The 57,671-nt window shown below is 35.0% G+C and carries 48 protein-coding genes and 5 tRNA genes (1 of these 53 running past the window's edge); 11 read left to right on the top strand and 42 right to left on the bottom strand.

Annotated elements, in window-relative coordinates; genetic code table 11:
- The 5 genes from lepA to ACGH6P_RS07610 all read right to left on the bottom strand — a co-directional run.
- Window positions 1–752 carry the 5' portion of a translation elongation factor 4 gene (lepA, locus tag ACGH6P_RS07630; RefSeq protein ID WP_065559570.1) on the bottom strand. It extends 1,045 nt beyond the left edge of the window, so the window shows 752 of its 1,797 coding nt (coding positions 1–752); its start codon is at window positions 750–752; the stop codon falls past the left edge of the window.
- 155 nt (window positions 753–907) lie between these two features.
- Window positions 908–1,894 carry a MucB/RseB C-terminal domain-containing protein gene (locus tag ACGH6P_RS07625; protein WP_411597168.1) on the bottom strand — a complete coding sequence of 329 codons (987 nt, stop codon included), beginning with the start codon at window positions 1,892–1,894 and terminating at the stop codon, window positions 908–910.
- Between the two features lie 6 nt (window positions 1,895–1,900).
- Window positions 1,901–2,461, bottom strand: coding sequence for an RseA family anti-sigma factor (locus ACGH6P_RS07620; RefSeq protein WP_267350581.1), 561 nt, complete (start codon window positions 2,459–2,461; stop codon window positions 1,901–1,903).
- Between the two features lie 43 nt (window positions 2,462–2,504).
- Window positions 2,505–3,077, bottom strand: coding sequence for an RNA polymerase sigma factor RpoE (gene rpoE, locus ACGH6P_RS07615; RefSeq protein WP_411597167.1), 573 nt, complete (start codon window positions 3,075–3,077; stop codon window positions 2,505–2,507).
- Between the two features lie 216 nt (window positions 3,078–3,293).
- Complete coding sequence (locus tag ACGH6P_RS07610; protein ID WP_411597166.1) at window positions 3,294–5,765, bottom strand: class I adenylate cyclase; 2,472 nt, start codon at window positions 5,763–5,765, stop codon at window positions 3,294–3,296.
- 111 nt (window positions 5,766–5,876) lie between these two features.
- On the opposite strand from ACGH6P_RS07610, the gene ACGH6P_RS07605 reads away from it, so the two are divergent.
- The 3 genes from ACGH6P_RS07605 (at window position 5,877) to ACGH6P_RS07595 (ending at window position 9,353) form a co-directional block, all read left to right on the top strand.
- A complete protein-coding gene (locus ACGH6P_RS07605) occupies window positions 5,877–6,488 on the top strand; it encodes an NUDIX hydrolase (RefSeq protein ID WP_267379198.1) in 612 nt (203 codons plus the stop codon).
- Window positions 6,489–6,825: 337 nt separating this feature from the next.
- Window positions 6,826–7,626: a YdgH/BhsA/McbA-like domain containing protein gene (locus ACGH6P_RS07600; protein WP_267350588.1), complete on the top strand. Its 801-nt coding sequence runs from the start codon at window positions 6,826–6,828 to the stop codon at window positions 7,624–7,626.
- 233 nt (window positions 7,627–7,859) lie between these two features.
- The gene (locus tag ACGH6P_RS07595) at window positions 7,860–9,353 is read left to right on the top strand and encodes a hypothetical protein (RefSeq protein ID WP_411597165.1); all 1,494 of its coding nucleotides are present in this window, start codon (window positions 7,860–7,862) and stop codon (window positions 9,351–9,353) included.
- A gap of 212 nt (window positions 9,354–9,565) precedes the next feature.
- Here the strand turns inward: ACGH6P_RS07595 and ACGH6P_RS07590 are convergent.
- The 7 genes from ACGH6P_RS07590 to ACGH6P_RS07560 form a co-directional block, all read right to left on the bottom strand.
- Window positions 9,566–9,640, bottom strand: a tRNA-Gln gene (locus ACGH6P_RS07590).
- Window positions 9,641–9,666: 26 nt separating this feature from the next.
- A tRNA-Leu gene (locus ACGH6P_RS07585) sits at window positions 9,667–9,752 on the bottom strand.
- 75 nt (window positions 9,753–9,827) lie between these two features.
- A tRNA-Gln gene (locus ACGH6P_RS07580) sits at window positions 9,828–9,902 on the bottom strand.
- Window positions 9,903–9,927: 25 nt separating this feature from the next.
- Window positions 9,928–10,012 (bottom strand) — tRNA-Leu (locus ACGH6P_RS07575).
- Between the two features lie 37 nt (window positions 10,013–10,049).
- Window positions 10,050–10,126, bottom strand: a tRNA-Met gene (locus ACGH6P_RS07570).
- A gap of 96 nt (window positions 10,127–10,222) precedes the next feature.
- On the bottom strand, window positions 10,223–11,341 hold the full coding sequence (locus tag ACGH6P_RS07565; protein WP_411597164.1) for a multifunctional CCA tRNA nucleotidyl transferase/2'3'-cyclic phosphodiesterase/2'nucleotidase/phosphatase: 1,119 nt from the start codon (window positions 11,339–11,341) through the stop codon (window positions 10,223–10,225).
- Complete coding sequence (locus ACGH6P_RS07560; protein ID WP_411597163.1) at window positions 11,342–11,956, bottom strand: TIGR04211 family SH3 domain-containing protein; 615 nt, start codon at window positions 11,954–11,956, stop codon at window positions 11,342–11,344.
- A gap of 235 nt (window positions 11,957–12,191) precedes the next feature.
- Between ACGH6P_RS07560 and ACGH6P_RS07555 the strand changes: the two genes are divergently transcribed.
- Together ACGH6P_RS07555 and ACGH6P_RS07550 are read left to right on the top strand one after the other, a co-directional pair.
- A complete protein-coding gene (locus ACGH6P_RS07555; protein ID WP_411597162.1) occupies window positions 12,192–14,309 on the top strand; it encodes an alpha-galactosidase in 2,118 nt (705 codons plus the stop codon).
- Window positions 14,310–14,737: 428 nt separating this feature from the next.
- The gene (locus ACGH6P_RS07550; protein ID WP_267379188.1) at window positions 14,738–15,742 is read left to right on the top strand and encodes a substrate-binding domain-containing protein; all 1,005 of its coding nucleotides are present in this window, start codon (window positions 14,738–14,740) and stop codon (window positions 15,740–15,742) included.
- 93 nt (window positions 15,743–15,835) lie between these two features.
- On the opposite strand, the gene ACGH6P_RS07545 is transcribed toward ACGH6P_RS07550, so the two are convergent.
- Genes ACGH6P_RS07545 through ACGH6P_RS07525 form a run of 5 tightly spaced genes read right to left on the bottom strand, consistent with a single transcriptional unit; the run spans window position 15,836 to window position 20,146 of the window.
- On the bottom strand, window positions 15,836–16,558 hold the full coding sequence (locus ACGH6P_RS07545; protein WP_411597161.1) for a hypothetical protein: 723 nt from the start codon (window positions 16,556–16,558) through the stop codon (window positions 15,836–15,838).
- A complete protein-coding gene (locus tag ACGH6P_RS07540) occupies window positions 16,558–17,709 on the bottom strand; it encodes a beta-ketoacyl synthase N-terminal-like domain-containing protein (RefSeq protein ID WP_411597160.1) in 1,152 nt (383 codons plus the stop codon). The genes ACGH6P_RS07545 and ACGH6P_RS07540 overlap by 1 nt, the downstream gene beginning before the upstream one ends.
- A gap of 4 nt (window positions 17,710–17,713) precedes the next feature.
- Entirely contained in the window at window positions 17,714–17,980 is a 267-nt protein-coding gene (locus tag ACGH6P_RS07535; protein ID WP_411597159.1) for an acyl carrier protein, read from the bottom strand.
- Window positions 17,981–18,015: 35 nt separating this feature from the next.
- On the bottom strand, window positions 18,016–19,227 hold the full coding sequence (locus ACGH6P_RS07530; protein WP_411597158.1) for an ABC transporter permease: 1,212 nt from the start codon (window positions 19,225–19,227) through the stop codon (window positions 18,016–18,018).
- Window positions 19,208–20,146: an ABC transporter ATP-binding protein gene (locus ACGH6P_RS07525; RefSeq protein WP_411597157.1), complete on the bottom strand. Its 939-nt coding sequence runs from the start codon at window positions 20,144–20,146 to the stop codon at window positions 19,208–19,210. Before ACGH6P_RS07525 ends, ACGH6P_RS07530 begins: the two co-directional genes overlap by 20 nt.
- A gap of 118 nt (window positions 20,147–20,264) precedes the next feature.
- Between ACGH6P_RS07525 and ACGH6P_RS07520 the strand changes: the two genes are divergently transcribed.
- The 4 genes from ACGH6P_RS07520 to ACGH6P_RS07505 are packed head-to-tail and all read left to right on the top strand — an operon-like array spanning window position 20,265 to window position 23,882.
- Entirely contained in the window at window positions 20,265–21,185 is a 921-nt protein-coding gene (locus ACGH6P_RS07520; protein WP_411597156.1) for a dialkylrecorsinol condensing enzyme, read from the top strand.
- A gap of 17 nt (window positions 21,186–21,202) precedes the next feature.
- Window positions 21,203–22,378 carry a beta-ketoacyl-ACP synthase III gene (locus ACGH6P_RS07515; RefSeq protein WP_411597155.1) on the top strand — a complete coding sequence of 392 codons (1,176 nt, stop codon included), beginning with the start codon at window positions 21,203–21,205 and terminating at the stop codon, window positions 22,376–22,378.
- Between the two features lie 5 nt (window positions 22,379–22,383).
- The gene (locus ACGH6P_RS07510) at window positions 22,384–22,815 is read left to right on the top strand and encodes a hypothetical protein (RefSeq protein WP_411597154.1); all 432 of its coding nucleotides are present in this window, start codon (window positions 22,384–22,386) and stop codon (window positions 22,813–22,815) included.
- A 41-nt stretch (window positions 22,816–22,856) separates the two neighbouring features.
- Complete coding sequence (locus ACGH6P_RS07505; RefSeq protein ID WP_411597153.1) at window positions 22,857–23,882, top strand: BtrH N-terminal domain-containing protein; 1,026 nt, start codon at window positions 22,857–22,859, stop codon at window positions 23,880–23,882.
- Between the two features lie 125 nt (window positions 23,883–24,007).
- Here the strand turns inward: ACGH6P_RS07505 and ACGH6P_RS07500 are convergent, their stop codons facing one another.
- Window positions 24,008–25,720, bottom strand: a complete 1,713-nt coding sequence (locus ACGH6P_RS07500; RefSeq protein WP_411597152.1) for a carbohydrate porin — start codon at window positions 25,718–25,720, stop codon at window positions 24,008–24,010.
- A gap of 428 nt (window positions 25,721–26,148) precedes the next feature.
- On the opposite strand from ACGH6P_RS07500, the gene ACGH6P_RS07495 reads away from it, so the two are divergent.
- Complete coding sequence (locus ACGH6P_RS07495) at window positions 26,149–29,238, top strand: beta-galactosidase (protein WP_411597151.1); 3,090 nt, start codon at window positions 26,149–26,151, stop codon at window positions 29,236–29,238.
- Between the two features lie 136 nt (window positions 29,239–29,374).
- Here the strand turns inward: ACGH6P_RS07495 and recB are convergent, their stop codons facing one another.
- From recB to prmB, 11 genes are all read right to left on the bottom strand, one after another.
- The gene (recB, locus tag ACGH6P_RS07490) at window positions 29,375–32,836 is read right to left on the bottom strand and encodes an exodeoxyribonuclease V subunit beta (protein WP_411597150.1); all 3,462 of its coding nucleotides are present in this window, start codon (window positions 32,834–32,836) and stop codon (window positions 29,375–29,377) included.
- Window positions 32,815–33,270: a phosphohistidine phosphatase SixA gene (gene sixA / locus ACGH6P_RS07485; protein WP_411597149.1), complete on the bottom strand. Its 456-nt coding sequence runs from the start codon at window positions 33,268–33,270 to the stop codon at window positions 32,815–32,817. Before sixA ends, recB begins: the two co-directional genes overlap by 22 nt.
- A 10-nt stretch (window positions 33,271–33,280) precedes the next feature.
- Window positions 33,281–33,577 carry a YfcZ/YiiS family protein gene (locus ACGH6P_RS07480; protein ID WP_411597148.1) on the bottom strand — a complete coding sequence of 99 codons (297 nt, stop codon included), beginning with the start codon at window positions 33,575–33,577 and terminating at the stop codon, window positions 33,281–33,283.
- A gap of 451 nt (window positions 33,578–34,028) precedes the next feature.
- On the bottom strand, window positions 34,029–35,795 hold the full coding sequence (locus ACGH6P_RS07475; RefSeq protein ID WP_411597147.1) for a DEAD/DEAH family ATP-dependent RNA helicase: 1,767 nt from the start codon (window positions 35,793–35,795) through the stop codon (window positions 34,029–34,031).
- A gap of 376 nt (window positions 35,796–36,171) precedes the next feature.
- On the bottom strand, window positions 36,172–37,023 hold the full coding sequence (gene nlpI, locus ACGH6P_RS07470; RefSeq protein ID WP_267350629.1) for a lipoprotein NlpI: 852 nt from the start codon (window positions 37,021–37,023) through the stop codon (window positions 36,172–36,174).
- Window positions 37,024–37,048: 25 nt separating this feature from the next.
- Window positions 37,049–39,163, bottom strand: a complete 2,115-nt coding sequence (gene pnp / locus ACGH6P_RS07465; RefSeq protein WP_411597146.1) for a polyribonucleotide nucleotidyltransferase — start codon at window positions 39,161–39,163, stop codon at window positions 37,049–37,051.
- 307 nt (window positions 39,164–39,470) lie between these two features.
- Window positions 39,471–39,740: a 30S ribosomal protein S15 gene (rpsO, locus tag ACGH6P_RS07460; protein WP_065559597.1), complete on the bottom strand. Its 270-nt coding sequence runs from the start codon at window positions 39,738–39,740 to the stop codon at window positions 39,471–39,473.
- Window positions 39,741–39,880: 140 nt separating this feature from the next.
- On the bottom strand, window positions 39,881–40,804 hold the full coding sequence (locus ACGH6P_RS07455; RefSeq protein WP_065559598.1) for a LysR family transcriptional regulator: 924 nt from the start codon (window positions 40,802–40,804) through the stop codon (window positions 39,881–39,883).
- Window positions 40,805–41,227: 423 nt separating this feature from the next.
- A complete protein-coding gene (locus ACGH6P_RS07450; RefSeq protein ID WP_411597145.1) occupies window positions 41,228–41,983 on the bottom strand; it encodes a TSUP family transporter in 756 nt (251 codons plus the stop codon).
- 13 nt (window positions 41,984–41,996) lie between these two features.
- Window positions 41,997–43,067: a chorismate synthase gene (gene aroC / locus ACGH6P_RS07445; protein WP_411597144.1), complete on the bottom strand. Its 1,071-nt coding sequence runs from the start codon at window positions 43,065–43,067 to the stop codon at window positions 41,997–41,999.
- A gap of 29 nt (window positions 43,068–43,096) precedes the next feature.
- Window positions 43,097–43,990 (bottom strand): 50S ribosomal protein L3 N(5)-glutamine methyltransferase, encoded by an 894-nt coding sequence (prmB, locus tag ACGH6P_RS07440; RefSeq protein ID WP_411597143.1) that lies wholly within the window; start codon window positions 43,988–43,990, stop codon window positions 43,097–43,099.
- 387 nt (window positions 43,991–44,377) lie between these two features.
- Between prmB and ACGH6P_RS07435 the strand changes: the two genes are divergently transcribed.
- Complete coding sequence (locus ACGH6P_RS07435; protein ID WP_411597142.1) at window positions 44,378–45,262, top strand: tyrosine-type recombinase/integrase; 885 nt, start codon at window positions 44,378–44,380, stop codon at window positions 45,260–45,262.
- Here ACGH6P_RS07435 and ACGH6P_RS07430 read toward each other — a convergent pair.
- The 13 genes from ACGH6P_RS07430 to ACGH6P_RS07370 form a co-directional block, all read right to left on the bottom strand.
- Entirely contained in the window at window positions 45,179–45,559 is a 381-nt protein-coding gene (locus tag ACGH6P_RS07430) for a hypothetical protein (protein ID WP_411597141.1), read from the bottom strand. The genes ACGH6P_RS07435 and ACGH6P_RS07430 overlap by 84 nt on opposite strands.
- A 133-nt stretch (window positions 45,560–45,692) precedes the next feature.
- Window positions 45,693–49,427 (bottom strand): phage tail tip protein, encoded by a 3,735-nt coding sequence (locus ACGH6P_RS07425; protein WP_411597140.1) that lies wholly within the window; start codon window positions 49,425–49,427, stop codon window positions 45,693–45,695.
- A gap of 7 nt (window positions 49,428–49,434) precedes the next feature.
- Window positions 49,435–50,052 (bottom strand): tail assembly protein, encoded by a 618-nt coding sequence (locus ACGH6P_RS07420; protein WP_411597139.1) that lies wholly within the window; start codon window positions 50,050–50,052, stop codon window positions 49,435–49,437.
- A complete protein-coding gene (locus ACGH6P_RS07415) occupies window positions 50,042–50,764 on the bottom strand; it encodes a C40 family peptidase (RefSeq protein ID WP_411597138.1) in 723 nt (240 codons plus the stop codon). Before ACGH6P_RS07415 ends, ACGH6P_RS07420 begins: the two co-directional genes overlap by 11 nt.
- A gap of 1 nt (window position 50,765) precedes the next feature.
- Window positions 50,766–51,500 carry a phage minor tail protein L gene (locus tag ACGH6P_RS07410; protein ID WP_411597137.1) on the bottom strand — a complete coding sequence of 245 codons (735 nt, stop codon included), beginning with the start codon at window positions 51,498–51,500 and terminating at the stop codon, window positions 50,766–50,768.
- A gap of 62 nt (window positions 51,501–51,562) precedes the next feature.
- The gene (locus ACGH6P_RS07405; protein ID WP_220215504.1) at window positions 51,563–51,904 is read right to left on the bottom strand and encodes a phage tail protein; all 342 of its coding nucleotides are present in this window, start codon (window positions 51,902–51,904) and stop codon (window positions 51,563–51,565) included.
- A gap of 339 nt (window positions 51,905–52,243) precedes the next feature.
- Window positions 52,244–54,814 carry a phage tail tape measure protein gene (locus tag ACGH6P_RS07400; RefSeq protein WP_411597136.1) on the bottom strand — a complete coding sequence of 857 codons (2,571 nt, stop codon included), beginning with the start codon at window positions 54,812–54,814 and terminating at the stop codon, window positions 52,244–52,246.
- Between the two features lie 35 nt (window positions 54,815–54,849).
- Window positions 54,850–55,155, bottom strand: coding sequence for a DUF1799 domain-containing protein (locus tag ACGH6P_RS07395; protein WP_411597206.1), 306 nt, complete (start codon window positions 55,153–55,155; stop codon window positions 54,850–54,852).
- Window positions 55,152–55,466: a phage tail assembly chaperone gene (locus tag ACGH6P_RS07390; RefSeq protein ID WP_411597135.1), complete on the bottom strand. Its 315-nt coding sequence runs from the start codon at window positions 55,464–55,466 to the stop codon at window positions 55,152–55,154. Before ACGH6P_RS07390 ends, ACGH6P_RS07395 begins: the two co-directional genes overlap by 4 nt.
- Window positions 55,467–55,482: 16 nt before the next feature.
- A complete protein-coding gene (locus tag ACGH6P_RS07385) occupies window positions 55,483–56,139 on the bottom strand; it encodes a phage tail protein (protein WP_411597134.1) in 657 nt (218 codons plus the stop codon).
- A gap of 24 nt (window positions 56,140–56,163) precedes the next feature.
- Window positions 56,164–56,571 carry a phage tail terminator-like protein gene (locus tag ACGH6P_RS07380; protein ID WP_220215508.1) on the bottom strand — a complete coding sequence of 136 codons (408 nt, stop codon included), beginning with the start codon at window positions 56,569–56,571 and terminating at the stop codon, window positions 56,164–56,166.
- A gap of 151 nt (window positions 56,572–56,722) precedes the next feature.
- Window positions 56,723–57,202 carry a lysis system i-spanin subunit Rz gene (locus tag ACGH6P_RS07375; RefSeq protein WP_411597133.1) on the bottom strand — a complete coding sequence of 160 codons (480 nt, stop codon included), beginning with the start codon at window positions 57,200–57,202 and terminating at the stop codon, window positions 56,723–56,725.
- Window positions 57,199–57,639, bottom strand: a complete 441-nt coding sequence (locus tag ACGH6P_RS07370; RefSeq protein WP_411597132.1) for a D-Ala-D-Ala carboxypeptidase family metallohydrolase — start codon at window positions 57,637–57,639, stop codon at window positions 57,199–57,201. Before ACGH6P_RS07370 ends, ACGH6P_RS07375 begins: the two co-directional genes overlap by 4 nt.
- Between the last annotated feature and the right edge of the window lie 32 nt (window positions 57,640–57,671).

Raw genomic sequence — 57,671 nt, 5'->3', positions numbered from 1 at the left:
AAACAGGTTTTGTCGACTTGTTTTGGGGTAAATATTCCAAGGCGATCAACATTGTAAGTCATTCCTGTGCTCATCACTTTGATTTTATCCCCTTTCTTTAATTCACCATTTTTAATGCGAATTAAAGACACAACACCAAGATAATTATCAAACCATGAGTCAATTATCAATGCCTGCAAAGGTGCATTTGAATCACCTTCAGGTGGCGGAATATCATTAACCAATTGTTCGAGTACATCAATAACCCCCACACCTGTTTTTGCTGAACAGCGAACAGCATTAGAGGCATCAATACCAACAATATCTTCGATTTCTTCTGCCACACGTTCCGGCTCAGCAGCGGGCAAATCAATTTTATTTAGCACTGGGACAACTTCAAGATTCATATCTAAAGCGGTATAACAGTTTGCCAGAGTTTGTGCTTCAACGCCTTGACCTGCATCAACCACTAACAACGCCCCTTCACAAGCCGCTAACGATCGCGATACTTCGTAAGAGAAGTCAACATGACCGGGGGTGTCAATAAAATTAAGCTGATATGTCTCACCATTTTTTGCATGATAATCGAGAGTAACACTTTGTGCTTTAATTGTTATACCACGTTCACGTTCAAGATCCATTGAATCTAAAACTTGTGCTGCCATTTCACGATCAGACAGACCTCCACAAATTTGTATGATGCGGTCTGAAAGTGTAGATTTACCATGGTCAATATGAGCAATAATTGAAAAATTGCGGATATTTTTATTCATATCAATAAATTATATTTTGTATTTTAGTTGTAAACAATTAACTATTTAAATACCGAATAGTGATAAACAGTATCTCATAATAATTATAAAGCTAGAAAGAGTAGCATTTTACACATTTATCACTGCTAAGCATAGCGTTATCGAGAAGTTAACCACTATTTCTCAATAATATTTTGTGCAATACGTTCTATAGTCGTTCGCGGTAGATTACCAATAATGATAATATTCTTTTTAGCAATATTGGTTGAAAAAATGGTTCGTCCACCTTGTTGGATAAACTGATTAGCCTGATTTGCTTTTTCGGAAGAAACATTGACCGTAAATGAAAAAACGCCATCTGAAAAAAGCTTTGTGGCTATATCTGAATTATAAAAATTGACATTATATGCTGCCACTTCTTTAAATCCTTTAGGTAGCCATGCTAATCGCCATGAATCGAGTACGTTTTCTTGTTTTTCAATAGATAATAAAATAGGGTAGCTTCGAGTTTCGATGTATTCCTTTACTGCTTTTTTATCAAAATTTTCGTCGAGATCGACTACTTTAAGTTGGCTGATAATTTCGCTATGTTGATCTAATAAATCTATACGAATCGGTAGGTAAATTTCATCATCAACCCAAATAACATAGCTATAACGATCTTTATCTTTTGCGACCATTTTAACCAATTGTACGCTACGATTTGCTGTCCGTGTTTTTCCTAATAAAGTAAAGTCATATACATCGGTAAGTTCATTAAAATCGTTATATATAATATCTGGGAAAGCCTCAACAATTCGTGAACTGCTTATCGAAAAAGACTCGCTATCCGGTTGGAAGTAGCTAATGACGTTTTCATGTAAAATAATTTCTCTCGCAGCACCTTCAAGATAAAGTAACAACGCTTTGACATCTTTTTTATTTTCCGCACCTAAATGCGTATATTCATATGTACTAACGTATTGATTTTTATCTTGTGATAAGAAGTGAATCTGATAATCTTGAGTTTGCACTGCCTTGCTCATTTTATTAAGCAGAGCGACAGGATCATTATTTTCACTAGCTTGAATTGACAGGGACATTAGCAGAAAAAACAGACTAGCAAATATATAGCTACTCTGTTTTATCATTGTTTGGAAATTTGAATAAAATTTTAATTTCATTTCGGATTACTGAGCATTTAACCTTTTTTGCAGTTCATAATCTTGTACAAGTAATCTGATTTTATCATATTGTCTTTTTTCTAGAAGTTGCTGATCATTCTGTTGCTGTAGTCCTCCAACAGGCGCAACATTGACACCAACAGGGATGGTATTTAAAGTTGGGATATTACTATCACTATCAGATTGACGTTGTTGATATTGTACACCCGCAATAATCGCTAAAGTAACGCAAGCAGCAAGACCAACTTGACTGACTTTTGCCATGACGTCTTTGAGACGAATCCAAATAAGATTTTGTTTATTTGGTCGCGATATTTCATCCTGATTAGGTTGATTGGTTAATTTGTTATAGATATCTTCTTTAGCAATGGCGTTTGCCACTTGTTTAGAAATATCCAAAGTTAATGCGCTACTATGCAAGTCACCACGCATTGCTTCTCTGGCAATATGATAGCGATGCCAACATGATTGAAGGCTTTCATCATTTGATATTTCATCAATGAAATGATCACTTGTAAACTCGCCATCCATAAGCAATGAAAGTTGCTCTTTCTGTTCAATTCGCATAGTAGATACCTTAAATTTATGACTACTCATTATCATTTTGTATTCAACCAATTAATGGTTTTAATTTTTCATCAATCGCATCTCTTGCTCTAAAAATGCGTGATCTCACTGTTCCAACCGGCGTATCCATTATTTCTGCAATCTCCTCATAACTTAAACCATCAATTTCACGTAATGTAATTGCTATTCTTAAATCATCAGGAAGCGCATCAATTGCTTCAAATACGGCTTTTTTAACTTCATCAGAAAGCGCTAAATTCTCAGGATTATCAAGATCCCTGAGCGAATCAGCTCCTTCATAACTTTCCGCCTCGCTTGCATCAACATCCGATGAAGGTGGTCTTCGACCTTGAGACGTTAAATAATTCTTTGCTGTGTTAACCGCTATGCGGTATAACCATGTGTAAAAAACACTTTCCCCTTTAAATAAGCTTAACGAACGATAAGCTTTGATAAAGGTTTCTTGTACAACATCTGGCACTTCAGAAGCGAGTACATAACGAGAAACCAAGTGAGACAATTTATTTTGATAACGAACCACAAGTAAATTGAACGCATTTTTATCTCCGTTTAATACACGGTCAACTAAAACTTGGTCTGTTACTTGCTCCCCCATTAAAGGCCATTCCTCATTATGTTAATAACTGTTGCTCGGCCAAAACGCTGCACTCACACAGTTAGATTCTTAAATTAAAAAAAAGTTCCATTATTTTAATAGAAATTTTATTTTGGGATCTATTAATAATTAGATTAAAGTTTTTTAAAATTAAAACCAGTTGATTTATTTAACTATTTTTCATAAAACTATTGTGTAATGACATTTTAAATAATTCTAATTTAATAAAAAGATCTCACGCTTACCAGCATCATTATAGGTGATTTGGTAGAATTGAGGTAGATTAAAATTGACTGAACTACTCGTTTTAAAGGTAAAACGATCATCGGATAGCACATAAAAATCATTTATATCTTTAACCATACTCTCCTTTGTGCCGTTGCAATTACGGTAAATTTCAATTTGGTTATTTTCATTCAAAATGTAAAGATCGAATCCTGAATCGGTATCTTCAAAAAAGAATTGAATGATTCCCTCATAGGCAACACTGTCAATTTCTTTTGGTAACTCATTTGTTTGATCCAAAATATTTAACGGGCGACCTTGTACTTTATTGTTCGATACTGCCCCATAAAAATCGATTGCATTATCAAACTGATGAAAAGAGACCCCTAACCTTTCAAAAAAGAGATACCATGAAGAACCACCTATCCGTAATGGTTTAACCTGTGTCGAATTATTTTGTGTCGTGGTTAATCGTAATTCTATACACTCATCCATTAATGTTTTCATTTGTTGCTTAATTTCATTACCTAAATATTTACTGTAGCAAAAAATTTCCATAGGATTAGGTAAATCCGCATCTTTGTGCATGCGATTTAATAACGTTTTAATCGCTTCCAGTACGCACAACGCTCCGCTAAAATGTAGTACACGTATTTCATTCCATGAATTGCGATAAAGCAAATCAACCGATCCCACTAAACTTAACTCTTTTTTTCCGTAATTTAACACATTGTTGCTAAACTCAAATTCAAAATCTAGATTAGTACTAGGATCATCTTCAAGATTTAACATGATTGCTAAATGACGAATTTCACAAGGCCCATATAACTGTTCTTCCGTCGCCTTTGGAATTTCTATAGGAAAATATTCTTTTAAGTTTTCAATTAATTTATTGATTTTCGAGTTATCTCTTTTTTCACCGTCATGACAGTAAAATTGAGTTTTATCTGAGATTAAGCCATTAAAATAACACCAACCGACTAGTTTAACCAGATATTTACTATATTCTAAATATTGATGACCTGAAATTGAGTTTAATACCGGTTTTTGATTATACACATACCAACCAGCACGATTAATTCTATCTTCTTTTACGTGGATAAACGTTAATGCTTGTTCTTGCAAATTATTAGCAATATTTAACTTTAACGTCGTTATTTTTCCGGGTAATACTTCAAAAGAAGCGTAAAGCTTACGAGTTAATATTGCCATATCTTGTGGACTAATGAGAGAATCCAAATTATTACGGCGCCCAAAATTAAGTAAATTTCGGTATCCTGTCATCATGGTTTGCAGTAATATTTCATGCATTTCTCGAACTTGCTCTATCTTCCAAGTATGACTCGCATCCAATTTAGCTAAACGCTCTGACGTCCAGCCCCACTCTTTTACCAGATCATTCAAAACGTCCCGACGCCATGAAACAGTTTTTTTTGTTTGAGAAAGTTTTTCGTTTACTTTTAGATAAAAACAGATTCTGATCAGATCCAGCCTTTCAAAATCTTTAATCTCGATTAAATATTGAGTGATCCTATCTAAAAGCATATAGTAAGAATCTAAATTTATTCCCTTTTGAGTTAGCGATTTTTGGATACATTCTCGCATTTCATAAGCTATGGGTCTATTTTGCGGATATATCCAAGAATAAGCTTCTAGTAGTAACGTTTTGAGCACCGCTTTAAAAGGAGAATCGATACTTTTGTAGAGTTGCCATAAACTGGCTCCAAAATACTCTTCAGCAGAAAGACCTGTTAAAGGTCCAAAATCGATCCACTCTTCCCGCTTAATTAGCTTTGAATCAACCAAAGCATTCACACACTGTTCATAAGTCGAATAGCTAACGTTATTCACGGTGAAGTTATAGGGCACCACAAACCATAACAGATATTTTCCTGCTAATAGTGTGGCTGTTCGATAAAATTCCTCAAGTAATAAAATGTGTTGCGCAGAACCACAATTTTCCCCCATTAAACATTCATGATGTTTATTGATGAAGCGATCCACATCAACGACAAATAAGGTTAATTTTACATTTTGTTCTTTAGCCCAATTTTCGACTAAACGACATTTTTCAATTAAGGCTTGCTTTCTTTTTTCGGATAAATTATTTTCAATACAAAGCCAAATATCTAAATCGGATTCGACTGATTGTCCAATGGAACATGTACTACCCATGGAGTAGAGTGCCGATATTTCGGGATTGTTCACATTTGGAATAGCCTCAAATTCAAAACAGTTCTTGAGTTGCGAACAAATCTCATCGGTTGTCTGGTAATAAGCGATTCCTGATGGAGTATCTTCAGCATGATAGCCGGGCAATTTAGGGTGATGAAAATGAAAAATGGCGGGTAGCAAAGAAAATACACGTTGAAACTCAATTGACATCCCAATCAAAGCACGTTCATGTTTTAGATGGACAAGATCTTTAAGTTCTTTTTTTATGTTATTAATATAATATAGCATAACTTTATCTGGATGAAACACGTGTACTACTAACGGACTGCCTCAATCTAACATTTTATGAGTAGAAGGTAAATAGAATAAAAAATATAAAAATTTGTTAAGTGAACTATTATGATAACAATAGAAAAAATTACGAATCAATTTAAAACAAATAGTAACGCGAGCTCGATTGATAACAAAGCTGCAGTACTTTTACCCATTATTAACGATGGCAAACAACCTCAATTGTTATTTCAGGTCAGATCGAACAAACTTAAATGGCAACCAGGCGATATCTGTTTTCCTGGCGGTCGGGTAGAATTGACTGACTTAGATCCAGAATATACCGCAAAAAGAGAAACATTTGAAGAATTAGGTATCCCAATGAGTCAAATGACTATTTTAGGAAAAATGCCTAAATTTATCGCCGCATTGGGGCTAGTCATTTATCCGTTTGTTGCAAAAATAGATTCCCTTGATAATTTACAGCTTAATCGGGATGAGGTCGAACAAATATTTACCGTACCGATTGATTGGTTTATTGAAAATCCCCCGCAACAAGCTGTAATGCTAATAGGGCATAAACCATCAGATAACTTTCCTTTTCATCTATTACCAAATATCCGCTCTGACTGGCAAAAAAGATCGGAGCATAATATCTTGTATTATTCATATAATAATCGTATTATTTGGGGATTAACTGCCCAAATTTTATCTAATTTTATCAATACAATTAGTCGTTAGTTAAAATGGATAACTCGAAACCAATTTAATTATTCATTTAATTAAAGCTTTTTTTGTAGCAATTTGTAGTAATTTTAGCAATTAATGCTAAACAATATGTCCATGTAACAAAAAATCCTTGAGAATCACTCAGTAAATATTTTAAATAGATAGCGTTGTTTAATTTATCTCTCGTTAACAACTTTACGTCTGAACACTTTTGAAAGTTAAAAAAAGACAACATCTGAGAGCTACTTAAGATTTCTACACTCTCTACTAAAGATTTCATCTCTACCCATTGAATAATTGTTAAACATTGATTATTAATTTCAATCATTTAAAAAATAAGGGTATTATCATGAAACGTTTCAATAAATCATCGATCGCATTAGCTGTAGTATTATCGTTACCGTTCGTTAGTGTTTATGCTGCCTTACCTTTAACCGATGAAGAAAGTAGTAATTTAATTCCAATGAAAGAGATTTCGGTAACAGGTAATTATTTGCAAGCGCAAAATGCGGAAGATGATATTTCAAAAGCAGCCGATGAAGCTGGAGCTAAGTATTATCATATTAAAGCACTTGAAGCGGCAGAAACATCAAGCTCAGCTGATTCTGCTATTGTCTATGCTGATATTTATCAATCTAATGCACCGATTGCATTAAATAAAGAAGAAACAACTTATAATGGTATAGTTGCTTATGAACGTAACAAAGCACTTTATTATTTACCATTTGAAGTTGTCAAATTTAAAGGAAGTTTTAACAACACATCTGAAATCACCACTGAAGCAAGTAAAATCGCAGCAGATAAAGATGCTTATGCCTTTTATATCAGCTCTATCGAGCCTTCTAATCTAAAAAATCAATCTCAAGATGTTGAAGTGGCTTTATATAAAAAAGATGCGCCAGTAAGAGATTATATCGTTACCAAAGCAATTGAAGGTGAAGATGCTTATGAAATCAGTAGTGATGCATTTAAAACGATGAAACCTTATACCACAATTGTTTTCCATGGCGTCTTTAACAACACTACTGAAATAAGTGCTGCTGCACAGAAACATGCAATTGCAAATGGCGCTCAATTTTATTACGTGAAAGAGGTATCAACCAACCCAGCCAATACGGCACAAACAGTTTATGTTAATTTATATAAATAAAATATCTTAATTGCATTTTCCACGTGTTAGAGAACTCAATGACTTTAACCCGTGGAAAACATAAAATCTTACAATACTTAAATAGTGAATAATGCTGTTTAAATAGCCAACCTTTATCTGTTTAATAATTTATTTGTTAAAAAAATATATCTAAATTCATTACAAAACATAATTTTAAAAAACACCTGATTTTTCTCATTTTCAATCACTGCATTAAAACGGTTGGGAAACGTATGTTATTAAAAAATGTTAGGATTAAACGATATATCAATGTTACGAAAAAAATATTAAAACACAGTTCTTTTGTCATCATTTTTGTTAGTTCAACAACTGATGCACTCAGTGCTAAAACAGCGCAAGTAATTCAAGGCACTGCGCCTTATTTTACTCAAGCTGACAAAGTAGGGGTTGAAGGTGCTCGTGATTACGATAAAGCAAATTTTATTTATTTTGGTGTTAAATTCAAAGGTGCAACATATTCGGGAATGAATGATCTAAACATGGCGATAAAACAATCTGGATTTTCCGCCGTCGATCCTAACACAACCACACCCAATCAACTGTTAGCACTGTTAAAATCCAGTTATGGATTAGAGGGGACTATACTTCCATTTAACCCTATGTTAGTTGCCGATGATAGGAATAATGTTGCTGATGATGAAGGTGATATTCCAATTAAAATAAATCCTCCTGATGCAGGATTAAAAATCGATTGGTTTTATCGCTCTATCAATCAATCTTTTTTGTTGCTGGAATCAGATAGAAATAGAACTTTTTGTGAATTGGCTCGATTAGGTTGGAATCCCTATATTCGAATATCAGGTCCTGTTGTTTTAGTGACCGAATTTGGAGAACCAAACTTCAGAGTTTATGCATCGCCTAAACGGGACTTTTTTATTTATAATGCAATTAGACCCACCGTATGCGCAGCCAAACCTTCTATTGCTTACTCATTTGTTTTTGAAGGTCGGGATTATACAGGAGAATGGGCTAAACTAACTTGGGGTGAAAATAATGAATATACGTATGACTCTGGTCTGGTTAATAAGGTGCGTTCAAAAGGTTTTCCAACCACTGGGTTTGACCATGCTCAATTCACCATGTCTTTTGCAGGTGTTCCATTTGATTTATCCACCATTTCAACATCGACAAATTCAAATGGTGTAAATCTGACAACTAATCTTCTTAAAAACAATGATATTGATGACTACTTAGTTAATACTTCTCTGCAATTTCATTTATCCGGAAAAGCGATCGACAAGCCTACTTTTTCAATCAAGTCCAATGGGAACGAAATATACACTTTTACAATTAATAAATGGTTTGCTACGTCTAATTTAAATGCAACCACTTATGACCAAAGTGCACAAGCTTGCCAAGGCAATTATGTTGTTCCAACGATTGAAGACTTTACCAATAGTGATCAAACAATTATCACTTCTGGAGCATGTAAATCAGATAACAACTCTAACAATTGTCTGGCAATTAAGAGTAATCATTATTATCGAAAAGTTGGAAAGAGTCTTTTTGCTGAATGGGGCGATATCACCAATGAACAAAACCAGTATTACCATGCTTATCCGGGTAATAACTTTCCTAAAAATATTTTATATTGGACATCGGAAGAAAGAGATACTAATCATCAATATGCAGTGGGGCCATCTATTGGTGCGATTGAATGGTTAGCGAAAGATGAACCGATCAATTTTGTTTGTGTGCTTAAATGATAACGCGTCTGTTCGAGGATTTTGCTGTAATCATACGCTTATTTGAACTGATGATTTAAAAAATAATAGTGATAAATTGATTTTTTTAAAATATAAAATATTGAAGTTTACTGAAGCGATGCCAATTTGAACAAAATTTATTGAAATTTAAATTTAGATCTTATTGGAAAATAGAAACGATTGATTCTTTGTAATAAGAAAAGAAGAATAAATGGCTGGGGTACCAGGATTCGAACCTGGGCATGGCGGGATCAAAACCCGCTGCCTTACCGCTTGGCTATACCCCAATATTATTCAGGAAAAAGATATCTAGTGGTACGGGTAGTGAGATTTGAACTCGCACACCTTTTCGGAACTAGAACCTGAATCTAGCGCGTCTACCAATTCCGCCATACCCGTATTGGAATACTCAAGAAAGTAACAAACAGAGATAAAACAGATTAACTAATAGATATCAAAATATGCAGATTGGAATGGCTGGGGTACCAGGATTCGAACCTGGGCGTGGCGGGATCAAAACCCGCTGCCTTACCGCTTGGCTATACCCCAATAAAGGATAACATTAAGATTAAAATGGTGCGGGTGAAGGGACTTGAACCCCCACGCCTCGCGGCGCCAGAACCTAAATCTGGTGCGTCTACCAATTTCGCCACACCCGCATGATATACTTCCGGTAAAAGTATAACTTAATCTTAATGGTGGCTACGACGGGATTCGAACCTGTGACCCCATCATTATGAGTGATGTGCTCTAACCAGCTGAGCTACGTAGCCATTTCATTCGCAACGTCATAACCAACACTGCGAGGCGCATTATGCTTGTGTTGAGGCAAATCGTCAACCCTTTTTTTTAGATATTTTAAAAAAAAGTTATGATTGATTAAGTTGCAAGCGAATCCAGTTTAATATCACTTCAATTCGCCTTTTTTGCAACTCAAGATTAATGGATTGTCCAGTAAACCCTTGAGCAATAATTTCTTGCACATTCACACTATAGGCTAAATTATAAGCATGTTCAAGATATTGAGCTTGCGGATAAGTTGCGCTTTCATTGAAAGCTTCACTGGCAATAATCAATTGCTTTAAATGATGAGGATGACGCCAAACATCAATACCATTTAATAATTCTAAAATTTGTGAAGCGCTTTGCACTGTTATATGACTAACAACCTTTCTGTATTGTTGAACTATTTTGGCAATTTTAGCAAATGAAGTTGGTGCTTTTATCTGTTTACATAAACGTTCAACGGAATCTTTACTGATTAAATCACCACATAAAACGCCAAAACGCACAGTTAACTCATGGGTAAGTTTTACTGATTTTTTTAAAGCATAGATTATATTGGTCGTTAACACTAATTCAGGAAATAAAATTTGAAGTGCTCCGCATTGCTCAAGGACTTGGAAATAAATTTGTGGATTTTCGCTGGCTAATGCTTTTTCCGTTTCTTTCCACACTCTTTCAGGAGTGAGATAGCTTATTTCGCCTATGGATATCATCTCTTTCATAAGATCCATTGTTTCTTGAGCGATTGTAAATCCTAAATGATGATACCGAGCAGCAAAACGGGCTACGCGTAAAACACGTAAGGGATCTTCGCGAAAAGCACTTGAAACATGACGCAACAATCTTTGATTAATATCATCTACGCCATGGTAAGGATCGACAATATTCCCCTGCTCATCCATGGCAATAGCATTAATGGTGAGATCCCGACGAATTAAATCTTGTTCTAAGGTAATTTCTTTACTGAAATCACAAATAAAGCCACAATACCCTTTTCCTGATTTACGTTCAGTACGCGCTAAAGCATATTCTTCTTTCGTTTTTGGATGTAAAAATACCGGAAAGTCTCGACCGACTTGCTCAAAACCTAACGAAATAAGTTCTTCGGGGGTTGCGCCAACGACAACCCAATCTCGATCGAAAACAGGCAGACCTAATAATCTATCCCGAACTGCTCCACCAACAAGATAGACTTCACTCATCTAACGCATCCAACGGTCTTTTTTACTTCGGCGAGGCATAATAATAGGTAAAATAAGACCTAAGATAAGTCCACCACCTGCAACAAGACCACCATAAGTAAACCAAGTCACAATTAAGTCACGTCGCTTATCATCTACTTGATTTAACATTGAGTCTAACATTGCTGCTTGTTCTTTTACTTGTTTCTCCAATTCGATATTTTTATTTTTCAAGTTCTGAACTAATTCTTCTGAGGTTCGTAATTGTTGCACATAGTCGGTCACTAATTTCTGTTGAGATTTATCCGCATTATCAACTTTATCTTTGTATTCGGCTATTTTAGCTTCCAAATAAGGAATACGCTCTTTAAGGCTTGGTGTATCGCTTAATTTATTGGTTTCGATCCATGCCACATTGCCACTTTTCAGCAGCAGCTTAGTGTATTTACCATCCGCACTTCTTTCAAGCGCATTGACTTTTGAACCACTTTTGATCGTATTTGTGAAAGCATGTTGTTGGCTAGGACCACGACGTAAGTAAACATCAACCTCATCAATAACATATTTATCAACAGCATTTGCACTAAAAGCAACTGCAATAAGAGAAATTAAGGTAAAAATATTTTGTTTCTTCATAAAATTTCAACTAATCATCCATAAATAATTACATAATAACATAAAAATTGGATATTTCGCATAATCATTTTACATTTTATGTTTCTTAATTATCCAATACTTAATTCGCCTTATCAATTGAAAACGATTACATTTTTTATGCGATCTTAATCACAGATTAAAAAATTTATTATTTAAATAAAAGAGAATAATCGCTAATTTATATTTAGCAAAGCAATTAACAATGGGAGATATTATGAACTGCCGTCTTAGCAATAAAAATTTAGATATTCTTATTCGAACAAAACCCTATGCAGAATTATGTTATTTTGGTAAACGATTACATGATGATCACATTGAAAATTATGATTTATTTATTCCGGCAGTGCCAAATTCACGCATTGATGTTCACGTCCCTTTTACTCTCTGTCCAGAAGAAGGATTAGGTAATTTTAGTACGCCAGGATTAGAAGGACACAGGAATGGAAAAGATTGGTCTCCCGTATTTGTTACCAAAGATGTAAAAAAATCAGACAATCAAATAACAATTATCAGTGAAGACAGTATCGCAAAATTACGTTTAACCAGTCAGTTTATTTTGGATGATTGTGGGGTATTACAATGTCAAAATAGCCTGACCAACTTAGGTGAAGAACCTTATTCAGTCAATCGATTATCAATAACGCTTCCTATTCCTGAACGTGCACAAGAATTAATGGCTTTTAGTGGACGCTGGATTAAAGAATTTTTTCCTCACAGAACAAAAATTGAACATTGTAGCTATTTACAAGAAAATCGCCGAGGAAGAACTTCACATGAATATTTCCCTGGTATGATTGTTGGTACCACAGGGTTTAAAGAACAAACAGGCGAAGTTTGGGGAATTCATTTAGGTTGGAGTGGTAATCATCGTATCCAAGTTGCGGTTAAAAGTAATGGTAAACGCTTTATTCAAGCCGAAGCATTATATAGCGCAGGCGAAATATCGCTCGCCCAAGGTGAAACCCTTACAACACCATGGCTATATGCCACTTACAGTGATGAAGGTTTAAATAAAATGAGTCACCACTTTCATCAATTTCTGCGTAACAATATTATTACCTTTCCACAAAATAAAGCACGTCCTGTTCATCTTAATACTTGGGAAGGTATCTTTTTTGACCATAATCCAGATTACATTATGAAAATGGCAAGTAAAGCGGCACAAATGGGCGTTGAGCGCTTTATTATCGACGACGGTTGGTTTGGCAAGCGTGATGACGACTACCAAGGTTTAGGTGATTGGTACCTTGATGAACGAAAATACCCCAATGGACTTGAACCGGTTATCGAGCACGTGAAAAATTTGGGCATGGAATTTGGTATTTGGGTTGAGCCTGAAATGATCAACAAAAACTCGGATTTATATCGAGCACACCCTGATTGGCTACTTGAGTTATCGGGTTATCAACAACCTGAAGGACGTCATCAATATTTATTAGATTTGCAAAATCCTGCTGTTTTTGATTATTTACTTGAAAGATTAATATGGTTACTGGGTAGTTATGATATTGATTATATTAAATGGGATATGAATCGAGAAATTGTTCAAGCGGGTCACAATGGCAATCCAGCTATTGTTGGACAAACAAAAGCATTGTATCGTTTACTCGATATTTTACGAGAAAAATTTCCGAACGTAGAAATCGAATCATGTTCATCAGGGGGTGGACGGATAGATTATGAAATATTAAAACGAACACAACGATTCTGGACTTCAGATTCTAACGATGCATTAGACAGACAAATCATTCAACGCGGAATGAGTTATTTCTTCCCACCAGAAGTCATGGGCGCACATATTGGTGGCGCTTTGTGTCATACAACTTATCGTGAACTGAACATGAATCTTAGGGGATTAACTGCTTTATTTGGTCATATGGGCGTTGAACTTGACCCCGTAAAAGAATCAGAAGTTGAACAGCATGCATTTGCACATTATATTGGACTACATAAACAATTACGAAATTTATTGCATAGTGGTAACAATTATCGATTGGATGTTGATGACAGCAATGCAATGCAAAGTTATGGAGTAGTAAGCCAAGATAAAAATGATGCTGCGTTTATCATTGCCCAATTAACCTTACCAACTTTTGCTTTAAGTGGTAACTTACGCTTGACAGATCTACAGCCCGAAAAACAATATTTAATTGAAATACTTGATCTACCTGATAATATTGATCCGAAAATAAATGGACATGTAATGAAAGCTCTACCTTATTGGATGGTCAACAAAACGATATTATCAGGCGACTGGTTAATGCAAATTGGACTACCTTTACCCGTTTTAGATCCTGCAACAGCAATGTTAATTAGAGTGGTAGCTCAATAAAAACTTTTGACTTACAAAGCACACAATAAATTTACAAAAAATTAATATTTTTTTGAAAATAACAAGGGGGAAAAAGGCCATAATGCAATTTTCCCTTTGTATTAAATTAAGTTTGTATGATCAGAATTTAATCGAATTATTGGCAAATAGTTTTTTTTCCTTTATTATAATTAGTTAGGAATAATAAATAGTTATAGTCAATTATTAAGAGAAACAAACTGGATCAACTAAAAGAAGTTTTAAGATGTAAGTAAAGTAAAAGATATTTTAGTACAGATTACTTCCCGCTTTACAAATACTTTTCATTTTTATTTCGTTGGTAGTCTACATAGCTCTATATTGGCAATCTTAAATTATAAAAATTTACATGAAATAAATTTAGTTTGAGTAATTATTTTAGCGATAGTAATTTAATAAAAGGTTTTTTTATGGCGACAATAAAAGATGTTGCATATTTAGCTGAAGTTTCAGTTGCAACGGTATCCCGAGTTATAAATAATGCAAATAATGTAAGTAAAAATACACGTGAAGTCGTAAAAAAAGCCATGGAGACATTAAACTATTATCCAGATGCTAACGCTCGCGCATTATCTCAACAACACTCTAATACAATTGGCATTGTGGTCGCCGATGTGTCCGACCCTTTTTTTGGGGCGATGGTTAGCACGGTTGAAAAAGTAGCTTATCGAACTGGTCATTTTTTGCTAATTGGCAATGGATACCATAAAGAAAAACAAGAATACAATGCCATTACTCAGCTTATTGAGCACCGCTGTAAATCATTAGTTGTTCATGCCAAAATACTTTCCGATGAAACACTCATAAAATTGATGCAACAAGTGCCAGGCATGGTTATCATCAATCGTATAGTGAAAGGGTTTGAAGCACGTTGTATTGCACTTGATGACCGTTATGGCTCGTATATCGCGGTCAAACATTTAATTCAAAATGGACATACGAAAATAGGTTATTTATGTTCGAATCACGAAATTTCAGACGCTTCAGATCGACTAAATGGTTATAAAGATGCGTTGAGTGAATTTAATATCGAGATAGAACAGAATCTAATTACCTACTCTTCGCCTGATGAAATAGGTGGAGAAGAAGCCATGAAATCCTTATTAGAACGGAATCGAAACATCACCGCTATAGCCTGTTATAATGATTCTATGGCTGCGGGTGCCATGTCAGTCCTGTATGATAATGATTTAAAAATCCCAGCTGATATTTCTGTTATTGGGTTTGATGATTTATTAATGGCTAATTATTTACATCCTAAACTGACAACGGTTCGGTATCCTTTACAAGCAATGGCAGAACAAGCAGCTGAGCTTGCCTTATCCCTCGCTAAAGGAGAGGCTCCCTCAAATAACTTAATTAATATTTTTACCCCAACATTAACTAAACGTTATTCTGTCAATTCTATAGGCTAAGGTAGAAATAAACATTCAATAAAGCGTTTCAATATTAGCGGCTTAACAATAAAGAAAAATGTTAAGCCACGATTAAATAATCGTATTGAACAATCAATGTTTATGTAAAGGTAATTTTTTTATTAATAATAATTTATTTAATATCAGATCAACCGAAATTACATCGCAATTTAGTTGGCTATTTAAATCAAACGTTTTTAAAACAGAATCATAAAAATAATTCGCATGGGTCATTATTGGTTGATTGCTGACATCACCCTGGCAAGGTTTGTTGGCAATGGTTAAACTGGCTAAAGCTGAAGTATCAGGATGCCGAGTCAACAATAACCAAAAACTGCCTTCTTTAGAATATTCATCATAACGACGTGATTCATAACACCACCCCACCAATGCCTGATCAACCACACCTTGTTGTAAATCCGTTATGGCTGGGAGTAAAATCTGTGACCAATTACAAATATCTGTCGAAATAAAAAGATTGGGTCCATTCACTTTCAATGCATCAGCAACATAAAAAGAAATCGCATTATTTATGCTATTAATAAAATTAAATGGTCGTGGTGTTTTACGTTGAAAAATATCCATCTCCAGTTCATACATATTACTGGGTGAACTAAAAATTGAGGTCACATACACACCACAATGAGCATTAATCTTTTCTATGGAAAGCGCACCTAACAATGATAACAACGCTAAACGACTTGTACGTCGACTATTAATATTAAATTGCTGTTTAAGCAAATTTTTTAACTTACTTTCTTCACTATGGCTCTCTGCGATAAACTGTGATGTACTGAGTAAAAAAACACTTTGCATTATTCTGTTATCTCCAACAATAACACAGCGTTATTACCGCCAAATCCAATACAATTTAATAAATAATAACCTTGAGGATAAGGTTTTGAAATGTCTGTAAAACCATTTGTATAAATAGGTTCAGATTGCGCCATGTGATAATTTGGATAACTAGGCGTCTGTTTTGATTCAAATATCAACAATAATATTATCATCTCAAGTACACCAGATGCCCCTAATGTATGACCAAGATAAGGTTTAAAAAATATCAACGGTTTTCGCTCTGTAAAAGCATTTGTTAAGCTATCAATTTCAACTTTATCATTCATTGGACTACCTGTCGCATGAGTTTTAATGGCAACAATATCGGTTTCAGTCATATCGAATTGCGTTAACGTGTCTTTAATGAGTGCGCTAACATTTTTAGGATCCGTTGTGGTAATATTAGAGGTATCACATATCGTTTTACCGCCTTTTAAGATAAATTGATTATTGTTTGCTAATCGTGGTTGATTGCTTAATGCAATACAACCAATCCCCTCCCCTAAAATAAGTCCTTGGCTAACACTTAAAAATGGTGGTTGATAATTATTTGTTAGTAATCCTAAAGCATTAAATCCTTCTAAAGTGATAGAATTAAATGATTCAAATCCCACAATGATTGCCCGTTCAATTATGCCTTGGGAAATGTAATTTTTTGCATAAAGTAATGCATTAGAACTTGAAGTACAAGACGTCGCAACATTGATCACATCAAGATTTTTCCATTTTAATTTAAGTTGTTCTGCTATTTCATTTAAAGAAAAAGGTTGGTGATAACATGCTTCTGTTAATTCTAATAATTCCTTATTAAAAAAAGTAATTTCATGCGAAGACATTGCAAAAGAAGTGGAAGCTAAAAAAATTGGGATTTGTTCCAATTCTGATTCTTGCCACTGACACGCCTGTAAAGTTTGCAGAATTTGAAATACTATACGATCAACGATCTCAGTTAAACTTAGCCGTTTTTTATCAAAGGCTGGAAAATAATTAACAGATAGTGATTCACTTGCTGTATTTAAAGGAATCAATTTAGGTTTTCTTGGATGAAAAAGAATATTACTAATAATCTCATGGCAGTTATCACCTTGTGCGCACACCGCAGAAAAACCATTAATGTAAACATTGTCCATAATATTATTTTTTTATTTGCTCAAGTACATATTTATTGAGTTTCGAAACCGTGACCATATGTATTCTTACTTCTCGGTCACCTTGTAAACGAACGCCAAATTGCTCTTTTAACGCTACGCAAATTTGTAATGCATCTAAAGAATCTAAATTTAATCGACTGGTAGCCCCAAACAGCGGCTCATTATCTGTTAACTCCTCGGCAGTTAAGATATCTTCTTTTTCAGATTCGGTAATAATTAACTGTTTTAATTTAAAAATTAAATTATCCAAATTTAACCTCTTGTTTTTATTATTTAATTAAAAATTTATAAATGCTTATTATTTAATTGCCGATAGTAAATAATTCCTGCTAGCAATAAAAAAATTAGCGCAAAACCTATTAACGACAACCATTGTGGTAATATTTGTACAAAATCATACTGATCAAGCAAAAGATTATGAAAGCCTTTCAAAGCCCAAGACATAGGCGAAATTAAACAAATTATTTGCATGGTTTCGGGCATCATATAACTCGGTACCATAATACCGCCTAAGGCTGCCATAATAATATTTCCCCCACCACCTAATACCACAGCATGTTCTGCCGATTTTGCAAGTACGCTAACTAACAGTGCATATCCCAAAGCAGATAAACTAATTGCTATCGATAATAATGCATAGTTCCAATAAGCGCCTTCTAAAACAAATCCTGTAATATTGATTAAAGGTAAAATATAAATACCTAACAAAATCATGCCAATAAACTGTAATTGATTAATCAAAAAATAAGGTAACAATTTTGCGATAAGTAATGAAAATGCCGATGATTTTGCTAGTCGTAATCGAATAATAGTGTTCGTTTGTTTTTCACAAGTCATGACATTTGATAAAGGAATCATGATAAAAAACATACCAAAAATTAACCAAGCAGGAACACTTTGTTGTACCGAACTCGGTTTAACCACTTTATTGCCTTCTACATTGATGAACTCTTCAGTGATTATTTTTCCTGACAAATAGTCATCTAGTTGTTGTTGCCGTTTTATTTCGACTGAATTTTCGTCCATTATAGAAGAATCATTGTTTGGCGTTGAAAAAATATCTTTAAGCCGCAGCTGTAAATAACTTTTCTGGATAATTGTTTGTAAATTCATCAATCTTAATTGATCGATCCCCGCTAAGGTTATTAATGCTAAAGGCGATTCATTACTCAAATTTTCGGTATTTTGATTGGAATTAATTAATAAAAAATCATAATTTCCCTCGATTAATTTAGCTTTTGCATTATCCTTATCAGCTATATCAAAAAAATCAACATTCATATTTTCTTGATTGCCCAAAATCACTATTAACTGCGAGTTCAATAAATTGGATGATTCACCAACTAAGGCTATTTTAGTATTTTGATTGAAATCATCACGTTGGCTTAATGCCACAGACATAATGAACATAAACAACATAGGCATAATAAAAAGAACAGCTATACCATGTAAATCACGACTCAACAGACGAAATTCTTTAGCGATTGCAGCTAGCATTGCTTTGCCCTCCATGCCTCAATACTGACTTATTCAAGAAGTCCAAATAAAATGACTCTAAAGAACCATGACCATACTGAATATTTAGTATTTGGTATTGTTGAAATTCTTGTAATATTGTTGTGATCTGCTCAGGCGATGAATCAATGACAACTGTTTGCATTGGGGTATGTCGAATTAAAGTGGCATTAAATTGGTCAAGCACATGTGAAGGCACACTTTGCGCTAACGTGATAATGCATTGTTGTTGAGCATGTTGTGTCAATATCTGATCAATGGATTGGCAATACAAAATTTTACCGCTCTCCATAATGGCAATTTTTTGACATAAACTTTCTATTTCGTGTAGATAATGAGAAGTGTAAATGACAGTTACCCCTTCTTTAGTTAATTGCTTCACACTGTCTAATATAAATTGGCGGGATGCAGGATCAACTCCAACCGTAATTTCATCCATAAAAATTAGCGTTGGCGAGTTAATTAGCCCTATAGCAAAATTTAATCGACGTTTTAATCCACCCGACAAATTCGCTGACAACTTATTTTTATAATCTAAAATATCGACTTTTTTCATCAAAGAAATTAGGAAATTAGTATTTTTAATTTTATACAACGAAGCAAAAAATTGTAAATTCTCGAAAACCGTCAATTGAGGATAAAAAGCATATTCTTGTGGAATTAAAGAAATACGTTGCAACTGTTGACGTGACAACTGAGAGAAGATCTGATTATTAAGATAAATTTGCCCGGATTGTAATGAAAGTAAACCCGACATTAATGATATCAATGTTGTTTTGCCGGCGCCATTAGGCCCTAATAATCCAAAGCATGTGCCGGATTCAATTTCTAAATTAATATCACACACCGCATAATTATTAGCATTTTTATAGCGATGAGTTACATTTTGGAGCTTTAACATAAAATTCTTTAAAATAATTTTAATTTTTATAAACAGAATGTTAACATATTATGCTATTATAACAAAATGCATGTTAGGTAAACAATTAACGATAAAATCTAATAAATCAATTATAACAATGAGTAACAAAAAAAACGTTCTATTAGTGTACTATTCACAAACGGGTCAATTAACACAACTTACTAGACATTTCGTATCACCTTTAGCTAATCATGAAGATATTAATTTAGAAACGCTTGCTATTGAACCTCAACAAGCCTATTCTTTTCCATGGTCTTTTAACCACTTTTTTAATATTTTTCCAGAAACGGTTCATTTAATGCCTTCACCCATTGTTGCCCCACAATTTAAACAGCAAAAATATGATTTAATCATTCTAGCTTATACTGTGTGGTTTTTATCCCCTTCTCAGCCTATCACCGCATTTTTACAAGATAAAAACACGCAACAACTCTTAGCCGATACCCCTGTTGTCACGTTAATTGGATGTCGCAACATGTGGTTAATGGCACAAGAAACCGTGAAGAAATACTTAAAAGAAGCAAATGCTAATTTAGTTGACAATGTTGTTCGCATAGATAGCTGTGGCGGGCCTGCAAGTTTTATTGCTACACCGCTTTGGATGTTTACGGGGAAAAAACAGCCCGTACGTTGGCTACCGAAAGCGGGCATATCTGATGAGGACATTAATGATTGTGCTAAATATGGTGAAAAAATTAAAACCGTATTGCTAACACAACCCAAAATCACTGAGCCAATGTTAAAAAACATGGGGGCAGTCAAAGTCAATGAACGTTTGATTCTTAGTGAAAAATTTGGTTATCGCAGCTTCTATTTATGGGGCAAACTGATCATTAAAGCAGGTAAAATCGCTCGACCACTTCGTCAAGGTTTACTTCATTTTTATATTATTTTCTTGGTAGTAATCATTTTAACCGTTGTGCCAATTAGTGCACTGATCAAAACATTACTATCCCCATGGTTAAAAAACAAAATCAGTAAACAAAAACATTTATTTAGTTGGCCTTCAGGCGAATAAAATATAAGAGTAAGACAATGAAAACACATAATGTTTATATTATTAAAATTGCCGCATTTTTACCGAATAATCCTGTTGATAATTCATCAATGGAAAATGTCCTTGGACAAGTTGGTCACAAACCGTCCAGAGCAAGAGCAATTATTTTAAAAAGTAATGGGATAAAAACGCGATACTATGCGATTGACCCGCATACTCGTCAAGCAACACATAGCAATGCCAATTTAGCAGCACAAGCCATAAAGTTATTGTTCAAAGATAACCATCAATTTGGTATAAATGAAATGACTTTTTTAGCCTGTGGTACTTCTTATCCAGATCAGATTATGCCTGGTCATGGAGTCATGGTTCATGGCGAACTCAATGAAACTCATCCTTGCGAAGTTCACAGCAGCTCAGGTGTTTGTGTTGCAGGTATGTCAGCACTGAAACACACGTTTAATGCTGTAAAAGTTGGTGATCATTGTACCGCCGTTAGTTGTGCATCTGAAACTGCATCTGCTGTAATGAGAAGTGAGAACTTTGAAGCAGAAATAGAACAAAAAGTGAAAGCGTTGTCTACACAACCTGAACTGGCCTTTGAAAAAGATTTTTTACGTTGGATGCTATCTGATGGAGCTGGGGCTATGCTATTGAGTAGTAAGCCAAATAGTCATCATTTATCATTAAAAATTCACTGGATTGATATTTTATCCTACGCAAATGAGATGCCAGCATGCATGTATGCAGGCGGTGACTACGATCAGGATCAGTTCATAGGTTGGAAGCAATTTACTCAACTTGATCAACAAAATCAAAGTTTGTTAAGTGTTAAACAGAATGTAAAAATGCTAAATGAAAATATTGTTAAGTATACCGTTGAAAAGATGCTTGCTAACTCAATTAAAAAACATGATTTGAAAAAAAATGATATCGATTATTTTTTACCTCATTACTCTTCTCATTATTTTCGTGAAAAACTCTATCAAGGATTGATAAATATTGATTTTGAAATTCCTTATGAAAAATGGTTTACCAATCTTACTTCAAAAGGTAACACAGGTTCAGCTTCTATCTATATTATACTTGAGGAATTTTTGCGGACGCATTCACTCAAGCATGGGCAAAAAATATTATGCTATATCCCAGAAAGTGGGCGATTCTCATCTTGTTTTATGTTACTTGAAGTCATTGATGCTAACCAAGAGAATTAGAATTTATGGATATTAACCAAATTCCACAAGATAAGAGTAAAACTTATGGCGGTCATGCCAAAGTGGTTTATGCTGTTAAAAATGGAAGTTATACAAAAGCAACTACTAGCGGTTGGGAAGATGAAGAGTTTGTAACATTACAAGCTGTAGATGCATTAGCAGAACAAACTCAGTTGGCTTTTCATGCAGTGAAGAATGAACAACGCTCATCACTCTTTTACTATATGTTTTTATATCGTCATGATATCACTAGCCTTGCTCAAACAAGTGGTTTTTTTCGTTGGCAAATCAAACGGCACTTCAAACCTCAGGTTTTCAAGAAATTATCAGATAAAAAATTAAATCGTTATGCACAAGTCTTTAATTTATCCATTGAACAGCTAAAACAACTTCCGGCTGAAGACAATCAAACGCAAAACAATTATCCATTTAAATAAACTTATTAGACTTTGTATAATCATAATAATCAGGCAACATAATGACAATTCATCATTTTCAACATCAGCACACCGCACACTGTGAAAGCGGTGTTATGTCGACGCTACTCAAGCACCACGGTTTTGATTACAGTGAACCCATGCTCTTTGGTTTATCTTCTGCACTTACATTTGCCTATTTACCGATTATAAAACTTTCGGGTATGCCACTCATCGCTTATCGTATGCCACCAAAAACAATTATTCGTAATTCTTGTAAACGATTAGGCATTAAACTGAACATGCAAAAATTTGTCTCCGCAACACAAGGCATGCAAAAATTGGATCAAGCATTAGACAACAATCAATTAGTTGGACTACAAACTTCTGTTTTTTGGTTACCTTACATTCCCGATGCTTTGCGCTTTCATTTCAATGCGCATAATATTCTTGTCTATGGGAAAGAAGCAGAACAATATTTGATTAGTGATCCGATTATGGAATTACCAGTTCAATGCTCAGCATCAGACTTGGAACGGGCTCGTTTTGCTAAAGGTGCATTGGCAGGAAAAGGATTAATGTATACATTAGAAGATACCCAAAAACAGGATCACCATGTAAATCTATCTCAAGTGATTCGCAGTGCAATCCTTAAAAATGCGCGCCAAATGCAAGCCCCTTTACCTTTTATTGGTATTAAAGGTATTCATCTTTTAGCTAATCGAATCCAAAAACTAAAAAATTCGATGAAAAGTGATCAATATAAAAAACTTTATCTAGGTCATATTGTTAGAATGCAGGAGGAAATCGGAACAGGTGGAGCTGGTTTTCGTTATATGTATGCTTCATTTCTTCAAGAGGCAGCAGATCATTTCTCATCAAATCATAAACCATTATTGATTGAGGCTGCCGTTAATATGACTAATATTGGCGATGCATGGCGTAAATTTGCTAGCCGTACGGTAAAATTATGCCGAAATTTGAACGAAACTGGATTTAATGAGGTATCTGAGTTATTACACCAAGTTGCCGATAGTGAAAAAAAATGTTGGCGATCACTCAGTCAAAGTATCAAAAAAATAGCTTGAGCTGCTAATAATGATAGGTTATTTTGGTGTCCAGAAACAAATGATAAGGGCTTTTAAAAAAATTTAAACGTCGAAAAAATAGAGACCTATTATCACGAATTTAGGTCTCTATTTCATCACTTAAATTAAAACCACACTTCAGTTTGCACCCCAAAACTAATTTGATGTTTTTTAACATTAAATTCAAATTTACTAATATCATTATTTAATGACTCAATATACGATAGATAGAAACGAATATCGGGACGAGAGGATAAAATACTTTCACCTACTTTAAATGAATGATACAGGGTTGTTTTGTAGCCTTCTTCTTTATAAGTTCGACCATTAACTTTATTTTTTTGTTTAAAGTAACCAATTTCAATACCACTTTGATTGTATTGATCCCAAATATAAGCAGGTCTTACTGCTGATTTAAAACTGGTAAAATCTGTATGAGGTAAGTTTAAATCATAAGAATAAACATCTTTACCTGTTGTTAAAGCTAATGCATGCGCCACGATAATATTATCAGAAAAATATGCTTCACCTTCAGAAACTAATCGATAAGCCTTACCTCCAGTGTGTTTACCTATATAATCATTATCAGCATTAGCGGCAAATTCTGGATTATTGGTATTGATATTGCCCAAATGTGAAGCGACTGAATTGGTTGCAGTCTGTAGCGTTAGCTGATTAAAACCACCAAAAAAGTTATTTTGACGTAGAACAACACTACCTAACCAAGCATTTTTAACAGTGATATTATCTTGTAGTTTCGATTTGTTCGGCGCTGAGTATCGGGCATTAACAGCAAACAATGCATCTTGCCATAATGGGATATCTCGGTAACGCAATTCAATTTCATTGATATCAACTTCTTCACGCCTTACTTTAGCTATATCTGTTCCCGCTGTTTTTTTATTGACCTTAACATTCACATCAGCACGTAACAATGCTAAATCTAGCTTTCCTACGCCAATTTCCAAATTTTCAATACCGACACCCCCACCAGCTGGCGATTTTTGGGTTTTCCAATCAAGCATTTGAATTTCATTATACGGTAAAGAGTGCTTACCTACCCACAAAGTCGCTTCAGGAAAAAGAGGAACAAATCCTTTGGTGGCTAAGTATATATCAGAAAATTGCATGATATTGTCGTCTTGCGTATTAAACAATCCAGCCGCTTTATCGGTTGCCACATTACCATCAATCATAACAATTGCATCCACTCGACGACCATCTTGATCATACACTTTTTGTCTGAAGACAAGATCGTACCACCCCCCATATTCGTTCCCAAATCGTCCTAGAGCGCCTTCGGCATAATTTTTGGGTTTACCATTCATCGAAGTTGACCAACCACCACGAAAATACCCATTAAAGGAAAATCCAATTTCTTCTTTAATATAATCTTTGAATTGTGTTAACGTAAACGATTTTTTAGTGGCAATATTACTATTCTGTTCTTCATTAGTTTGGCTATCAGTGACTAACACAATTGCGTTATTGTTAGTAGGATGCGTAACACTAACAGGTTGTAGATTAACTGATTTTTGTTGTTTAAGTGCGGCGGTTTGTATTTTTATCTCTTTTTGTTGATTGCTTATCACTAACTGTTGCTTTTCTAAATTAAGACTTAACTCAGCAATTTGCTTATTCGATTCAATCAGCTGTTTTTTCAAATCAATAGATTCATTACTCAGCGCAATTAATTTTTGCTCTAATAAATTAATTCTTGCCTCTAACTCATCTTGAGTAGCAGCTATCGCATTAGGCAAATAAAATAAACCGAGCATGGTAATTAAAACAATTCGCTTAGGCTTTACTTTTATTAATGATTTTGTTAGATATTTCATTTTTCTCTACTCATAATTTAATTGTTCATTCAGTAGTCTTATAAATTTAAGACAAAAAAAAACCTAAAGAATAGGTAACAACAACTATTCTTTAGGTTTTGCCCGCTTAATATCGGTAGCAATCCAAAAGCTAATAATTAGCGTTTTCAATATAACAAATAAAAAAATGGTTTCAAAAATAAAATCCTGATGTTGTGACTTAAGTCACAGTAATTAAAAGTTATTTAAAGATAAAAAATGTAACCGTAAACAAAAAAAAATAAACAGAATTAAGAAACTTACAATTTTATACATGATTCCAATTAGACAAATGTTATATTGTTCACTGTTGTATGTCCTAATTTAGTTATAATAATTCGCATTCAAAAATTGGTTAGATTAACGTAAATCATTTAGTACTAAATTGTTAAGATTAAAATGGTGAAAAAATGAATCTCTCTTTAGATACAATCATAAGTAGAAATGATTGGAATAATTTATCAGTTCTTAGTATTAATAGGCTTCCGACACATTCTAAATTCCACAGTTGGCGTGATAAATTACAAGCTAAAAATAATATTGATTCAGAATCAATATTATCTTTAAATGGGGATTGGTTTTTTAGCTATTTTGATAACCCCAAACACGTTCCGGAATCATGGTTAGAAAGAGAGATAGACACCAATACCATTCCCGTTCCATCTAATTGGCAATTACACGGTTACGATGCACCAATTTACACCAATATACGTTATCCATTTCCTTATAATCCCCCTTTTGTTCCTGACGATAATCCAACAGGTTGTTATTCTCGTTATATCAATATTACGCAAGCATGGTTAGATAAAGGGGAAACTAGAATCATTTTTGACGGTGTTAGTTCTGCTTTTCATCTTTGGTGTAATGGTCAATGGGTGGGTTATTCGCAAGACAGTCGAATCGCTGCGGAATTTGACTTAACCCCTTACTTAACAGTTGGGCAAAACAGAATAGCAGTCTTAGTTTTAAAATGGTGTGATGGAAGTTATCTTGAAGATCAAGATATGTGGCGATTAAGCGGTATTTTTCGAAATGTTTCGCTACTTAATAAACCTAAATCACACCTAAAAAATATCCAAATTAAGACAGAACTTGATGCCTGTTATCGGAATGCTACGTTATCGATACAAGTTGACGTAAAACACAATGACAATATGGATCAATTAAATATTGGCATTGAATTATGGAAAAATAGCGATTTGATTTCCGGACAATTTCAACTGATTGGTACCGAACCCATTGATGAAAAAGGGGGCTATCATGATCGCCTGTTTTGTCATATTCCAGTTATTTCACCTGAATTATGGAGTGCTGAAACGCCTAATCTTTATCGTGTCGTAATCAGTTTATATCATAAAAAAATCGGGCTTATAGAATCCGAAGCTTATAATATTGGTTTCCGAGTGGTTGAGATCAAACATGGTCAGCTTTGTATTAATGGTCAACCTTTACTTATTAAAGGAACCAATCGCCATGAGTTTTATCCGGATCAAGGCTATGCTATCACTGAAGAAGCCATGCTTCATGATATAAAACTGATTAAACAACACAACTTCAATGCAGTACGTTGCAGTCATTATCCCAATGATCCTCGTTGGTACGAACTTTGTGATCAGTATGGACTTTATTTAGTCGATGAGGCGAATATAGAATCTCACGGCATGTTCCCTATGTCCCGTTTATCAGATGACCCCTATTGGCTCGCAGCATACAGTGAACGGGTTACACGCATGGTGCAACGAGATCGCAATCACCCATCTATTATTATCTGGTCACTTGGGAATGAATCCGGGCACGGTTCATCACATGATGCACTGTATGCTTGGATCAAAAGTAATGATCCAACTCGCCCCGTTCAATATGAAGGAGGAGGCGCAAATACGGCTGCCACCGATATTATTTGCCCTATGTACGCTCGAGTCGATCAGGATCAGCTTCATCCAAAGGTACCTAAATGGGCTATAAAAAAATGGATATCCCTGCCCGATGAAAACCGCCCACTTATTTTATGTGAATATGCACATGCTATGGGAAATAGTCTTGGTGCTTTTTATAAATATTGGCAAGCATTTAGGCAATATCCAAGATTACAAGGTGGTTTTATTTGGGAATGGGCAGACCATGGTCTTCGTTGCCAAACATCATCAGGAGAAAGTTATTGGGCTTATGGCGGTGATTTTGGCGAGGCTTACCACGATAGGCAATTTTGCTTGGACGGCTTAGTTTTTCCCGATCGAAAACCGCATCCAAGCTTAATCGAAGCCAAAAAAGTTCAGCAACCTTTTCAATTCAAACTCATTAGTCAAAAACCTTTAGTTGTCGAAATAACCAACGAATATTTGTTTCGACGTACTGATAATGAACTATTACAATGGGAGATCTTAATCGATGGTAATAAACAACGAAGTGGTCAAATTACCCTTGATATGCAACCAGATAGTACAATCAGAATAAAATTACTTGATAGCTTACCTAACTATATCAATTGTGAAGATGTTCATCTTTCTGTCATTATTATCCAAAAAGAAGAAACTCCATGGTCACCAATTGGTCATCTTGTCGCTTGGGAACAATGGCAACTTGAGAATGTCTTTATTCCGCCTCTTAAGCTTAACAAGCTTAAAACCCCCATGACATTAAAGGAAAATAAAAATAATTATTTAATTTCTCATCAAAATCAAAATTGGTTATTTGATAAAACTACTGGTTTTCTAAATCAATGGACTAAAGAGGATAAACCATTATTGGCTTCGCCGTTTTGTGATCAATTTATTCGAGCGCCAATTGATAACGATATTGGAATTAGTGGTGACTATGATAGCAATAACAATCCATTTGCTTGGGTTGAACAGTGGAAAGCAGCAGGTTATTTTGATTTAACCCATAAATGTCTTGGAATACAAGCTTCACAATCATCCGGCACTATCATTATCGAAGCGTTGCATGGTTATTTTTATGAAGGTCAAAGAGTGATTCAAAGCAAATGGATTTATCAATTTGATCAGCAAGGCTATTTAACGCTAACGGTTGATGTTGATATTGCCAACAATATGCCAGCGCCTGCACGTATTGGTTTAACATATCAACTTAACGAAATCCCAGAAAAAGTTAAATGGCTAGGTTTAGGGCCGCACGAAAACTATCCAGACCGTAAACACTCTGCCATTTTTTGTAAATGGTCATTACCTTTTTCTGAACTCTATACTCCTTATATTTATCCTTGTGAAAATGGTTTACGCTGTGATGTAAAGAAATTAATACTGGATGAAATGACGATCACCGGTCAGCAATTTCAATTTAACATCAACCAATATGGTACTCAACAGTTAATGGCGGTCACACATCGTCACCTTTTAGTGGCGGAACCTTGTGCTTATGTGAGTATTGATGCTTTCCATATGGGGATTGGTGGTGATGATTCATGGACGCCAAATGTCCATTCTGAATTTTTATTAACTAAAAAACATTATCGTTATCAATTAACCTTCGAGGTTAACTAAAAGTTACGATGATAAAAAAAGAACAACGATAAGGCATAATAAATTTGTGCTTTATCGTAATTTGCTTAACAAGCAGTTAAAGCTATCGATTCAAATATCAAAAACTGAGATTGAGGTACAACAACTAGCAACCTATTTAACTAACACCATCAAATAGCTTATCTAACTCTTCGATAAAAGCTTGTTCAGGAAGATGGTAAAAGATACCATGGTCTGGCATACCACGTAAAAAAAGATAATAAACTCCCCCAAAATGGGTTTGATATTGATAATTAGGTATGCGGCTTTTCAAAAAACGATGTAACGCAAGACTATAAAGTTGATATTGCAACTCATAACGATGCTCACACATCACCTGTTCTAATGCTTTTTGTCCATAATCTTCAGCTGAATAACCTAACCAATTTGATTTATAATCAATAATATAATATTTCCCTTGATATTCAAAAACCAAATCGATAAATCCTTTCAGCATGCCTTGTACTGTTTCAAAATCAAGTGTTGGACATTGATAAGATAAGTTGTCATAGGTTTTACAAATGCTATCAAGTTGTTCACAACTTACTGCTTCACGAATCGGAAAATAAAATTGTAATTCATTGATACATCGCCCTGTTAATACATCTGATAACACCAAACCTTGTTGATTAAGCGTTGTGGACAACACTTGTTGTAACCATTCCAATAAAATAGCTTGCCAAGTTTGATCTAAATTGAGTTTTGTTATTGTTTCACTACACAAGGTTTCGATATTCTTCTCAGAAACATTTTCCATTATCTTATGCAGCAAAGTCCCCACATACGCCCCTTTGGGAAAATGGTGAATATCATAGGTTAATTCGGTCTGCAAAGTGGCTTGGGATTCTGGCGTCTGTTCATCCCAATCGCTGATAATTTCTGGATTGATTGTTAAAACAGCGTGATGTTTTTGCAGTTCCGTATAACTGGTTACGCGCCACTGATGACAAAGTTTCCGTTTAAATACATTAGCCGTTAAAGATTGATTTAGCTGACAATGAGCAGTGTACTTATCATTTTCAAGGGGTAATTCCACATTAATGAGATCCGCCATTGCTGCTATATTGTTTAACTCACCTTTTAACAGATAATGAATAGCTGATTGGTCTTTCTTCATAGAAGCAAGACCAATACTACAATGATAAACGGATCGTGTCATAGCAACATACAATAAACGTAAGTCTTCCGCCATGCGTTCATCTTCAATCTGTTGTTTTATTTCATCTGTTAACATCCATGCATAAGTTTGTTGAAAATCGTTATTTTTATCATGATAAAATTGTGTATCAGACACACGATATTGGCAAATAAAAGGTAACCAAACGATTGGAAACTCTAAACCTTTTGATTTATGAATGGTGATAATCTTGACTAGATTTTCATCACTTTCAAGACGCTGCTCATGATTTTCGATATTAAAATCAGGATTAACAATCTGTTTGGTTAACCAACGTATTAACGCATGTGGACTATCTAAATCATCTGCCGCTTCTTGTAATAACTCACTTAAATGCATAAAGTTAGTTAAAATACGCTCTCCGTCTTGTCGAGCAAGAATATTTTCCGCTAGCTGACGTTTTTTCATCATTCGACGTAACATCACCAATACGCCATAATATTGCCATATAACCTGATACTGCTTAAATTCTTCTACTAAGCTTTCCCATTTATCTTGATCATCAGTGATTTGTTCAAGTTCAGACATCGTCTGTCCTAATAACGCCGTCATCATAGCCAAACGTAAAGCGGCTTCATTTTCTGGCATCAATACCGCTTGCAGAAGGCAAAGCACATCCTTAGCCTCATCTGACTCAAACACGCTATTACGATTGGATAAATAGACACTTTTAATGCCACAAACGGCTAATTTTTGCTGAATAATTTCTGCTTCTCTACCCGTTCGTACTAAAATGGCTATATCTGACGTCGTTATTGGGCGACAACCCTTGCTATCATTAATTAATATTGAAGAGTCCGATAACCATTTGACTATTTGCTTGGCACAGCAATTTGCCATCTGCTCTTGATAATCAGCTTTGGTTGTTACTTCTTCTGGCAATAAATAAGCGGTTAAAGCATTGCTTTCTTGATCATTAATTAGCAATGATTTTTGCTTATTTTTTTCAGCGCAATTCATTGGTAAAAAGGGAATATCATTAAAAACAAACGGATTTTCATGATGGGCGAATAATTGATTTACCGCATTTACCATAGCTGATGAGGAACGGTGATTCACATCCATGGTAAAATAGTTATCACCGGTTGAACGTTTCGCCTTAAGATAAGTAAAAATATCGGCGCCACGAAAACTATAAATAGCTTGTTTCGGATCGCCGATAAATAATAGTCCGATATCAGATCGTTTGCTATCATAAATACGATCAAAAATTTGGTATTGAGTTGGGTCGGTGTCTTGAAATTCATCAATTAACGCAACCCGATATTTCGTTGAAATACTTTGTGCTAATCGTTTTCCTGTTCGTGTCACTAACGCCCGATTAAGCTGCCAAAGCAAGTCATTAAAACTTATCTCAGTGCGTTTAATTTTTTCATCATAAATGCCTTTTTGGATTATGGTTACAATATCCATTAAAATATGGCTTCGCAAATCCAGTTTACACTTATAGAGTGTATCAATTTCAGTAAAAACAGAATGACTTGGAACGATTTTTCCTTCTTTTGTTTTGCTCGCCAGAACTGATTGACAAAATTTTTCAAGCTCATTAGGTAATGCAAACGTAAGCGTTGTACTGTTAGCCCATTGTGAAACTTTTGAAAGCCAATTAGGCAGATATCGGCTACTATAAGATTGTTTACTGACACCCGATTGATTAATAATATCCGATAATTGATCAACATGCTTTAACCATGATTTTTTTACCGTTTCAATCATGTTAAAATTTTGCTGATAAAACTCAGCTATTGCTTCGGTAATATTGGGGTTTAATTCAGTTTTCTCATTAAAGGTATTGGATAAATAAGGGGTAATATCGGCTAATAATTCCGCCGGCTCTTTCCAACAGTCTCGAACTAAATAAGCATACGATTTTTCAAGAGGTATAAAATAGTATCGCCAGAAATCTTGCACGACTTGTAATTGCAATTGATATTCGTCGATGATTAATTTTTGTTCGAACAACACGCCGGACTCAAACGCATGGCTAGTTAGTATTCTTTGACAGAAACTATGAATCGTGTAAATTGCTGCATCATCCATTGATTGTTGGGCTTCAGTAAGTCGTTGAATCGCTTGTTGACGATCAACAATCAATGTCATTAATTGCTGATAAATAGGATCATCATGTTCACCGTTTAATAATGCCAGTCTTAACTCTTGTATGTTTTGTCGTATACGTGAACGTAACTCTTGAGTGGCCGCTTTGGTAAACGTCACCACTAAAATTTGGCTAACATCAAGCGGTGTAGGATAGCTATTTTCACCAATGCCAAGCAGTAACCTTAAATATATAAAGGCAAGCGAATAGGTTTTACCCGTACCTGCCGATGCTTCAATCAGTGTTCGGCCTGTTAACGGTAAATCAAAAAGATTGAGTTTTTTTATTTCGCCTGATGAAACCATTCAAGCTTACCAATAGTTGATGTTAACTCAATGCATGCAATTGATGCAGTCGGAAACATGGGCGGAGAGATATCAGGACAAAGCTCATTCACCAAATATCCAACTAAAGGAAGATGCGAAACAATAATCACTTGCTCAATACCTTGAGAAGGAAATGTCGATAACAAATTGGCAATATATCCAGGATTACCGCCAGGTACTAACAGTTTATCTGTTTCTACTGTTGAAACAGAAACTTGTGACGATAACTCTGCTAATGTTTGCTGAGCACGTAAATATGGGCTAACTAAACCAATATTAAATTGAAAATTTTGTTGTTTAAGCCACTGCCCAGCTTGAATTGCTTGTCGAATTCCGTAAGACGTAAGGGATCGACTTGAATCGGATGAAGCAGAAAAGCCTGCTTCACCATGCCTCATAATACAAACTTTCATTACTCTCCAATTAGCGTAATTTTAATTGAAAAATCAAGCATTCAGCACCACAACAAAAGGTAAATTTTGCCGTTAATTTAAAACCACCATCAACTTTATCAATACTGCTATTAATTTCGCAAGGTTCTGTTGCCACAGCTTTTGCTGCTTGAGTTAAAGATGCTAATTTAGCTTGAGCTTCTGACTCTGTCGTAAAGACATGCTCATACTCAGCCGTGCAATCCTCATTATCTATGATTGTGCCAACATCTACGCAACAACACGCCGGAGTATCATTTGCTTTACATTTATTTAAAGAATCTGTCATGCCATACCTCTGTTTTACCGATTAAATTGACAGTAGTATACTCTCAATCATATCTAAGGGCAAAATTCTCATCAGGATTTATTTAGAATAGCTTTACTTTGATAACATTCTTTGAAAGATAAAACAACATTGTTATTGACTAAACGGAATCAAGAATCCGAGTTGTAATTTGAGTTTTTTGAAATTGAGAAAATTAAAATAAATCTTGTCTATATGTCAGTAACCTTCACCAGCAAATCAACGATTGAATTTGTGGTTAACTCAATGCCCTTTTTCAGTTCTGTTAAGGTATTCTTTTGTTATGAATCCAAATCCGTTTAACCAGAAAGGCGTTCAATTTAGGTTATTGGGATTGAATTTAATTGAGATAGTTAATGTTTTGGTAATCTTAAAAAGATTTAGATCATAAAAAAAGCAAAAAAACCTCTACCAAATGGTAGAGGTTATATGATTAAAATTTAGGTGCAGATGAACGACCTCGTTTTTTTGCAAAACTTTTATCGTTCGATTCTGTTCGGTTACTTTTACGTCCCCGTTTAGCATCTGACTGAGCACCACTGACCAAGCTCATTTTCATTGGTTGATTCAGTACCCGTACTTTTTCTAAATGTTTAAGGATATCTTTTGGCATTCCTTTTGGTAACTCAACCGTTGAATGGGTTTCATAAAGTTTGATGTTACCAATATAACGACTACTAATATCCGCTTCATTAGCAATAGCACCAACAATATGCCGAACTTCAATACCGTTCTCTTTACCAATTTCAATACGATACATATCCATGTCACCCACATCACGACGTTCCCGACGTTTTGGCGACTCTCGATTATCGCCTCGTAGTCGACGTTCACCACCACGATTATCACGATCACGACTGTCACGAGATGGTTTGAATACTGGATCAGGCGGTAGAATTAATGGGCGCTCACCTTGTGCAAGTTTTAATAAAGCAGTTGCAATCGTTTCAAGATCCGCACCACTTTCAGTTTGGATTTGACTCAGTATTGCTTGATATTGATCTAAATCATTACTTTCTAGCTGTTGTTGAACTTGCTGATTGAACTTAACTAAACGACGTTTTTCTAATAATTCTTTAGAAGGTAAACCCACTTCTGGGATTGGTTTTTTAATTGTTTGTTCAATATTTTTTAGTAAACGACGTTCACGGCTATCAACAAATAAAATTGCACGACCTGCACGGCCTGCACGACCTGTTCGCCCAATACGGTGAACATAAGATTCTGAGTCTAAGGTAATATCATAGTTAATAACTAAACTAATACGTTCAACATCTAATCCGCGAGCTGCCACATCCGTTGCAATTAAAATATCTAATCGACCATTACGTAATCGATCAAGTGTTTGTTCTCTTAATTGCTGAGTCATATCTCCATTTAATGCAGCACAACTGTACCCGTGTTTTTCAAGCACTTCGGCGACATCAAGCGTTGCTGTTTTTGTTCGTACAAATATAATTGCAGCATCAAAATCTTCTGCTTCAAGAAAACGTATTATTGCCTCATTTTTACGCATTCCACGCACTAACCAATAACTTTGATCGATATCAGGCGCTGCTTGATTAGTCCCTTTTATCTGTACTTCTTTTGGATTATGCATAAATCGTTTAGTGATACGGCGAATTGGCGCAGGCATTGTTGCTGAAAATAGCGCTGTTTGATGATCTTCGGGAATGGCAGCCATAATATTTTCAACATCATCAATAAAGCCCATTCTTAGCATTTCATCGGCTTCATCAAGAACTAAACCTTTAAGATTTGAAAGATCTAATGTTTTACGATTTAAATGATCTAATAAACGTCCAGGCGTGCCAACTACAATTTGCGGTCCTTGTTTTAACGCTCGCAATTGCACATCATAACGCTGACCACCATATAGGGCTAATACATTCACCCCTTTCATATATTTTGAATATTCTGAACAGGCATCAGCAACTTGTATTGCAAGCTCACGTGTTGGTGCTAACACTAATAGTTGTGGCGCTTTTAAGCTGGCATCAATGTTCATTAAAAATGGAATGGAGAAAGCCGCTGTTTTTCCACTTCCAGTTTGCGCCATACCAAGCACATCTTTTCCATCTAATAATAGTGGAATACATTCAGCTTGAATGGGTGATGGTTTGCTAAAACCAAGATCATTTAATGCGTTAAGGATGTCCTCGGATAAACCAAGGTCAATAAAAGAAACTTCATTTGTCATGTAAACTCGCTTATAAATTTATCATATATATAAACTTTCTATTTTAATTGCTAAACAATTAAGCTTAATGAAATAAAGTAATTAATCTCAATATGGTTAAATGTTTAATTGCATTTCCTTGAAAAGAAAGCTATATATAAATTTATGCCAGCTCACTAAATTGAAAATTTACGATTCACATCAAAAATTAATTACCGATACTATAATTGATTATTGTTGTGAATGTTATATGGACAAATATCACATTTGCGCAATACTCTGATCCGATTAAGGATATAACTAATTAACGACTCATCAATAACTTGAACAAGTATTAATAGTCAATCAGAACTAAACTATAACAATATTTTCACTTTTAAAACTGGCATGACCCATGTTACTTTTCCTCAAGTAACTTCATTTCGTAGAGTGCCTGTTGATGTTCAACAAAGTTATAAATATTATTAGCTAAAGCATATTTAAATAACATTTTGGCACGCTCATTATCACCTTTATTCTGATAATATTTACCCAAATAAAAGTAGGTTTCACAAAGACGCTCAGCTAATTGCCGATTATTTTCAACGCCTTCTTGAAGATTTTGCATCAATTTAGATTCATTAATTTTACCTAAATAAAATGCAACAATATGGCTACTATAAATCGATTTATCATTTAACCGATTATAACGGTCTTGTAGCATATTTAATGCTGTTTTCTTATCAATCTCATTTTCAATTAGATAAAGCCATAATAATCTAATTGGCTCATTCACATCATATTGATAAAACTGAAGTGCATCTCGGTTAGCAGATTGATAATGACCTGTACGATACAACGTGATTGCTCGATTCAAATATGCATAAGCATAAGCTGGATCGATTTCTAAAGTTGTATTAAAAGACATTAAGGCAACATCAAAGTCACCTTCTCTTAAAGCATAAGTCCCTAAAAAGTTATAAATATCTGGAATGTCAGCGCTATAACCTAATAAGGTAGAAAAATCAATTTGCGCAAATGCTTTAAAACCTAATGAATCATAAACAATTCCCCTTTCAAAAATAAGCTGCATTCGGGTTACAGTATCAATATTTTTTTGGGATAATTGTTGGCTAATCTGAGCAATTTTCAATTCATCATTATACGAAACTTGCTCAGGAACAGCCAAAAGGAGCGGTGAACTTGAACAACCTGACAATAGAATAACAGCTATAAGTAAGCAGACAATCCTCAGGTTGAAAAGTTTCATTTTAAAACCCCTAATGATTAATTTTTTATTCAGTAATTGGTGAATGTTCCGTTGTTGGTTCAATTGCATCTTTCATACTTAAACGAATTCGACCTTGACGATCAATTTCAAGGACTTTCACATTGACTTCTTGTCCTACTTTTAAGTAATCAGCTACTTTTTCGACACGGTGATCAGCGATTTGAGAAACATGAACCAATCCTTCTTTACCACCAATAATAGAAACAAACGCACCAAAATCAACAATTCGAGTGACTTTACCGGTATAAATTTTACCAATTTCAACATCAGCAACTAAATTATTGATACGCTCCATAGCATCTTTAGCTTTGTTCGCATCTGATGCTGCAATTTTAACTGTGCCATCGTCAGAGATTTCAATGGTTGTGCCTGTTTCTTCAGTTAATGCACGAATCGTTGCGCCACCTTTACCGATAATATCACGGATTTTATCCGGATTAACGTTCATTGTATAAATACGTGGGGCAAACTCAGATATTTCTTGACGCGGTTTATTAATCGCTTGGTCCATTACCGTTAAAATATGCAATCTGGCACCTTTCGCTTGATTAAGGGCAACTTGCATGATTTCTTTGGTGATACCTTCAATTTTGATATCCATTTGTAATGCACTCACACCTTCACGAGTTCCGGCTACTTTAAAGTCCATATCGCCAAGATGATCTTCATCACCTAAAATATCTGATAATACGACAAATTTATCGCCTTCTTTAACTAATCCCATTGCAATACCTGCAACTGATGATTTGATTGGCACACCGGCAACCATTAAGGCAAGTGAAGCACCACAAACAGAAGCCATAGACGATGAACCATTTGATTCGGTAATTTCAGATACGACACGTACGGTATAAGGGAACTCTTCTTGGCTAGGCATGACCGCAGCTACACCACGTTTAGCTAAACGCCCATGACCAATTTCACGACGTTTAGGTGATCCAACCATACCTGTTTCACCGACAGAATATGGCGGAAAGTTATAATGCAATAAGAAACGTTCAGTATATTCGCCAGTTAATTCATCAATAATCTGAGCATCGCGTTCAGTCCCTAATGTTGCTGTGACTAACGCTTGAGTTTCACCACGTGTGAATAAGGCGCTACCATGTGCTCTTGGTAATAAATTGGTACGGATATCCAGTGCCCGAACCATATCTTTTTCACGACCATCAATACGCGGTTCACCAGCGATAACGCGCTGACGAACAATTTGGCTTTCCAAATCAATAATAATGTTCATCACTTCGTTTTCATCAAGTTCTTCATCTTGCGCTTTTAAAGAGGTTAGCACATCTTCTTTAATCAGATCAATTTGCGCATAACGAGCTTGTTTTTCTGTGATACGGTAAGCTTCACCTAGACGATCTTTCGCTAATTCAGAAACAGCATTATATAATGCTTCATTTTTAACTGGTGGAACCCAATCCCATTTTTCACGATTCGCTTTCGCCACAAATTCATTAATGTTATCAATGACCACTTGTTGTTGCTCATGACCTAATACGACTGCAGCTAACATTTGTTCTTCACTTAATAAATCAGCTTCCGACTCAACCATCAATACCGCACTTTTCGTACCAGCAACCACTAAATCCAAACGGCTATTTTGTAGTTCTTTTACTGAAGGGTTCAATACAAATTCATCGTTAATTAAACCAACTCGAGCAGCACCAATTGGACCATGAAAAGGCACACCTGATAAGCAAAGTGCAGCGGAAGCACCTATCATTGCAACTAAATCTGGACTAACATCCGGATTGACTGACACGACTGTTGCAATGATTTGAATTTCATTAACAAATCCTTCTGGAAATAATGGACGTAATGGACGGTCAATTAAACGTGCAATTAACGTTTCGCCTTCGCTTGGACGACCTTCACGTTTAAAAAATCCACCCGGAATACGACCGGCAGCATAAGTACGTTCTTGATAATTAACTGTTAATGGGAAAAAGTCTTGTCCTTCTTTGACTTTTTTATTAGCAACTACCGTAACAAATACAGCGGTATCGTCCATATTAACCATGACCGCAGCTGATGCTTGACGTGCTAAAATACCTGTTTCTAAAGTAACAGTGTGGCGTCCATATTGAAATTTTTGATATGTTGGATTAAACAAAATAATATCCTCTTGTTAATAATGCTGTTGAAATGAAAAGCTCGACAGGCAGTAGTTTTAAGTACAACTTATTGATTTTTTATTTCAACAATGTAGGGTCATCAACAAAAGATTATTTCACTGTCACGACTAATGACAGATCTATAAATTATAGAGCTCTCATTAGTCGCGCGAAACATGAGATACAATCTTTTAATGTGTTGATTTACAAAAACGAATTAATTTTACTTTCGAGCTGAGCATTATAGCAAAGCTCAAATTTTTAACAACGAAAAAGAGGCCTAAGCCTCTTTCAAGTAGATTTTGATTAGCGACGTAAGCCTAATTTTTGAATCAATTGGTTGTAACGTTCGATATCTTTACGGCGTAAATAGTCTAATAATTTACGACGGCTAGAGACCATGCGTAATAAACCACGACGGCTGTGGTGATCTTTTTTATGCTCAGAAAAATGACCTTGTAAATCATTAATACGCGCAGTTAAAAGAGCAACTTGAACTTCAGTTGAACCTGTATCGTTAGTTCCACGACCATATTCAGCTACGATTTTCGCTTTAGCTTCTACAGTTAGAGACATAATAAACCTCATAAAATTAGTATAAAACATGGCATGTCCGATCTCTAATTCAGACAACCTCGGTATTCATATAAATATGAATTGGGCGCAATTATACTGAATTTTATTAAAATAGCAATTTGATTTACGTAACTATAAGTTTACTTAAGTTCAAAGCCATACTCTTCTTGAATCAATTTTTTTAATGCTTCAATATAATTTTGTGCAGACAGGCTTAATTGGGCTTTTTGCGAAGTAATCCAACCAATCAAAATTTTTTCATTAACTTCAAGTGGTATGGATAAAATATCAGACCCATTTAAATCCGTACTTAATACGCCAGTACTAATCGTATAACCATTTAACCCATGCAACAAATTAAACAAGGTGGCTCTATCACTCACATGAATACTTTTTTTATGGTAAACAGTACTTAAAATCTCTTCAGAAAAATAAAATGAATTATATTCCCCCTGTTCGAAAGACAAATAAGGGTAATTTTCAAGATCACTTAACGTTAACGATTTCATTGATGATAAAGGATGATTGGTGCTGATAAATACGTGTGGGTGGGCTTCAAATAGCGGATGAAATGTCAATCGATGTTCTTTCAGTAAGCGTAGAATCACTTTTTGATTAAAATCTGTTAAATATAAAATCCCAACTTCACTTCGTAAATTAGCCACATCGGTAATGATATCGTAAGTTCTGGTTTCTCGGAGAGTAAACTCATATTCATCAGTATGATTTTTTTTGATGAGATTCACAAATGCATTGACAGCAAATGCATAGTGTTGAGTGGAAATGCTACAGAGTTGTTTTGAAGGGACTTTTTTTGAATAGTGTTGTTCTAATAATTCAGCTTGATCTAGGACTTGTTTTGCATACCCCAAAAATTCAACACCATCAGTGGATAATGAAACTCCCTTAGACGTTCGCACAAAAATCTCAATACCAAATTCTGCTTCTAATTCTTTAACTGCTGTGGAAAGACTCGGTTGCGTAATATAGAGATTTTTTGCAGCTTCATTAATTGAACCTGAACGAGCAATTTCTAAAATATAGCGTAATTGTTGTAGTTTCATAGCGTCACTTATTTAGTCGTATAAGCCCATTACGGGATAATGTCTTGTTAACTATATACCAAAAATTAGCAGATGTGCACTAACTGATTGTTTAAAATTAAATCTGACATACAGGCACAATACTATTTAATTTATTTGTTTACCTAATGAAATGTAATTGGGATAGTTAAATGAATGAGGAGTTGAAAATCTAGACTAACAGGTTTTATAAGTGATGGGTAAAAGGAGTAAATGAAAGGATTAATTTTGCAACATAATTGCGTGTGTTAATGAATAGAGCCAATTGACTCTACCGATTTAAAATTGTCTAGCTGACCAGTTATAGCCTCGTTTTGATTCAATAAACATGTATATGAATCATGATAATTACCTATTAATCGACCTTGAACAAAGTTGACTTATCCTTGTTCGTATCTATTGCCATTAAATAAAAAAATTTTCGTAGATTAGTTTGATGCTCATAATGGTCGAAACGGTGATTAACATAGGTCTGATTAATTTGCGCCCTTTAGTGATTACCATTTTAGCGCCTACCCTTGCTCCAATAAATTGACCTAATAACATAATCAGACCAATTGACCAAACAACTTCGCCACCTAAAATAAAAAAGATTAGACCAGCTAAATTTGAGGTGAAGTTTAAAACTTTAGTATTTGCCGTTGCTTTTGTGAGATTAAAACCAGCAAGGGTAATATAAGCCACAGCGTAGAATGAACCTGCTCCGGGACCAAAAAATCCGTCATAAAAACCGATTCCCAAAGCAGGTATAAGTGCAAATTGAATAATAGAGAAACGACTTTTACGATCATCTTCGCCAACTTTTGGCGTAAGTAAAAAATAAATGCCTACGCTAATAGTTAGTATGGGTAGTAAAAGTTTTAAAAATTCAGCTTGAACATGGATGACTGAAATCGTACCTATAGCAGAACCAATAAAGGCAAATGCAATCGCCCACTTTTGCTGTTTTAAATCAACCATGCGTTGACGAATAAAATAGAGACTAGCTGAAAAAGATCCACCACAACTTTGTAACTTATTTGTTGCTAACGCACTAGCGGGTGGCAGCCCTATAGCGAGTAAAGCTGGCACAGTTAATAAGCCTCCACCACCAGCAATTGAATCAATAAAGCCAGCTACAACGGCGATAGCAAATAATAAAACGAGTATTTCATCACTCATAAATGATTACTCATCATAAATTCACATCGCTGCATTGAGCTCGATAACGAAGATAATGATCCATCAGCACTATAGCCACCATTGCCTCAGCTATCGGAACCGCTCGAATCCCCACACATGGGTCATGTCGCCCATGCGTAGAGACGTCAACCGATTCACCAAATACATTTATCGAACGACCTGATATTTCAATACTTGGCGTGGGTTTAAGGGCAATATTGGCGATTATCGTTTGCCCGGAACTTATCCCGCCTAAGATACCACCAGCATGGTTAGATAAAAAACCATTTGGTGTGATTTCATCTCGATTTTCACTTCCTCGTTTAGTGACAACCGCAAATCCGTCGCCAATCTCTACCCCTTTTACCGCATTAATGCTCATTAAAGCATGGGCGAGTTCAGCATCTAACTTATCAAAAACAGGTTCCCCTAATCCTACAGGAACATTTTCAGCCACAATGCAAACTTTAGCACCAATCGAATCTCCCTCTTTTCGTAACGATCTGAGTAGCTGATCGAGCGACGCGAGTTTTGATTCATTTGCACAAAAAAATGGATTTTGTTCAACTTGCTGCCAATCTTTTAATTCGCACTCAATATCCCCCATTTGTGCTAAATAACCACGAATTTGAATACCCAGTTTTTCGTGTAGATATTTTTTAGCTATTGCTCCTGCCGCTACGCGCATAGCTGTTTCACGAGCAGAAGAACGCCCTCCCCCTCGATAATCTCTTATCCCATATTTGTTGTGATAAGTGTAATCTGCATGGCTAGGTCGAAAAATATCTTTTATTTGGCTATAGTCTTGTGAACGTTGATCGGTATTTTCAATCATTAATCCAATACTGGTTCCGGTTGTTACCCCTTCAAATACTCCAGATAATATTTTAACTTGATCAGGTTCTCGGCGTTGGGTGGTATAACGAGAGGCGCCTGGGCGACGGCGATCTAAATCTATTTGTAAGTCTGATTCAGTTAATGCTAATCCCGGTGGTACACCGTCAACAATACATCCTAATGCAACACCATGCGATTCACCAAACGTTGTGACTTTAAATAATTTTCCGATTGAGTTTCCAGACATAATAACCTTATCCCGATTAATGCATATATTTATTTGAAATAGTGATGATATTTCACCAAGTCTTGCTGTGTGATTGAAAATACCCCGAATCCACCACGCTCAAAGTCAATCCAATTGAAAGGAACATCTGGATACTGTTCTTGCAAACTAACCCAACTATTTCCTACTTCACAAACAAGTATACCTTCGGGTGTTAAGTAATTAATCGCATCACGCAAAATTCGTTTTACTAAATCCAATCCATCAAATCCGGCTTCCAGCGCTAGTTTCGGTTCGTATAAATATTCTTCTGGCAAATCATTCATATCTTCATCATCAACATAAGGTGGATTGGAGACAATAAGATTGTACTGTTTTACCGGTAAATCATCAAAAAGATCCGATAAAATAGGGGTAACTTGAAAGTTCATTTCATGCAAGTCGATATTAGTTTGAGCAACATCGATTGCCTCAAGCGAAATATCAGTGATATCAACATGCGCTTTAGGAAAAGCATAAGCACAAGCAATACCAATACAACCACTACCGGTACAAAGATCTAAAATATGTCGAGGCGGTGTGGTAAGTAGCGTTTTGAAATGATCATCAATTAATTCACCAATCGGTGAACGAGGTATTAAAACTCGTTCATCAACATAAAAACTATGTCCACAAAACCACGCTTGATTCGTTAAATAAGGAGTTGGAACCCGATCGTCAATTCGCTTTTGAATAATATCAAACAGAAACTGTCTTTCTTCTTCCGTCAGATTGGCCGCGTAAAATTCGGGAGGAATAGATAATGATAATCCTAAACTGGCTAAAATAAGTTGTTTTGATTCATCGATAGGATTATCCGTTCCATGTCCTAAATAAATTTCTGATTGACTGAGTTGTGAAGTTGTCCAGCGAATAAAGTCCTGAACAGTACTTAAGTTTTCCATAATGGCTCCAAAAGATCGAGGAGAGGAAGATATCATTCGTCAATGAAGGTCATCTTATTCTCAAAAATATCGCAAATCGAGTGTTTAAACAAACCGTTAAAATTGTATCACTCATTTATTTCAACAATTTAATTATTCGCAATATAGGGTGAAGAAAGTAAGTTAAATAAATTAAATATATTCATTATGATAATCTATCATTTTAGAATTAATTTTAATTCATTTATGAATTTTTTAACTACGCGAAATATTATCAAAGTATTTTATTATATTCAATTATTCATTCTCAATCATAATAGTGAGTCATAGAGAGTGTTTTTTTAATAATGACTTGATAAATATGAATTTAACAGATATAAAAAAACATTTTTGCATAATGAGGCAATCATGTTTTTTCTTTCTAAATTATTTAAACCCCAAAATACTCATCCAAAATCCGTTAACAATTGGCTTGATGAATATATTAAAATTCTTGCCGAACGTAATTCAAAACCCAAAACAATCGAAATAAAAACGTATTTGCTAAAAGTTATCCGTCAGCAAATAGGCGCTAAACCGATCTCCCAAATAACACCACCCGATATTGCAAAAATTATCAAAATCTATACAGATCAAGATAAAGCTCCGTCCGCTAAGTGCATGTACCACTTACTTAAAGATATCTTCCGAGAAGCATACGCACAGGGCTGGAATGACAGGAACCCCGCCGAACCAATAAAATGTCCTAAAGTTACTGTGAAACGTTCACGAATGACATTTGTTGAGTTTAAGAAAATTTTAAATGAGGCGGAAAAAACAGGAAATAAAATAATGCATGATGCTATGACGCTTGCGCTAGTTACAGGGCAACGCCGTTCTGATATAGTAGAAATGAAAAAATCAAATATTAAACGAAATTATTTATTAATAGATCAATATAAAACAGGTGCAAAAATCGCACTACCGATAAAATTGGAATGTAAAAAAATAAGCACTAGTTTACGAGACATTATTGAATCAACTGATAATGACTATTTAATATGTCTCAACAATGAAAAAATAAAATTAGACGATATAACGCGTCAGTTTTCACGGTTACGTGATAGAGTTTATAGCCGAAATTACTGGAACGGAACACCTACCACATTTCACGAAATCAGATCACTATCAGAACGTTTATATAGAGAACAACGCATTGACACCATGACATTATTGGGTCACAAATCCCAGCAAATGACTGATAAATATAATGATAGTCGAGGTCGTGAGTATAAAAAACTGAGAATAAATTAAACCTATTCGACAAATAGGTAAGCCGTTCACATCTTTTTTAACAGCAGGAATAGCACCAATATCATCAGCCGTTGGTTTATTGTTAGGCGAATAAACACAAACATCATTTTCTTTTAGCGTTTTAACATTAAATGAGCCATTAATTGACTGACTATCTACACCCAATTTTTTAATGAAAATTGTAGTATTTATTGAAGTTGTGGCATTTTTAGCGTCCTCTTCTGATTTTTTGGCATTTTGTTCAGCGTAGACCTTACTCTGTTCCAGTAGTTTGGTGAGTTCATTTGACCAGCACAAATATCAATTAATGAATTTGTGCATTTAGTACCAACTCCCGTTACTATTTTACCTCCATTTGTTACTGCTATCGTACCTGTATTATACCTCGACATAAGTTCCCTCTAATTTGATTGAATACTTTGAGATTTTTTTATTGCAAATCGATTATAAAACCATCTGAGTTTTTCATTAAAAATACTAGCGTATTGAAACAAAACAAATATGCTGGTTTATTTCTACCTGATTTATCAATTGTGATCGAAATATTCACTTTTTCACCATAAGTAAATGGCGGAATGTATAAACATAAATTTCGAAGCCTATTTTTAGTGTAAATTTTTTTTAAATCCATTGGGTATTGATTATTAAATAAAATTTTAGGATTACCTCGAAAATTTTCTAAAATTTCCCATTCCTTATAAATCATTCCTCTCTTATAATTAGATGTAACAATGATTTCATTAGCAAAACATAGTTTTTGCCATTGTCCATTTGCAATAACACTCATTATATGTACATTTTGATTCGGATTTAACTCTTGCAATTTGACATCTTTCACAAATGAAACAGCCGAAAGCACATTTCCCTTGATTTGATTAACATTTAAAGTACCTTGAATTTCACAATTCTCATTGATAACGACATTATTCAACTCTCCTGATGTGGCACGCAGTCTCCCTGAAATGTCAGCATTAATGGCTTTCAATGTTCCTGTATGCTTGGATAATTGCCAACCAGATACACCCTCTCTAAAATTATTTGATTCAATAATATTGCCAATTTTCGTGTTCGTTATTGAAGCATCACCAATAACTGCATCATTGATGACAACTTGATTGCCCTGTGTCGTAAAGACTGTTTGAGGATTTCCATTGGCTGAGTTCATGATTGAAAAACGATCTTGAAGAAAAATGACATTACTTTGCATTCCTTGTTCAGTATTTTCAACACCCATTGTCATACCTGCAACATACTGTTGACCTTTGTCATCTACTTCAACTTTCATTGTACGATGAGCTGAAACTTTACCATTTAAATTATTTACCGTTTCACTGACATTTGAAATGGTGGTAGAAACATCTCCAACTTTTGTGTTAATTGCCTGTATTGATTTGGCAGTAGCGGCATTTTGTTCAGCTGTTGTCTGTTTTAATTCTGATAAATTGCTATTTATATTACCGTATTTAGCGTTCAACTCTTTTAAAGCAATGGCTGTTGCTGCTTTCTCAGTTAATAACGCTGAATGGGTTTCTTGAATTTCAGCGGATAAGTTGGCGTTTTCAACTCTGCGCTGTTTTGTCTCAGCGTCTATAGCCAGTGCATTTTCAATAATGGATTTTGCATTCGCTATTGAATTAATAGCAGCATTATCAGCAGAGTCGACAAGAGATTGCCAAGCGTCTGTTTCTTTTATTTCTTCAAAAATATGGTCTGTCAAATCATTAGTATTGGTACTTGAAACACCTCTAACCCAATTTGTCCAATCACTGATGTTACCGATTTTATCGACAAGGCGAGCACGGTAGAAAAACTGTTGACCTATAGCTAACCCGGTCTGAGAATAATTGCAAGTTGGGTAACTAACATTGCTTAATAGCAGGGCATTTTCTTCATTTTCAGTCGTACTATATTGAATTTCTGTGTAACTACTATCACCGCTTCCAATTGGAAACGACCAATTAAGGTCAATACCAAATACCACACTTTCGCTAGCAGTAAAGTCTACTGGTCTGTCAGGTTTACCAACTTTTCCTTTGATTGCTTTGGTTTGTGAATAAGCCCAGGGTGAAGATGCATCAATCGCATTTACTGCTCGTACTCGAACTTCATATACACCAGTATAAACACCCTCGACGGTAAAATTCATTCCATTAGTTCGACCAATATTAATCCAAGACGAATTATCTTTTCTCCATTGAGCAATATAGTTTGTCGCACCTTCTACCACATCCCAAGAAGCTTGCAATGATGCCACCGACAGTCCCTGGGAGATATAACTGCTTTCTGATAAAACAATATTTTTGGGGGATGAAACTGAGCTTGGAGGAGTAACTGTTATTGGTTTTGGCTCTAATCGTATACCTTGATCTATATATCTGAATTTATTTGGATCATGATGAATAGCCGTAATTGTAAACTGACCTTCATTAGACGATGATATTGAGGTTACTCTATAATATTGAATAGCGATATTATCACTATCAATACACCATACTGCGCCAGCAACTGGTGTCAGTTTATAATTAGCCGTAACAGTGAGTGTTTTTTTGTCGGTACTAATCGCTCTAATCGTTCGGCTTTGCGCAGTGCCATCCGGTAAATTAAGGACTAACCGATCGCCCACATCATATTCAACAGCTCTATCTAATGTGATTCTTCGTCCTTCAACGGCGTGAATACGCCCGCCATTTTCTTTGCCAGAACGAGAAGGGTCAGCAATCCCAATGATTCGCGCAGGTAAAGGAATATAGCCATCGAGTCCTACCGAAAATGTGATCACTTCATCTTTTGCATTAGAAAGTAAAGCCCAACGTCCACGTCGTTGCGCTTCAGCTTGAGAAGTACAACCTATCGCTGTTAATTTCATGACATTGACATCATAACGACGCATCAAATCATGATCCCACACAGCCTCAACATCATCACAATAATGATTGTTGGGATCAGAATATGCAACTAAACAGGATGTATAACGATTTTTATATGAACCACCAGAATAGGTAAAATCGCCAATAACATTAGAAGGATGATAGATAAAATCTGGTTCATCTTGTGGCATATCTGCGGTTAAACAGATCTGATCATTACCCCAAAATATAATGCCCCGAAATGAAGCCACTAAATCTTTTAGAACGTTATAAGCCTCTTCTTGACTTTGTATATATTCATTACAAGCAAAGCGAGGCTCCATGCCACCTCGACCATCAGGTACCATTTGATCACAATACTGACCTAATTGATAAATTGACCATTTATCGAGCATTGATGAATCAATTCTGATCCCCATACCAGCTATCTCATCACGCATTAAATAATAAGAAAGCCAAGCAGGATTATTGGTATATGCCATTTTAAATCCACCTGTCCAAATGCCTGAATAGGTCCTGTTTACTGGATCATAATTGTCTGGTACTTGAACAATTTTCCCTTTCAGTTTACAACTAATTTTAGGAATAGAACCATTAAATTGGCTAGCATCTAACTCGATATAAAGTAGAGCGGTATTAGGATACCGTAATTTACTGTCAATAATTTCCGCATATGAAAAAACACTAAACGTATTAATCAATTTATTCGATTTCGAATCAGGTGTTAGTCGTCTAACACGTATAGTCCACCCTTCTAATGCATTTGGTAAATTGATGCGATGATCTCGCTGATATTCTGAGGTAGTTTTTCCATTAAATTCACCATAAATAACCGTTTCAAACGCACTGCCATCTGTTGATAAGTCAATAACATACTTGGTAACGGTTCCTATCATATCACCATTTTCTTTATACTCAATATGACTTGGTAAGCTTAATTTGATTCTAACTGCATCCAAGTTTAAATTATTAAATGAACGTATCCAAGGATTGTCAGATTTTACTGTAAAACCGGTTTTTAACTCATTACTTATCTCAGGTATTCCTTGAATATAATCTTGCGTTTGGGCACCATTACGAAATTCCCATGCAACACCATTAAAATTACGTGTACCATCGAGATTAGCTAGTGGAGTATTATCAATGAATATATTTTGTTCTGTAAGATCGCCTTGAATTTCCCCTTCACTTAATGCTAAAAGTACTTTGAGCTTTGCTGTTGAAAGCAAATTATCGGGTTGTTCATAAGGTCTATGTTGCTTTTTTTTACCACCCTTTTGACCTTCTATTAATTGCATAATCCACCTATTGTTGATCTTCTGAATAAATACCAGCGTTAATCACTGCGCCACCAATTTCACGGTTACCTAACAAAACAGGAACAGGATATCCTACCGCATTGGTATTAACGGGCGCCCCAAAACCATAATTAGGTTTATTTTCGGTATGTGATGCTCCTCCTGCATTAAATTTGGGTTGAGGAGTTAATAATTGAACAACCCCTCCTAACATCATATTAATACCAATACTTGTTAAAATAGACGTAACGGATAGTGTTCCCGCTGCCATCGCTGCACTCCATGCGGCCAGTGATGCTCCAGCAGTGAAAAATGCAGCAACTAAAGCAACGGCTCCGATGACAACTTGTAATAAACCACCACTTTTTGCGCCTTGAGCTATCGGCATAATCACATAATTTTTGCCATTAACATTAATATCAAACTCATCAATTCCAATATTTTTTCCATCCACAAAAAAGGCAAACTTAATGCCTTTTAAATGAGCCGTACTCATATATTTTTCAAATCCCTTTATTGTCGCACAAAGTGCGCGTAGCAATTCCCGGATATTGTTTACGTCATACGTATGCTTTTTTCCAAATTGCCTTGCCATTGCACCTTTCAATGTTAACTTACTGAGCATTAAATAACTCCTTATGCCGCACAATGCGAACAGTTCTATCTCTAAAATATTTACCGTAAGGTGTACGTGTAGATAATTGACCGTACAGGTGGTGTAAAATAAGATTATCACCCACATAAATAGCAGCATGATTTGTGACTTGCGAACCAATGCGCATCATAATCATGTCTCCGACTTTCATATCATTCAGACCGACTTCAACAAATCCTTCTGCTTGCCAATTATCATCATAAAGATGCTCTTTGCCACTATCCCACCATTCTCGTGGCACTGAATAATTGTTTAATTTAATCCCATATTCACGATCATAATAATTCATTATTAATGACCAACAATCAGCGTGACCAAGCAACCACTGCCGCCCTGTATAATCTCGATTTATTCGTGGTGATATTGTGCAAAAGTCACCATCAGGAGCAGACATTATTCCCCATTCAATACCTGTATAATCACATTGAATACGGTCAAACTCTGACGGAACAAGTGACGTAACATCAGGATGAGAATGAATAATCATGATAATTTCACCTTGTTTTTCTGCAGCTAACTGTTCTTCTGATGATATTAAAAAATGCGCTTTTGGATTATCTGAAATGTTTTTACAAGGTAGATAGATCTGTTTTTTTCCCGTATCAATAATGAATCCACAAGCTTCATTTGGGTATTCGCTATCCACATGCTTTTTGATTGAATCTAATAATTTTTGTCGCATATTACTTACCTTGAAGATTAGCCGCAGGAAAACCACCAAACGGAAGAGGTTTATTACCATGTCGGGCTTTACAATCTTTTAATAGTCCTCCACATTCATCTTTTGCTGGATCATCAACGGCAATTCCGTCTTTGGTGAAAAACTTCTTTCCAGCATAATCACAGCCTGTACCTGAGCGGTACCATCCGCGCATACACCAAGTACATAGTGTTGTGATTTGCCTGGTAGGCAATTGTAAATTTTGAATATCAAATGGCGAACAAAGTTCAAATTCAACAATAGCTTTCGTTTCTTCGCGTTTATTGTTAATAAAAAATAATTGAACTCTTTCTTGAGTTGGATCGGCTGTGGCATTACCTGCTAACCAGTTGTCTGAATCAAGGTATTTTGCCATTGTGGTATGAATTTTTACTCTCGCTTGAACTAAATCATCATAATCTATACACAATCTAGTCACTCTTCCGTCAATATTACCGATTGACAATTTAGGGGTAGGTTGTGCACCCGTACTACTTAATTCAAGATCGCTTAATTCATACGGATACGGTAAATATTCTTTACCTTGCCATTTTATAGAAGGTAAATTTCCAACAGCAAAGGAAGCCCACCCTTCAGCAGAGATATTATGAGAATGAAATCGTAAAACCTCATCAAGCCCAAATTTTGTACAATCAACTTCAATAAGTTGTATCAGCTCATTGCCTTCAATGGCTTGTAAATCTTGTGTTATTGACATGTTCTCTCCATCAATCCCCAAAACTTAATTAAGAAAATTTTTTGAGGTCTACATTTGAATAATTAAGGTGCATAAGATTGGACAAAAGTAAAACTTAGCTTTACCACATTCGAAGAGATAAATTCAGATTTGATTGATTCGTTTTGAACACGATATAATCTTTCTTCTCCCCAAGGGTTAACCCACTGAAAGGAATGAATAATATGGCTGTTAAGAAACTGACGGATTTCAGATAATTCGTTACAATGACCCGTATAGGACAAATCCCATGTTTCACCTGATTTATTGATTCCAGAACTCCAAATTTGAGAATATCCATCGTTAAATTTTACTTCTGTGATACTCATTTTTTCCCCTCCATTGGGGGAATGCATTGTTTTCCATTTAAATTTATCTACTTTCATATACTCCTCAAACAAAATTTGGTTTTGAATATGTCTAGGTAATTTAGTTGAATTAAAAACATCAAAATTGAGTAATTAACAATACAATTTTTTGACATAAGCGTGAGAACGGATATTTATTAATGTGATCAATTCTAACTTTATGTTTTTTTTGCAATAAGAAATTAACTTAATTTTGTTGAACTGAATCCATTTACGCGCTATAGACGACTAAAATACGATGATATTCCAAGAAATAGGGATGACTAAAAATGAGTTGTTATTGTGTTTTAATATTCGAATAAGTATTAAAATTATGCCATTTAGAGATTTTAATAAGAATCTAAATGGTTAATATCATTACTTCATCGCATACATGACATTGTATAACTCTCCTCCCGGTGAAACTGATTTTTTAAACATCTCATTCATTTGCCGTCTAATAACTGCATCTACTTGAGATTGAACTTGTTTTGGATCGGTATTATTGCCATGAGTAGAAGTACTATTTTCTGAAGACATATTTAATACAATATTGGGATTAACAGTGATTGCATTTGAAGAAGGAGTTGTGCGTTGGGCTAATGCTATCGGAGCCGAAATAGAGGTATGAACATAACCACCGCTATCGTATCCTTTATGAGAATCATTCATCAGACTATAAAGATAGTCTACACCTAATCGTTTAGTTGCCTCTTTTGTAAAAACAAACTCGCCTTTATGAACGATTCCTGCTGGTTGGTACTTATTACCTCGTCCAGTAAAACCGCCTGGTTCCAATGCATATCCCACACTTCCTCCCGAAGCATATCCAAAAATTTCACCCCCTGTATAAGCTTGTTGAAGTCCTCCGGTCGCTTTTCCTCCACCACCAAAACTCGTTAAAGCAGATTGAATAATCTGTGCTAAAATCAATTTATTAATAATTTCAATTAGATTAACTAAGATAGTTTTTGCAAACTCTTGAAAGTTTGCTTTGCCTGTTGTGACAAGCGTTGTCATCATTTGAGACATAGATCCAATTGAATTTTGGGCAAAATCTTTAGCAACACTAAAAACATCTTGAGATGTTTCAGCAAATTCTTTCAAACCTGTTGTTAAACCAGCTATCCAATCTTCTTTTTGTAAATCTTCTTGCACAAAACTTTCTTCTAAAAGTTGAGCTGCCTCAAGGTAGTTTTGGGTTATAGTGATGATGTTTTCTTGACTTAGGTTATTACTCGGATCTAAATCTTGTTCCTTGTTTCTTTCTAAATTAATTCGACTTTGATACCTTGACGATTGAGATGATGTCATTCCAAAGGTCGCTTTTTTATCTGCAATCTCATTTTGTAATTGAGTAGAATTGTGAGTAATATTTTGTAAAATCTGTTGGGCTTTGATTCGACCATTGATTTCTTCAGAAATTGCCGCATTTTTTTCATATTGAGTAAGTAACGACGCTTTATTGGCTAGTAAATAACGTTCTTCTGCGGTTAGTCTACTTTTATTGTTTTCTTGTTCCAAGATGTTAATCTGAGCTTGCAAATCAAAGTATTTTTTACGTTCTGCCGTTATCGCACCGATCGTTGCATTCTGTTCTTTTAATGATTCTAATTGAATTTGAAGATTTTTCTCATCATGTTGACTAGTTTTTAATAATGACGGCGCACTATTTTTTGAAGAAAATAAAGTATTTATTTTATTTCCATTGCCTTTATCGCCTTGAGGGTTGCCATTTAAATCATTTAATGACTCCAGTACTTTTTTTGAGTTATGGACTTTAATGATAATATCTTTCAATTTAATTATAAAATCGTCTAAATTATCATTTCCTTCTCCCGTTTCCTTTGATATATTTCCTACATAAGTTGCAATCTCATTTAATTTATCAGCCAATTCAAATGAATCTGAGATTTTTCTTATTTCATAAAGTTTATCATAAAAAACTGATGCATTTTCATTACTAATATTAAAAGACTTATTGGTTTTCTCAATTTGTTCATGAATATAACGTTGATGACCAGGTCTGCCATCAATATAGCTTGGATTATACTTTATTTGGGGATGTTCAGCTAAAATATCCCTGGTTAAAGATTCTTTTGAACTTATAACTCTTTTTGCATTTAAATCAAATTCTTCTAAAAGCTCATTAATTGCTTCTCTCGAATGAACAATTGTATTGTCGGACAGTCTTTTAGAAGTTTGAATAAATGCCGTCGCAAGGCTAGAATTTATATTTGCTAGCTCCTTCAATTCATCAGTAAATGAAACTGTTCCATCTTTATTTAGTTTAACAATATTATACAATTTTTCTTGGGACTTACTTAAACTATCAGTGGCAGATACAGCATTATCAAAATAGTCAAATAAATCCTTACCAACGACAGCACCCACTTCAACTATCGTACCAATAGCTTTTCCAATAGAACCGAATAATTCACCAATTTCTATTCCATGTTCCGCCAGTGTCATTAATGGATTTTTCTTTATATTCGCTTGTGCTGACATCTCTTTCATTTGATTTGAAATCTGACTTAATGCCACACTCATTTTTTCACTTGTATTGGCAAATGTTTCTTGCGATTCAATTATCCCAATTAATTGATACTTAGAGCTTTCAATTATTGAATTAAAAACTTGAAAAGCATGAGCATCAATAAATCCATTTCCATTATTGTCAGATAATTGTTGTTGCACATAAAGCAGATTATCCAATGCTTTGTTGACCGGATGAATGATCCCTAATAACTTATTATAGACCCCAATTTGGTTATATAAAGATTCCAATTGACGTTTACTAATATTGTTATGCATTAGTTTAGATGTATTTAGTGTTCTCAAACTTTTATCAGTGGTTTTAAGCTTTACATCTAACTCGTTAATTCTTTTAATCTCTTTATCAAGATTACCTGTTTCAACTTTTAATGATAATGTAGTTGTTTTTGACATAGATTACCCATATTAAATAAACCGACTTTCGTCGGTTATTTTGATTTGTGTATGATTGTTAAGGCCTGACTTTCCATTAACCGAATATCATTAAAAATTTTTTGGTTTCCTTTAATATCAAGCATTTGCATTACCCAAGGCAAGCAATTATAGTCAAGACCTAAAATACCACTCATGCTTGTTCTCCACTGCGTTGACATGGCTTGGAATAACTGGAAAGCATCCCAGTTATCTGACCATATTTCTATATACTCATCTTCATAATCGACTTCCGATAGCCCAAAAGAATCAAGTTCAGTTTTTGAAGGCGTTGATGAATAAAGTGCAGTGGCAAGCTCTATGAGTTTTTTTCTCGCTGTCCCAACATCTCTTTATAATAACTATTGGTTATTGCTTGCCAAGCAGCAGGATAGTTATTTAATAAGATATTTAAATTTTCTTGATTAAACTCTTCATCCAAATTCCAACCGGATACAATTTTCATCATAAATTCAATGATAGGTTTATCCTTAAGCTCGGTCTCAAACACGGTCAGTTTATCAACCGAATAATGTTTGAAATCAAAACTAATTTGACCATCGTCCAATCCAGGACGCGGAATGGAAACCTCACATCTAAATGTCGGATCTGCAATAAGTTTAAATTTTGCCATGATTAAAATATCCTAATTAATCTTTATAAAAAGTAATTGCTGGTGATTCAACTGTGGCACTCACTTTTACAGTTTCAATATCATTAATGGCTGTTGTTGGCGTTGGATCAAAAGCAATACGTACAGAGTCATAACGTGTTTCTTTAGCTTTAGGAACATACATTTTCATTGCAACAACATTATTGGTTAAATCCAACTGCTGTAACAATGTGTAGATAGGTAATGAGCTGTCATGAGCAATGGTAAAACTTTTACTTTTCGCTGATTTGATAGTCGGTAATTGACGTTCTGCATCATCATCAAGGAACTGAATTTGAATAAATTGCTGTTCACCACCTTCAGTAGCAACCTCTTTAATTTGAGGTAGTTGTTCCCATTCTGTGATTTTGGTGATAGTTCCTTGTCCTTCCCCAACAGGGAATACCGTTGTATTACTAGTATTAATATTACCCAAAGTCACTTCATTGTTATTTACATGAGAAATTTTTGCGACAATATTATTCAATTTAGTCCATGATGAAGTGAGCATGACTTCGTCCCCGACCACTAGTCCATGCCCTGAATTTAAAGTTACCGCTGCTTCTTTAGCATTAGAAATTGAATTAAAGTTAGTTACTTCATTGTGTGATTTTTGTACATATACACGTGAACCATTAGGTAAAGCAAAACCCATAATATATATCTCCTTAGATTTTATTTAAAATATAGAATCAGCACGATAGTTAAAGCTGATCGGTAGTGTATAACAAGCATTATCCATTTTTGCTGGATAAACACTTGGTATAGAATTTACATAAAGTGAAAAGTTAGGACTTGTTAACTCTAAATTGAGTGGAAAATGCTGAATAATATCATCAGATATTTGTTGAGAACGTAACTTACCGCTATTGATAGGTGCGACAACAGAAATTTGATAAACACCTCGATAAACCTTCAATTTTCCTTCTGAATCAACGCTTGTTGTTACTTCTGGTAAAATATAAGTTCTGAGATAAATATCGGAATGAGAAAGTATTTCACTATTTTCAGCGAAAACAGGTAAGTTTAGTTTCTTTGCAATAATATCAAGGTGAGATTCAAGCAATGCTGAGATTGTTGAAATCAAATTATCATCTCCTTAGCGACATTTTAAAAATAGATCTTGTTAATTATTGTTTGCTTATAAATTTCATAAAAACTTCAGAAATTAAGGAAGAGTTTTTTAAATTTATTCAATAAATTCGATTAGAAAAGGCTATCTACACCTAATAAAACAATTATCTATTACACATAAACAGTGTGTTATTTTGAGGTGCAATGACCTGACAGTAGTATTGTTGCCATCCTTCGATTAGGGCTTGGTTATAGCTGATTGCGTGGGTGAGACGGTAATAATCTTGTTGAGAAGATTTTGCAAGTCGTAAGGCTTTGTCAGCAATATCGCCGGTGGCGGCACTATTTCGTTCGAGGGTGGCGACTTTGATGCGCAACTCGACAAGGCCATTATCCACATCATCACGTAAACTGTCTGTTTTAACCTGTTCATCTTTTATTGTCTCAAGAATATTTGACTCAATTAATTTAATGGCACTGTTACCTTGTTTATATGCGTTAAATTGTGCTTCTAACGCCACCGTTTTAGCCATTGCCAGTTGTTCGCCTTGCCAACAGTGATATGCAAAATAAATCGCTAAACCGGTTATTACAATGCCACCATACGGTAATAACTTAATCAGCAATGTTAATTTATTCATCATACTAATCCGTTTAAATACACCGTTTTACCACCATTTTTGACGACGGTCAGCATTATTTGGCGATTATGAGTGGGACTGAATCCGATATGAACCCATTGATTATGCTCCTGAATAAGCTTATCAAACACGACTCCTGCATCTATCAATCGTTGACAGATTTGTTTCGGTGTGCCAAATGGCGAACGGAAGTCAACCGCCAAACCTTGAGTGTGTGCACTACTTGCCACCCCGCCTACCCGCGCATTTAATGCCGGACAACGGTAACCGGAAGTAATGATGATTGGGTGCTCAAGGGCTTTTCTGACCAGTTCAAGTTTTATTGCTGTTAATTGGATATTGGGCATCAGTGCTGCCGGTACCGAATTGTCAATTTTTAATCGACTGGCTGTTAGTGAGTAGGTAAACTCATCCAGTTTAAAATGTTCAGTCAGTTTCATTAGTTTTCCTTTTAATCATCATGTCCACGTGT

It is taken from the genome of Gilliamella sp. CG25 (genome assembly GCF_046635705.1).
GTDB classification, from domain to species: Bacteria; Pseudomonadota; Gammaproteobacteria; order Enterobacterales; family Orbaceae; genus Gilliamella; species Gilliamella apicola_I.
Note: the sequence above shows the minus strand (reverse complement) of the source record. Positions and strands in the feature narration are given on the sequence as shown.

What these genes read in the sequence shown, in the direction of transcription:
- ACGH6P_RS07625 (WP_411597168.1), bottom strand. Translation starts at nt 1,894, where the DNA reads ATGAAATTAAAATTTTATTCAAATTTCCAAACAATGATAAAACAGAGT.
- ACGH6P_RS07620 (WP_267350581.1), bottom strand. Translation starts at nt 2,461, where the DNA reads ATGCGAATTGAACAGAAAGAGCAACTTTCATTGCTTATGGATGGCGAG.
- rpoE (WP_411597167.1), bottom strand. Translation starts at nt 3,077, where the DNA reads ATGGGGGAGCAAGTAACAGACCAAGTTTTAGTTGACCGTGTATTAAAC.
- ACGH6P_RS07610 (WP_411597166.1), bottom strand. Translation starts at nt 5,765, where the DNA reads ATGCTATATTATATTAATAACATAAAAAAAGAACTTAAAGATCTTGTC.
- ACGH6P_RS07605 (WP_267379198.1), top strand. Translation starts at nt 5,877, where the DNA reads ATGATAACAATAGAAAAAATTACGAATCAATTTAAAACAAATAGTAAC.
- ACGH6P_RS07600 (WP_267350588.1), top strand. Translation starts at nt 6,826, where the DNA reads ATGAAACGTTTCAATAAATCATCGATCGCATTAGCTGTAGTATTATCG.
- ACGH6P_RS07595 (WP_411597165.1), top strand. Translation starts at nt 7,860, where the DNA reads ATGTTATTAAAAAATGTTAGGATTAAACGATATATCAATGTTACGAAA.
- ACGH6P_RS07565 (WP_411597164.1), bottom strand. Translation starts at nt 11,341, where the DNA reads ATGAGTGAAGTCTATCTTGTTGGTGGAGCAGTTCGGGATAGATTATTA.
- ACGH6P_RS07560 (WP_411597163.1), bottom strand. Translation starts at nt 11,956, where the DNA reads ATGAAGAAACAAAATATTTTTACCTTAATTTCTCTTATTGCAGTTGCT.
- ACGH6P_RS07555 (WP_411597162.1), top strand. Translation starts at nt 12,192, where the DNA reads ATGAACTGCCGTCTTAGCAATAAAAATTTAGATATTCTTATTCGAACA.
- ACGH6P_RS07550 (WP_267379188.1), top strand. Translation starts at nt 14,738, where the DNA reads ATGGCGACAATAAAAGATGTTGCATATTTAGCTGAAGTTTCAGTTGCA.
- ACGH6P_RS07545 (WP_411597161.1), bottom strand. Translation starts at nt 16,558, where the DNA reads ATGCAAAGTGTTTTTTTACTCAGTACATCACAGTTTATCGCAGAGAGC.
- ACGH6P_RS07540 (WP_411597160.1), bottom strand. Translation starts at nt 17,709, where the DNA reads ATGGACAATGTTTACATTAATGGTTTTTCTGCGGTGTGCGCACAAGGT.
- ACGH6P_RS07530 (WP_411597158.1), bottom strand. Translation starts at nt 19,227, where the DNA reads ATGCTAGCTGCAATCGCTAAAGAATTTCGTCTGTTGAGTCGTGATTTA.
- ACGH6P_RS07525 (WP_411597157.1), bottom strand. Translation starts at nt 20,146, where the DNA reads ATGTTAAAGCTCCAAAATGTAACTCATCGCTATAAAAATGCTAATAAT.
- ACGH6P_RS07520 (WP_411597156.1), top strand. Translation starts at nt 20,265, where the DNA reads ATGAGTAACAAAAAAAACGTTCTATTAGTGTACTATTCACAAACGGGT.
- ACGH6P_RS07515 (WP_411597155.1), top strand. Translation starts at nt 21,203, where the DNA reads ATGAAAACACATAATGTTTATATTATTAAAATTGCCGCATTTTTACCG.
- ACGH6P_RS07510 (WP_411597154.1), top strand. Translation starts at nt 22,384, where the DNA reads ATGGATATTAACCAAATTCCACAAGATAAGAGTAAAACTTATGGCGGT.
- ACGH6P_RS07505 (WP_411597153.1), top strand. Translation starts at nt 22,857, where the DNA reads ATGACAATTCATCATTTTCAACATCAGCACACCGCACACTGTGAAAGC.
- ACGH6P_RS07500 (WP_411597152.1), bottom strand. Translation starts at nt 25,720, where the DNA reads ATGAAATATCTAACAAAATCATTAATAAAAGTAAAGCCTAAGCGAATT.
- ACGH6P_RS07495 (WP_411597151.1), top strand. Translation starts at nt 26,149, where the DNA reads ATGAATCTCTCTTTAGATACAATCATAAGTAGAAATGATTGGAATAAT.
- recB (WP_411597150.1), bottom strand. Translation starts at nt 32,836, where the DNA reads ATGGTTTCATCAGGCGAAATAAAAAAACTCAATCTTTTTGATTTACCG.
- sixA (WP_411597149.1), bottom strand. Translation starts at nt 33,270, where the DNA reads ATGAAAGTTTGTATTATGAGGCATGGTGAAGCAGGCTTTTCTGCTTCA.
- ACGH6P_RS07480 (WP_411597148.1), bottom strand. Translation starts at nt 33,577, where the DNA reads ATGACAGATTCTTTAAATAAATGTAAAGCAAATGATACTCCGGCGTGT.
- ACGH6P_RS07475 (WP_411597147.1), bottom strand. Translation starts at nt 35,795, where the DNA reads ATGACAAATGAAGTTTCTTTTATTGACCTTGGTTTATCCGAGGACATC.
- nlpI (WP_267350629.1), bottom strand. Translation starts at nt 37,023, where the DNA reads ATGAAACTTTTCAACCTGAGGATTGTCTGCTTACTTATAGCTGTTATT.
- rpsO (WP_065559597.1), bottom strand. Translation starts at nt 39,740, where the DNA reads ATGTCTCTAACTGTAGAAGCTAAAGCGAAAATCGTAGCTGAATATGGT.
- ACGH6P_RS07455 (WP_065559598.1), bottom strand. Translation starts at nt 40,804, where the DNA reads ATGAAACTACAACAATTACGCTATATTTTAGAAATTGCTCGTTCAGGT.
- ACGH6P_RS07450 (WP_411597145.1), bottom strand. Translation starts at nt 41,983, where the DNA reads ATGAGTGATGAAATACTCGTTTTATTATTTGCTATCGCCGTTGTAGCT.
- aroC (WP_411597144.1), bottom strand. Translation starts at nt 43,067, where the DNA reads ATGTCTGGAAACTCAATCGGAAAATTATTTAAAGTCACAACGTTTGGT.
- prmB (WP_411597143.1), bottom strand. Translation starts at nt 43,990, where the DNA reads ATGGAAAACTTAAGTACTGTTCAGGACTTTATTCGCTGGACAACTTCA.
- ACGH6P_RS07435 (WP_411597142.1), top strand. Translation starts at nt 44,378, where the DNA reads ATGTTTTTTCTTTCTAAATTATTTAAACCCCAAAATACTCATCCAAAA.
- ACGH6P_RS07425 (WP_411597140.1), bottom strand. Translation starts at nt 49,427, where the DNA reads ATGCAATTAATAGAAGGTCAAAAGGGTGGTAAAAAAAAGCAACATAGA.
- ACGH6P_RS07420 (WP_411597139.1), bottom strand. Translation starts at nt 50,052, where the DNA reads ATGCTCAGTAAGTTAACATTGAAAGGTGCAATGGCAAGGCAATTTGGA.
- ACGH6P_RS07415 (WP_411597138.1), bottom strand. Translation starts at nt 50,764, where the DNA reads ATGCGACAAAAATTATTAGATTCAATCAAAAAGCATGTGGATAGCGAA.
- ACGH6P_RS07410 (WP_411597137.1), bottom strand. Translation starts at nt 51,500, where the DNA reads ATGTCAATAACACAAGATTTACAAGCCATTGAAGGCAATGAGCTGATA.
- ACGH6P_RS07405 (WP_220215504.1), bottom strand. Translation starts at nt 51,904, where the DNA reads ATGAAAGTAGATAAATTTAAATGGAAAACAATGCATTCCCCCAATGGA.
- ACGH6P_RS07400 (WP_411597136.1), bottom strand. Translation starts at nt 54,814, where the DNA reads ATGTCAAAAACAACTACATTATCATTAAAAGTTGAAACAGGTAATCTT.
- ACGH6P_RS07390 (WP_411597135.1), bottom strand. Translation starts at nt 55,466, where the DNA reads ATGGCAAAATTTAAACTTATTGCAGATCCGACATTTAGATGTGAGGTT.
- ACGH6P_RS07385 (WP_411597134.1), bottom strand. Translation starts at nt 56,139, where the DNA reads ATGGGTTTTGCTTTACCTAATGGTTCACGTGTATATGTACAAAAATCA.
- ACGH6P_RS07375 (WP_411597133.1), bottom strand. Translation starts at nt 57,202, where the DNA reads ATGATGAATAAATTAACATTGCTGATTAAGTTATTACCGTATGGTGGC.
- ACGH6P_RS07370 (WP_411597132.1), bottom strand. Translation starts at nt 57,639, where the DNA reads ATGAAACTGACTGAACATTTTAAACTGGATGAGTTTACCTACTCACTA.